Annotated in this window: 50 protein-coding genes and 1 tRNA gene (1 of these 51 cut by a window edge); 32 read left to right on the forward strand and 19 right to left on the reverse strand. The window is 55.7% G+C overall.

From position 1 onward, the window contains the following. Positions 1–1,189, forward strand: partial view of an N-acetylmuramoyl-L-alanine amidase AmiC gene (amiC, locus tag IAE48_RS18180; RefSeq protein WP_200135192.1) — the 3' portion only. 65 nt of this gene lie to the left of the window's left edge; 1,189 of the gene's 1,254 nt are visible here — the last part of the coding sequence; the start codon falls outside the window, past its left edge; its stop codon occupies positions 1,187–1,189. Positions 1,190–1,287: 98 nt separating this feature from the next. Here amiC and IAE48_RS18185 read toward each other — a convergent pair. Continuing rightward, positions 1,288–1,364 (reverse strand) — tRNA-Met (locus IAE48_RS18185). 205 nt (positions 1,365–1,569) lie between these two features. On the opposite strand from IAE48_RS18185, the gene mltA reads away from it, so the two are divergent. Beyond that, on the forward strand, positions 1,570–2,676 hold the full coding sequence (mltA, locus tag IAE48_RS18190; protein ID WP_200135193.1) for a murein transglycosylase A: 1,107 nt from the start codon (positions 1,570–1,572) through the stop codon (positions 2,674–2,676). Between the two features lie 69 nt (positions 2,677–2,745). Continuing rightward, positions 2,746–3,558, forward strand: a complete 813-nt coding sequence (gene tcdA / locus IAE48_RS18195) for a tRNA cyclic N6-threonylcarbamoyladenosine(37) synthase TcdA (RefSeq protein ID WP_042713386.1) — start codon at positions 2,746–2,748, stop codon at positions 3,556–3,558. On the opposite strand, the gene csdE is transcribed toward tcdA, so the two are convergent. Next, positions 3,543–3,992 carry a cysteine desulfurase sulfur acceptor subunit CsdE gene (gene csdE / locus IAE48_RS18200; protein WP_200135194.1) on the reverse strand — a complete coding sequence of 150 codons (450 nt, stop codon included), beginning with the start codon at positions 3,990–3,992 and terminating at the stop codon, positions 3,543–3,545. The genes tcdA and csdE overlap by 16 nt on opposite strands. Continuing rightward, complete coding sequence (gene csdA, locus IAE48_RS18205; protein ID WP_200135195.1) at positions 3,992–5,197, reverse strand: cysteine desulfurase CsdA; 1,206 nt, start codon at positions 5,195–5,197, stop codon at positions 3,992–3,994. Before csdA ends, csdE begins: the two co-directional genes overlap by 1 nt. Positions 5,198–5,398: 201 nt before the next feature. Here csdA and IAE48_RS18210 point away from each other — a divergent pair, with 201 nt between their 5' ends. The 4 genes from IAE48_RS18210 to rlmM all read left to right on the forward strand — a co-directional run bounded on the left by IAE48_RS18210 (position 5,399) and on the right by rlmM (position 8,421). Then, on the forward strand, positions 5,399–5,626 hold the full coding sequence (locus IAE48_RS18210; protein WP_023481080.1) for a YgdI/YgdR family lipoprotein: 228 nt from the start codon (positions 5,399–5,401) through the stop codon (positions 5,624–5,626). Positions 5,627–5,977: 351 nt separating this feature from the next. Continuing rightward, positions 5,978–6,892 carry a glycine cleavage system transcriptional regulator GcvA gene (gene gcvA, locus IAE48_RS18215; RefSeq protein ID WP_023481079.1) on the forward strand — a complete coding sequence of 305 codons (915 nt, stop codon included), beginning with the start codon at positions 5,978–5,980 and terminating at the stop codon, positions 6,890–6,892. Positions 6,893–6,932: 40 nt separating this feature from the next. Beyond that, positions 6,933–7,328 carry a DUF423 domain-containing protein gene (locus IAE48_RS18220; protein ID WP_023481135.1) on the forward strand — a complete coding sequence of 132 codons (396 nt, stop codon included), beginning with the start codon at positions 6,933–6,935 and terminating at the stop codon, positions 7,326–7,328. Beyond that, entirely contained in the window at positions 7,321–8,421 is a 1,101-nt protein-coding gene (rlmM, locus tag IAE48_RS18225) for a 23S rRNA (cytidine(2498)-2'-O)-methyltransferase RlmM (RefSeq protein ID WP_023481082.1), read from the forward strand. Before IAE48_RS18220 ends, rlmM begins: the two co-directional genes overlap by 8 nt. 76 nt (positions 8,422–8,497) lie before the next feature. Here the strand turns inward: rlmM and IAE48_RS18230 are convergent, their stop codons facing one another. After that, positions 8,498–9,535: an aminopeptidase gene (locus IAE48_RS18230; RefSeq protein WP_200135196.1), complete on the reverse strand. Its 1,038-nt coding sequence runs from the start codon at positions 9,533–9,535 to the stop codon at positions 8,498–8,500. Between the two features lie 245 nt (positions 9,536–9,780). On the opposite strand from IAE48_RS18230, the gene cysG reads away from it, so the two are divergent. The 13 genes from cysG to rpoS all read left to right on the forward strand — a co-directional run bounded on the left by cysG (position 9,781) and on the right by rpoS (position 21,075). Then, complete coding sequence (gene cysG / locus IAE48_RS18235) at positions 9,781–11,187, forward strand: siroheme synthase CysG (RefSeq protein ID WP_200135220.1); 1,407 nt, start codon at positions 9,781–9,783, stop codon at positions 11,185–11,187. A gap of 9 nt (positions 11,188–11,196) precedes the next feature. Further along, positions 11,197–12,105 carry a sulfate adenylyltransferase subunit CysD gene (cysD, locus tag IAE48_RS18240; protein ID WP_023481127.1) on the forward strand — a complete coding sequence of 303 codons (909 nt, stop codon included), beginning with the start codon at positions 11,197–11,199 and terminating at the stop codon, positions 12,103–12,105. 9 nt (positions 12,106–12,114) lie between these two features. After that, positions 12,115–13,542, forward strand: a complete 1,428-nt coding sequence (gene cysN / locus IAE48_RS18245; RefSeq protein ID WP_200135197.1) for a sulfate adenylyltransferase subunit CysN — start codon at positions 12,115–12,117, stop codon at positions 13,540–13,542. Beyond that, positions 13,542–14,147 carry an adenylyl-sulfate kinase gene (gene cysC, locus IAE48_RS18250; RefSeq protein WP_200135198.1) on the forward strand — a complete coding sequence of 202 codons (606 nt, stop codon included), beginning with the start codon at positions 13,542–13,544 and terminating at the stop codon, positions 14,145–14,147. Before cysN ends, cysC begins: the two co-directional genes overlap by 1 nt. A gap of 109 nt (positions 14,148–14,256) precedes the next feature. Continuing rightward, the gene (locus IAE48_RS18255) at positions 14,257–14,583 is read left to right on the forward strand and encodes a DUF3561 family protein (protein ID WP_200135199.1); all 327 of its coding nucleotides are present in this window, start codon (positions 14,257–14,259) and stop codon (positions 14,581–14,583) included. 163 nt (positions 14,584–14,746) lie between these two features. Further along, a complete protein-coding gene (gene ftsB, locus IAE48_RS18260) occupies positions 14,747–15,085 on the forward strand; it encodes a cell division protein FtsB (RefSeq protein ID WP_023481120.1) in 339 nt (112 codons plus the stop codon). Between the two features lie 18 nt (positions 15,086–15,103). After that, on the forward strand, positions 15,104–15,814 hold the full coding sequence (gene ispD, locus IAE48_RS18265) for a 2-C-methyl-D-erythritol 4-phosphate cytidylyltransferase (protein WP_042713711.1): 711 nt from the start codon (positions 15,104–15,106) through the stop codon (positions 15,812–15,814). Beyond that, positions 15,814–16,293 (forward strand): 2-C-methyl-D-erythritol 2,4-cyclodiphosphate synthase, encoded by a 480-nt coding sequence (gene ispF / locus IAE48_RS18270; RefSeq protein ID WP_042713710.1) that lies wholly within the window; start codon positions 15,814–15,816, stop codon positions 16,291–16,293. The genes ispD and ispF overlap by 1 nt, the downstream gene beginning before the upstream one ends. Continuing rightward, the gene (gene truD / locus IAE48_RS18275) at positions 16,290–17,339 is read left to right on the forward strand and encodes a tRNA pseudouridine(13) synthase TruD (RefSeq protein WP_200135200.1); all 1,050 of its coding nucleotides are present in this window, start codon (positions 16,290–16,292) and stop codon (positions 17,337–17,339) included. Before ispF ends, truD begins: the two co-directional genes overlap by 4 nt. After that, positions 17,320–18,081: a 5'/3'-nucleotidase SurE gene (gene surE, locus IAE48_RS18280; protein WP_023481097.1), complete on the forward strand. Its 762-nt coding sequence runs from the start codon at positions 17,320–17,322 to the stop codon at positions 18,079–18,081. The genes truD and surE overlap by 20 nt, the downstream gene beginning before the upstream one ends. Continuing rightward, entirely contained in the window at positions 18,075–18,701 is a 627-nt protein-coding gene (locus tag IAE48_RS18285; RefSeq protein WP_023481101.1) for a protein-L-isoaspartate(D-aspartate) O-methyltransferase, read from the forward strand. The genes surE and IAE48_RS18285 overlap by 7 nt, the downstream gene beginning before the upstream one ends. A 166-nt stretch (positions 18,702–18,867) precedes the next feature. After that, the gene (gene nlpD / locus IAE48_RS18290; RefSeq protein ID WP_232045220.1) at positions 18,868–19,956 is read left to right on the forward strand and encodes a murein hydrolase activator NlpD; all 1,089 of its coding nucleotides are present in this window, start codon (positions 18,868–18,870) and stop codon (positions 19,954–19,956) included. Positions 19,957–20,082: 126 nt separating this feature from the next. Next, positions 20,083–21,075 (forward strand): RNA polymerase sigma factor RpoS, encoded by a 993-nt coding sequence (gene rpoS, locus IAE48_RS18295; RefSeq protein WP_023481104.1) that lies wholly within the window; start codon positions 20,083–20,085, stop codon positions 21,073–21,075. Positions 21,076–21,130: 55 nt separating this feature from the next. On the opposite strand, the gene IAE48_RS18300 is transcribed toward rpoS, so the two are convergent. Continuing rightward, the gene (locus tag IAE48_RS18300; protein ID WP_200135201.1) at positions 21,131–21,511 is read right to left on the reverse strand and encodes a DUF4440 domain-containing protein; all 381 of its coding nucleotides are present in this window, start codon (positions 21,509–21,511) and stop codon (positions 21,131–21,133) included. Further along, a complete protein-coding gene (locus IAE48_RS18305) occupies positions 21,508–22,716 on the reverse strand; it encodes an MFS transporter (RefSeq protein ID WP_200135202.1) in 1,209 nt (402 codons plus the stop codon). Before IAE48_RS18305 ends, IAE48_RS18300 begins: the two co-directional genes overlap by 4 nt. A 108-nt stretch (positions 22,717–22,824) precedes the next feature. On the opposite strand from IAE48_RS18305, the gene IAE48_RS18310 reads away from it, so the two are divergent. Continuing rightward, positions 22,825–23,730, forward strand: a complete 906-nt coding sequence (locus IAE48_RS18310) for a LysR family transcriptional regulator (RefSeq protein ID WP_200135203.1) — start codon at positions 22,825–22,827, stop codon at positions 23,728–23,730. Positions 23,731–23,755: 25 nt separating this feature from the next. Here IAE48_RS18310 and mutS read toward each other — a convergent pair whose 3' ends face one another. Together mutS and IAE48_RS18320 are read right to left on the reverse strand one after the other, a co-directional pair. Beyond that, complete coding sequence (mutS, locus tag IAE48_RS18315) at positions 23,756–26,317, reverse strand: DNA mismatch repair protein MutS (protein ID WP_139965746.1); 2,562 nt, start codon at positions 26,315–26,317, stop codon at positions 23,756–23,758. A 438-nt stretch (positions 26,318–26,755) separates the two neighbouring features. After that, the gene (locus IAE48_RS18320; RefSeq protein ID WP_200135204.1) at positions 26,756–27,697 is read right to left on the reverse strand and encodes an amidohydrolase family protein; all 942 of its coding nucleotides are present in this window, start codon (positions 27,695–27,697) and stop codon (positions 26,756–26,758) included. 135 nt (positions 27,698–27,832) lie between these two features. Here IAE48_RS18320 and IAE48_RS18325 point away from each other — a divergent pair, with 135 nt between their 5' ends. From IAE48_RS18325 to IAE48_RS18350, 6 genes are all read left to right on the forward strand, one after another. Then, positions 27,833–28,738, forward strand: coding sequence for a LysR family transcriptional regulator (locus tag IAE48_RS18325; RefSeq protein WP_200135205.1), 906 nt, complete (start codon positions 27,833–27,835; stop codon positions 28,736–28,738). A gap of 634 nt (positions 28,739–29,372) precedes the next feature. Beyond that, positions 29,373–30,911, forward strand: coding sequence for a methyl-accepting chemotaxis protein (locus IAE48_RS18330; RefSeq protein ID WP_233631650.1), 1,539 nt, complete (start codon positions 29,373–29,375; stop codon positions 30,909–30,911). 444 nt (positions 30,912–31,355) lie between these two features. Then, on the forward strand, positions 31,356–31,604 hold the full coding sequence (locus tag IAE48_RS18335; RefSeq protein WP_200135207.1) for a hypothetical protein: 249 nt from the start codon (positions 31,356–31,358) through the stop codon (positions 31,602–31,604). Between the two features lie 46 nt (positions 31,605–31,650). After that, positions 31,651–32,058: a hypothetical protein gene (locus tag IAE48_RS18340; protein WP_200135208.1), complete on the forward strand. Its 408-nt coding sequence runs from the start codon at positions 31,651–31,653 to the stop codon at positions 32,056–32,058. A gap of 66 nt (positions 32,059–32,124) precedes the next feature. After that, complete coding sequence (locus IAE48_RS18345; protein WP_200135209.1) at positions 32,125–32,559, forward strand: hypothetical protein; 435 nt, start codon at positions 32,125–32,127, stop codon at positions 32,557–32,559. Between the two features lie 88 nt (positions 32,560–32,647). Next, complete coding sequence (locus IAE48_RS18350) at positions 32,648–33,262, forward strand: hypothetical protein (RefSeq protein WP_200135210.1); 615 nt, start codon at positions 32,648–32,650, stop codon at positions 33,260–33,262. A gap of 16 nt (positions 33,263–33,278) precedes the next feature. Here the strand turns inward: IAE48_RS18350 and mmuM are convergent, their stop codons facing one another. The 3 genes from mmuM to IAE48_RS18365 all read right to left on the reverse strand — a co-directional run bounded on the left by mmuM (position 33,279) and on the right by IAE48_RS18365 (position 36,369). Next, positions 33,279–34,217: a homocysteine S-methyltransferase gene (mmuM, locus tag IAE48_RS18355; protein WP_200135211.1), complete on the reverse strand. Its 939-nt coding sequence runs from the start codon at positions 34,215–34,217 to the stop codon at positions 33,279–33,281. Further along, positions 34,204–35,610: an S-methylmethionine permease gene (gene mmuP, locus IAE48_RS18360; RefSeq protein WP_200135212.1), complete on the reverse strand. Its 1,407-nt coding sequence runs from the start codon at positions 35,608–35,610 to the stop codon at positions 34,204–34,206. Before mmuP ends, mmuM begins: the two co-directional genes overlap by 14 nt. Before the next feature lie 120 nt (positions 35,611–35,730). Further along, complete coding sequence (locus tag IAE48_RS18365) at positions 35,731–36,369, reverse strand: hypothetical protein (protein ID WP_200135213.1); 639 nt, start codon at positions 36,367–36,369, stop codon at positions 35,731–35,733. 463 nt (positions 36,370–36,832) lie between these two features. On the opposite strand from IAE48_RS18365, the gene IAE48_RS18370 reads away from it, so the two are divergent. Next, on the forward strand, positions 36,833–38,797 hold the full coding sequence (locus tag IAE48_RS18370) for a methyl-accepting chemotaxis protein (RefSeq protein WP_200135214.1): 1,965 nt from the start codon (positions 36,833–36,835) through the stop codon (positions 38,795–38,797). A 42-nt stretch (positions 38,798–38,839) separates the two neighbouring features. Here IAE48_RS18370 and IAE48_RS18375 read toward each other — a convergent pair whose 3' ends face one another. Together IAE48_RS18375 and IAE48_RS18380 are read right to left on the reverse strand one after the other, a co-directional pair. Beyond that, positions 38,840–39,448, reverse strand: a complete 609-nt coding sequence (locus IAE48_RS18375; RefSeq protein WP_200135215.1) for a DUF1349 domain-containing protein — start codon at positions 39,446–39,448, stop codon at positions 38,840–38,842. Between the two features lie 63 nt (positions 39,449–39,511). Beyond that, positions 39,512–40,846 (reverse strand): sodium:proton antiporter, encoded by a 1,335-nt coding sequence (locus tag IAE48_RS18380; RefSeq protein WP_200135216.1) that lies wholly within the window; start codon positions 40,844–40,846, stop codon positions 39,512–39,514. Positions 40,847–40,992: 146 nt separating this feature from the next. On the opposite strand from IAE48_RS18380, the gene IAE48_RS18385 reads away from it, so the two are divergent. Beyond that, positions 40,993–41,316, forward strand: a complete 324-nt coding sequence (locus tag IAE48_RS18385; RefSeq protein WP_054803732.1) for a hypothetical protein — start codon at positions 40,993–40,995, stop codon at positions 41,314–41,316. Here the strand turns inward: IAE48_RS18385 and proP are convergent. The 3 genes from proP to IAE48_RS18400 form a co-directional block, all read right to left on the reverse strand. Then, positions 41,313–42,788, reverse strand: a complete 1,476-nt coding sequence (proP, locus tag IAE48_RS18390) for a glycine betaine/L-proline transporter ProP (protein WP_042713764.1) — start codon at positions 42,786–42,788, stop codon at positions 41,313–41,315. The genes IAE48_RS18385 and proP overlap by 4 nt on opposite strands. A 248-nt stretch (positions 42,789–43,036) precedes the next feature. Beyond that, positions 43,037–43,807: a hypothetical protein gene (locus tag IAE48_RS18395; protein ID WP_094421863.1), complete on the reverse strand. Its 771-nt coding sequence runs from the start codon at positions 43,805–43,807 to the stop codon at positions 43,037–43,039. 1 nt (position 43,808) lies between these two features. Next, entirely contained in the window at positions 43,809–44,006 is a 198-nt protein-coding gene (locus IAE48_RS18400; protein ID WP_023481113.1) for a hypothetical protein, read from the reverse strand. A gap of 314 nt (positions 44,007–44,320) precedes the next feature. Between IAE48_RS18400 and IAE48_RS18405 the strand changes: the two genes are divergently transcribed. Continuing rightward, positions 44,321–45,835 carry a carbohydrate porin gene (locus IAE48_RS18405; protein ID WP_233631651.1) on the forward strand — a complete coding sequence of 505 codons (1,515 nt, stop codon included), beginning with the start codon at positions 44,321–44,323 and terminating at the stop codon, positions 45,833–45,835. 64 nt (positions 45,836–45,899) lie between these two features. On the opposite strand, the gene IAE48_RS18410 is transcribed toward IAE48_RS18405, so the two are convergent. The 3 genes from IAE48_RS18410 to IAE48_RS18420 all read right to left on the reverse strand — a co-directional run bounded on the left by IAE48_RS18410 (position 45,900) and on the right by IAE48_RS18420 (position 49,219). Beyond that, positions 45,900–47,255: a 6-phospho-beta-glucosidase gene (locus tag IAE48_RS18410; protein WP_200135217.1), complete on the reverse strand. Its 1,356-nt coding sequence runs from the start codon at positions 47,253–47,255 to the stop codon at positions 45,900–45,902. 33 nt (positions 47,256–47,288) lie between these two features. Beyond that, positions 47,289–48,134, reverse strand: a complete 846-nt coding sequence (chbR, locus tag IAE48_RS18415) for a transcriptional regulator ChbR (RefSeq protein ID WP_042713771.1) — start codon at positions 48,132–48,134, stop codon at positions 47,289–47,291. Positions 48,135–48,619: 485 nt separating this feature from the next. Beyond that, positions 48,620–49,219 (reverse strand): NAD(P)H-dependent oxidoreductase, encoded by a 600-nt coding sequence (locus tag IAE48_RS18420; RefSeq protein ID WP_094421858.1) that lies wholly within the window; start codon positions 49,217–49,219, stop codon positions 48,620–48,622. A 111-nt stretch (positions 49,220–49,330) separates the two neighbouring features. Here IAE48_RS18420 and IAE48_RS18425 point away from each other — a divergent pair, with 111 nt between their 5' ends. Both IAE48_RS18425 and IAE48_RS18430 read left to right on the forward strand, forming a co-directional pair. Continuing rightward, entirely contained in the window at positions 49,331–49,933 is a 603-nt protein-coding gene (locus tag IAE48_RS18425; RefSeq protein ID WP_200135218.1) for a TetR/AcrR family transcriptional regulator, read from the forward strand. 72 nt (positions 49,934–50,005) lie between these two features. Further along, positions 50,006–50,347 carry a nitrous oxide-stimulated promoter family protein gene (locus tag IAE48_RS18430; protein WP_200135219.1) on the forward strand — a complete coding sequence of 114 codons (342 nt, stop codon included), beginning with the start codon at positions 50,006–50,008 and terminating at the stop codon, positions 50,345–50,347. Positions 50,348–50,505 lie beyond the last annotated feature (158 nt).

Raw genomic sequence — 50,505 nt, forward strand, 5'->3', positions numbered from 1 at the left:
ATTAAGCGTGAGCCAGATTGGCCTGGCCGCCGTCAGTCAGGTGGTCGCCGTGCGCGTCTGGCCTGCGTCGAGCTATACCCGTGTGACGGTGGAATCGAACCGCGTGGTGAAGTACAAACAGTTCGCCTTGAGCAACCCCGACCGCCTGGTGGTGGATCTGCAGGGCGTCCACCTCAACTCCGTGCTCAAGGGCATGGGAACGCAGATCCGCAGTGACGATCCCTTTATCAAATCAGCCCGCGTGGGTCAGTTCGATCCGCAGACGGTGCGCATGGTGTTTGAACTTAAGCAGAATGTGAAACCGCAACTCTTTGCGCTGGCGCCGGTCGCAGGCTTCAAAGAGCGTCTGGTGATGGATCTCTATCCGGCGAATGCGCAGGATGTGCAGGATCCGCTGCTGGCGCTGCTTGAAGAGTACAACCAGGGCGATCTTGATAAGCAGGTGCCGCCCGCGCAGAGCGGCCCGCAGCCGGGCAAGGCCGGGCGTGACAGGCCGATTGTGATCATGCTCGATCCCGGTCATGGCGGGGAAGATCCGGGGGCGACGGGGAAATATAAAACCCGTGAGAAGGATGTGGTGCTGCAAATCGCTCGCCGCCTGCATGCGCTTATCGAGAAAGAGGGCAATATGAAGTCCTATATGACCCGCAATGAGGATGTCTTTATTCCGCTGAAGGTGCGGGTGGCGAAAGCGCAGAAGCAGCGCGCCGACCTCTTTGTCTCGATTCACGCCGATGCCTTTAGCAGCCGCCAGCCGCACGGTTCCTCCGTCTTCGCGCTGTCGACCAAAGGGGCGACCAGTACAGCGGCGAAATATCTGGCAGATACGCAGAACGCGGCGGACTTGATTGGTGGCGTAAGCAAAAGCGGTGACCGCTATCTCGATCACACCATGTTCGATATGGTGCAGTCGCTGACCATCAACGACAGCCTGAAGTTTGGCAAAGCGGTGCTTAATAAGCTGGGGCGCGTCAATAACCTGCATAAGAACAGCGTTGAGCAGGCGGGCTTTGCGGTGCTGAAAGCGCCGGATATCCCGTCGATTCTGGTGGAGACGGCGTTTATCAGTAATGTGGAAGAGGAGCGTAAGCTCAAGACCGCAAAATTCCAGCAGGAAGTCGCAGAGTCGATTCTGGCAGGGATTAAAGCCTACTTCGCGGATGGCGCGACGCTGGCGAGAAGGGGATAACAGAATGGCGCCGAAGGGCGCCATTTTTTTCTCTTGTTTGCTGCGCGCTTTTACAAACGCCAGAAACAAAAAAACACCCGTTAAGGTGTTTATTGTGTTGGTTGCGGGGGCCGGATTTGAACCGACGACCTTCGGGTTATGAGCCCGACGAGCTACCAGGCTGCTCCATCCCGCGTCCGTGGAAGCGCACTATACGCCGTAGACGATTTGATGCAACCTTTTTTTGCGACATTTGTCGATTTAAGGACTTTATGTTTAAAAACAACACAATGTGCTTAAGATTTAAACAAAACTGGTGTCGGAATGTTCTTGTGCATTTCATTAGCCACAGCGGTTTGTTATCTTCATCCGGCTTGGGGTTAACCAAAAGATGAGAAACAATGAAAGCACGTTGGGCTAGGTTCGTACTCACAGGCGCGATGGTGGCACTTCTCGCGTCCTGCTCTTCTAAACCGACCGATCGCGGTCAACAGTATAAAGACGGAAAATTCTCTCAGCCTTTTTCCCTCGTTAATCAGCCTGACGCCGTGGGCGCACCGATTAATGCCGGAGACTTCTCCGAGCAGGTGAGCCAGATCAGAGGCTCTGCGCCGCGCCTGTATGGCAACCAGAGCAGCGTCTATAACGCCATTGAAGCCTGGCTGCGCGCCGGGGGCGATACCCGCTCGCTGCGCCAGTTCGGCATTGACGCGTGGCAGATGGAAGGCACAGACAACTATGGCAACGTGCAGTTTACCGGCTACTACACGCCGGTGGTGCAGGCGCGCCACACCCGCCAGGGCAAGTTCCAGTATCCTATCTACCGCATGCCGTCAAAACGCGGCCGCCTGCCTTCGCGTGCGGAGATCTACGCCGGGGCGCTCAGCGAGAACTATGTGCTGGCCTACAGCAACTCGCTGATGGACAACTTCATTATGGATGTGCAGGGCAGCGGCTATATCGATTTCGGTGACGGCAGCCCGCTCAACTTCTTTAGCTACGCCGGTAAAAATGGTCATGCCTACCGCAGCATCGGCAAAGTGCTGATCGATCGCGGTGAAGTGAAGCGCGAAGATATGTCGATGCAGGCGATCCGCGAGTGGGGCGAGAAGCACAGCGAAGCGGAAGTGCGTGCGCTGCTGGAGGAGAACGCCTCCTTTGTCTTCTTTAAACCGCAATCCTGGGCACCGGTCAAAGGCGCCAGCTCCGTGCCGCTGATTGGTCGCGCGTCGGTTGCTTCTGATAAAACCGTGATCCCGCCGGGCACCACGCTGCTGGCGGAAGTGCCGCAACTGGACAGTAAAGGCAAATTCAACGGCCAGTATGAGCTGCGCCTGATGGTGGCGCTGGATGTGGGTGGGGCAATTAAAGGCCAGCACTTCGACATCTACCAGGGTATCGGCGCAGAAGCCGGGCATCGCGCCGGCTGGTATAACCACTATGGTCGTGTCTGGATATTAAAGAACGCGCCGGGCGCGGGTCTGACGGGCAACGTCTTTAGCGGCTGAGGGAATGTGGTAAACTCTTCACCCCTTCCGGTCCCGGAGGGGGTTCTCTGTTTCAGCTTGAGGTTTCATATGTCAGCAGTAATCAGCGACGCCTGGCGCCAGCGCTTTGGCGGGACGGCGCGTTTGTATGGTGAAAAAGCGCTGCAGTGGTTTGCCGATGCGCATATCTGCGTGGTCGGCATCGGTGGCGTTGGCTCGTGGGTCGCGGAAGCGCTGGCACGTACCGGAATTGGCGCCATCACGCTGATAGATATGGATGATGTCTGCGTCACCAATACCAACCGGCAGATCCATGCCCTGCGCGATACCGTCGGTGAAGCGAAAGCGGAAGTGATGGCCGCGCGCATTCGCGACATCAACCCGGAGTGCCGTGTCACGGTAATCGACGATTTCGTCACCGCTGATAATGTGGCGCAGCTGATGAGCACCTCTTTCAGCTATGTGATTGACGCTATTGATAGCGTGCGGCCAAAAGCGGCGCTGATCGCCTATTGCCGCCGCAATAAGATCCCGCTGGTGACCACCGGCGGCGCGGGCGGACAGATCGATCCGACGCAGATCCAGGTGAGCGATCTGGCGAAAACCATTCAGGATCCGCTGGCGGCGAAGCTGCGTGAGCGGCTGAAGAGCGATTTCGGCGTGGTGAAAAACAGCAAAGGCAAACTCGGCATCGACTGCGTCTTTTCAACTGAAGCGCTGGTCTACCCGCAGGCGGATGGTTCGGTATGTGCGATGAAAAGCAGCGCGGAAGGGCCAAAACGGATGGATTGCGCCGCCGGATTTGGTGCGGCAACGATGGTGACCGCCACCTTTGGTTTTGTCGCGGTCTCCCATGCGTTAAAAAAACTGATGGCGAAAGCGGAGCGTCAGGCCAGCGCCTGACGGGCCTGCTCCTGCACGGCGGCGGCCAGCGCCGCCAGCCCCTGGCTGCGCGAGGCGCTCAGTTGATTGCGCAGCCCCAACTCATCAAACAGCGCCAGCGGATCGTTCTCGATAAGCGACTGCGGGCGTTTGCCCTCCACCGCTGTTAGCAAGACCGCTAACAAACCGCGCACGATACGTCCTTCACTGTCGCCAAAAAAGTGCAGCGTGCCGTCGGGCAGACGCGTTGAGCCGAGCCAGACGCGGTTTTCGCAGCCGGGGATCTCCTGCGCCTGCGCTTTTATCTCATCCGTTGCGGCAGGCAACTGCTTGCCGAGCATAATCAGCTGGCGGTACTTCTCTTCCCACGCGTTGAGGGCGCCAAAGGTCTGGCGCAGTGTCTCTTCAGTGACCACGGTGCCGAACGGATGTCCGGCGAAAGCTGGGCTTGTCATCAATCCACCAATAGTTCCAGAGCACGGTCGACGGCGCTGACCAGCGCATCGACATCCTGTTGAGTATTATAGGGCGCAAATGAGGCGCGCAGCGTGCCGTTGACGCCAAGCGCGGCGAGCAGCGGCTGGGCGCAGTGCTGGCCCGCGCGCAGCGCGATGCCGTAACCCGCCAGTAGCGTCACCATATCGCTGTGATGCACGCCGTCAAAGGTGAAGGCCAGCAGGCTGGAGTCCTGACAGCGGAACGAGCGGAAACCGGGGCGCTGTGCCAGTTGTTCTTCCGCCAGCGTCGCCAGCCCACGGCTGTAGCGTTCCGCCTGCGCAATATCAATTCCGTTCAGCCACTCCAGCGCAGCGCTTAGGCCAATCACCCCCGCCACGTTAGGGGTGCCCGCTTCGAGCTTATAAGGCACCGGCTGGGTGGTGAAACCCGCAAAAGTCACTTCGCTGATCATCTTCCCGCCGCCGAGCCACGGCGTCATCGCCTCCAGCAGTTCCGCTTTACCATACAGCGCGCCAATGCCGTTTGGGCCATAGAGTTTATGGCCGGAGAAAGCGTAAAAATCGATATCGAGCTGCTGCACGTCGGCAGGAAAATGGACCACGCCCTGTGCGCCATCGACCATCACCACCATGCCAGCCTGATGGGCAAGCGTAATGGCGCGGGCGAGATCCGGGCAGCCACCGGTGACGTTGGACATCTGTCCCAACGCCAGGATCCGGCTGCGGGAGGTAATAAGGGCTGGAAGCTGGTTAAGATCCGGCAGGCGATCGTCCGCCAGCGGCAGTTTCACCACTTTTGCGCCAGTCTGCTCCGCGACCATCAGCCACGGCACCAGGTTGGCGTGGTGCTCTGCCTCGCTGACAATGATCTCATCCCCAGCTTTTAAGCGCGGGCGGGCATAGCACTGGGCAACCATGTTGATCGCCTCGGTGGTGCCGCGCGTCCAGACAATATTTTTGCCGGAAGGGGCATTGAGCAGCGTGGCGACCTGGTCGCGTGCGGCTTCGTAGCGGGCGGTGAGCTGCTGCGCTTCGGCAAACTGGCTGCGGTGAACATTGCCAGCGCTCAGGCTGTAGAACTGCTGCGTGGCGTCGATTACCGTCTGCGGTTTCAGCGCGGTCGCGGCGCTGTCGAGGTAGACACCCGCGTCGGCCAACGCCGGAAACTGGGCGCGAAACTGCGAAGGATTAAATGCGTTCATACTTATCCTCATCTGTAGGCCGACGATGGTCGCGCACTTTTTTTCCGTGGGCAAGGGGATTGATAACCATCGGAATTATCTGTTTGTACTGGCGGAACTGCGTAAGCAGGTTATGCTGATAAGTGTAAGTAACGTGTTTGAGACTCTTCCAGTAAGAGTATTTCACAGCATTAATTGCCAGAATAAATCAAGGAGAAGAAGATGAAGAAGACTGCCGCAATTATTTCTGCTTGTACTTTAGCTTTCGCCCTGAGCGCCTGTTCCAGCCCGAACTACGCGTTGCACACCAACGATGGCCGTACAATCATTTCCGAAGGCAAGCCGAAAACTGACGACCAGACAGGAATGATTTCCTACAAAGACGCGAACGGTAATGAGCAGCAGATCAACCGTTCTGACGTGAAAGAGATGGTTGCTCTGGAGAAATAATCCAGAACGCCAGGCAAAAAAAAGCACCGCAATTTGCGGTGCTACATTAATCACTATGGACAGACAGGGTAAATGTACAGGAAGTGAAAAAGGGGTAGCGTCGCTACCGGGGTCTGAAATGCAGACCAAATTGCAAACACAACAACACAACATCACAACCGTAAGCCAAAAGCCCTTCAGAATCTCAATTCCAAAACACTTTTCGTTCCGGCTTCAGGAAGTGGCGCCACTATAGGTATTTGCTGGTGCAACCTCAACGGACAATTTATAATGGCTCAGATAAAAAAAACTAATAGGTTAACTACTGTTTCCTGTTTGTTAAATTCAGTTTACATCTAAGCCTGATAAACCATGTCCAAGCGATTACCACCTCTTAATGCATTACGTGTTTTTGATGCCGCTGCCCGCCATTTAAGTTTCACCCGCGCGGCCGATGAGCTATTTGTGACGCAGGCCGCAGTAAGCCACCAAATCAAGTCTCTCGAGGATTTTCTCGGCCTGAAACTCTTTCGCCGCCGCAACCGTTCGCTGCTGTTAACGGAGGAGGGGCAGAGTTATTTTCAGGATATCAAAGAGATATTTTCCCAGCTCAATGAAGCCACCCGCAAATTGCAGGCGCGTAGCGCAAAGGGCGCGCTGACCGTCAGCTTGCTGCCCAGTTTCGCCATTCAGTGGCTGGTGCCGAGACTCTCCAGCTTTAACTCAGCTTATCCGGGAATCGACGTGCGCATCCAGGCGGTCGACCGCGAAGAGGACAAGCTCGCTGACGATGTTGACGTGGCGATCTTCTACGGTCGCGGCAACTGGCCGGGCCTGCGCGTGGAAAAACTCTATGCCGAATATCTGCTCCCGGTCTGCTCGCCGCTGCTGCTGACCGGCGAGAAGGCGTTAAAGACGCCGGACGATCTGGCGCGCCACACCCTGTTGCATGATGCTTCGCGCCGCGACTGGCAAACTTATACCCGTCAGTTGGGCGTTAACCTCAATGTTCAGCAGGGGCCGATCTTCAGCCACAGCTCGATGGTGCTGCAGGCGGCGATCCATGGCCAGGGCGTGGCGCTGGCGAACAACGTGATGGCGCAATCGGAGATCGAAGCGGGTCGTCTGGTCTGCCCGTTTAACGATGTGCTGGTGAGTAAAAATGCTTTTTATCTGGTTTGTCATGACAGCCAGGCAGAACTGGGTAAAATAGCGGCCTTTCGTCAGTGGATCCTGGCCAAAGCGGCAAGCGAGCAGGAGAAATTCCGTTTCCGCTACGAACAATAATTCGCGCGCGCAGGGCGCGTATGACTCTTGGGGAAGTAACATGACCAGCCGTTTTATGCTGATTTTCGCCGCAATAAGCGGTTTTATCTTTGTCGCGTTGGGCGCATTCGGCGCGCACGTGTTAAGCAAGTCACTCGGCGTCACCGAGATGAGCTGGATCCAGACCGGCCTTGAGTATCAGGCGTTCCACACCTTAGCGGTGTTCGGTCTTGCGGTGGCGATGCAGCGCCGCATCAGCATCTGGTTTTACTGGAGCAGCGTGTTCCTGGCGCTCGGCACCGTGCTGTTCAGCGGTAGCCTTTACTGCCTCGCGCTCTCCCATTTACGCCTGTGGGCGTTTGTTACCCCGGTCGGCGGCGTCTGCTTCTTAATCGGCTGGGCATTAATGTTAATTGGCGCAATTCGTCTGAAACGTAGGGGCGTTGTTCATGAATAAAGTGGTATTGCTGTGCCGCCCGGGTTTTGAGAAAGAGTGTGCAGCCGAAATTACCGATAAAGCCGGACGCCAGAACGTGTTCGGTTTCGCCCGCGTCAAAGAGAACGCGGGCTATGTCATTTTTGAGTGCTATCAGCAAGAAGATGCCGACAAACTGGCGCGCGAACTGCCGTTCAGCTCGCTGATTTTTGCCCGCCAGATGTTTGTCGTCGGGGAACTGCTGCGTGACCTGCCGCCGGACGATCGCATTACGCCGATCGTTGGCATGTTACAGGGCGTAGTGGAGAAGGGCGGCGATCTGCGCGTTGAAGTGGCCGACACCAACGAAAGCAAAGAGCTGATGAAGTTCTGCCGTAAGTTCACCGTCCCGCTGCGCGGTGCGCTGCGTGAAGCGGGCATCCTCGCGCGCAGCGACTCGGCAACCCGCCCGGTGGTGCATATCTTCTTTATTGCCCCAGGCTGCTGCTACACCGGCTACTCCTACTCTTATAACAACTCACCTTTCTATATGGGCATTCCGCGCCTGAAGTTCCCGTCCGATGCGCCGAGCCGCTCGACGCTGAAGCTGGAGGAGGCGTTTCACGTCTTTATTCCTGCCGATGAGTGGGACGAACGTCTGGCGAACGGCATGTATGCCGTCGACCTTGGTGCCTGCCCTGGCGGCTGGACCTACCAACTGGTGAAGCGCAACATGTGGGTCTCGTCCGTGGATAACGGCCCGATGGCGCAGAGCCTGATGGATACCGGCCAGGTGACCTGGCTGCGCGAAGATGGTTTCCGCTATCGTCCGACGCGCAGCAACATCTCCTGGATGGTGTGCGATATGGTTGAAAAACCGGCCAAAGTAGCGGCGCTGATGGCGCAGTGGTTAACAGAAGGGTGGTGTCGTGAAACCATCTTTAACCTCAAGCTGCCGATGAAGAAGCGCTATGAAGAGGTCTCCAACAATCTCGCCTATATCCAGCAGCAGCTGGATGAGCACGGCATCGCCGCGCAGATCCAGGCGCGTCAGCTCTATCACGATCGTGAAGAGGTGACGGTTCATATTCGCAGAATGTGGGCGGCAGTGGGTGGGCGCAGGGACGAGCGTTAATCCTTCTAAACGGAGCGGTGCTCAAACCCTCGCGCACTGCTCCTGTTCAGATAGCCTGCAATTAAAACCTGCAGGCTTATTTTTTATTTCCCGCCCTGGCTAGCTCTTTAACCAGCGGCAGCATAATCCGCATCACGTCGCGGCTGCGGTGTTCAATTCGCCCCGGCAGCGCCTTATCGATATAGAGCTGGTTATCAAGCCGCGCGCGGTGATAGCTCACGCCATCCGGAAACGCCTTCGATTTTGCCCGCTGCTGGGTGCCATCTTTATTCCCCAGAGACCAGTTGGCGGCTTCCACCGACAGCACCGGGATCATCGCGTTATCAAACACCTGCGCGTCATGGCAGCAGGGGCTGCGCTTCTCCGCGCCCGCCGGGGCGCTTAACGCCTGAATGCCGTGCGAGCGGGCAATCGCCAGCGCACGGTCGCGCGTCAGTTTGCGCACCGAGGCCGGGGTATTTTTGCCGCTGGTAAAATAGAGTTTGTCGCCAACGATCAGGTTATTGAGGTTAATCACCAGCAGGGTGTTTTTGCGCTCTTTCTCGCTCATGCGATCGAGAAAGCTCTCTGCGCCAAGCTGGCCCTCCTCTTCGCCGCTGGTGGCGACAAAGCGCACGGTGTACTCCGTCGGCGTCGTTTTCAGCGCCTGCGCCAGTTCAAGCATCACGCCAAGCGCGGCAGCATTGTCATCAATCCCCTGCAACGTTAAACCGCCGAGGTTATTATCAACATCGGCATCGCTTTGCGGCGCGTAGGTATCAAGATGCGCCATTACGATAATCTGCTGCGGCACGCGCCCTTCATGGGCGGCGATCACCGAACTGCCGGTCACATTCTGCCAGCTCTGCTGATTATCTTTGGTGCTGTAGCGGTAGCGGGTTTTGAACTTACGGATATCGCTCTGATAACCCATCTGGGAAAACTGCTGCTGGAGATAGTCCGCGCTGAGCATTTCGGCCGGCGTGCCGGTCATGCGGCCGGGAAAGAGGCTGGCGATATGCCGCGCCTGTTCATTTGCCATGTCACCGGGTTGGGAAGAGCGGGCAGCAACCGGAAGGATAAAGCATACGCCGAGCGCCAGGGCAGCGGTACGGAGGCGCAATGCGGAAAACATAGTGAGTCCTTTATGCAGCAAAATTTTAAACGGGCTTAGTATGAAACTGTGACGGAGTTTGCACAATTTCATTTGTCGTTAACCATGCGAAAAATCTCACCTTAAGCACTTTTTGGTATGAGCTTTCCCAGGTCTTTATTCTTTTGCGGAACTACTCATTCCAATTCGTAATTTCATTCGTTCTAACGCGCCCCCTATAGTCCCCCTATTGCTGGCTGTGAGTGAGTTACAACGTTGTGGATTACCTGCCTCTGTTTGCTGCTGTAAAAGACCGCCCTGTTTTGGTGATTGGCGGCGGTGAAATAGCCGCGCGCAAAATCACCTTTTTGCGCCGTGCGGGCGCGCACGTACAGATAGTGGCCAGACGACTCGATCCGCAACTGCAACAGCTTGCCGATGAGCAGGCCATTCACTGGATCGCCACGGAATTTGATGAGTCGCAGCTTGATGCGGTGTTTCTGGTGATCGCCGCAACTAACGATTCTGCGCTTAATCGCCGGGTATTTGACGCCGCCAACGCGCGTCATCGGCTGGTTAACGTGGTGGACGATCAGCCGCTCTGCTCCTTTATTTTCCCCTCTATTGTTGACCGTTCGCCGCTGATCGTCGCCATCTCCTCCGGCGGTAACGCCCCGGTGCTGGCGCGGCTGCTGCGTGAAAAGATTGAGGCGCTACTGCCGGGTAATCTCGGGCGGATGGCGGCGGTGGCCGGGCGCTGGCGCACGCGCATCAAAGCGTTTCGCCGCACCACGGACGATCGCCGTCGCTTCTGGGAAAGCGCCTTTCGCGGGCGTTTCGCCAGCCTGATGGCGGCAGGCGATGAGCCTGCGGCAGAGCGGGCGCTGGAAGCGGAGTTACAACAGCCGGGATCGGCCAGCGGCGAGATTATCCTCGTCGGTGCCGGGCCGGGCGATGCGGGCTTGCTCACCCTGCGCGGTTTGCAGGTGATCCAGCAGGCCGATGTGGTCTTTTACGACCATCTGGTGAGCGATGCGGTGCTGGAGTTAACCCGCCGCGACGCAGAGAAGATCTGCGTTGGTAAGCGGGCGGGCGTGCATGCTGTGCCGCAGCACGAAACCAATCGCATGCTTGTAGAAGCGGCGCAGGAGGGGAAAACCGTGGTGCGCCTGAAAGGCGGCGATCCCTTTATCTTCGGTCGCGGTGGCGAAGAGCTACAGGCGGCGGCTGAAGCGGGCATTCCGTTCCAGGTGGTGCCGGGCGTCACTGCGGCATCGGGCGCGACGGCGTATGCCGGTATTCCGCTGACGCACCGGGATTTCGCCCAGAGCGTCACCTTCGTGACCGGCCACTACAAAGCCGACAGCGCGCCGTTCGACTGGTCGCAGCTGGCGCAAAGCCGCCAGACATTGGCGATCTATATGGGCACCATGAAAGCGGCCGAGATCAGCGCACAGCTGATTGCCCACGGCCGTGAGCGCACCACGCCGGTGGCGGTGATCTCCCGCGGCACGCGTGCCGATCAACAGATTACTACCGGCACATTAGAACAACTTGAGGAACTGGCTACAGGCGCGCCGATGCCCGCCCTGTTAGTGGTGGGTGAAGTGGTTGCGCTTCATCGCGAACTGGCCTGGTTCCAGCAAACGACAGCCACGGCGGCGTTTGACGCTGCCGTGATTAATCTGGCTTAAGGAAGGGATATGGACGAAAAACGACTCACTCACCTGCGACAACTGGAGGCGGAAAGCATCCATATCATTCGCGAAGTGGCCGCCGAGTTTGCCAATCCGGTGATGATGTACTCCATCGGCAAAGACTCCAGCGTGATGCTGCACCTGGCGCGTAAAGCCTTCTATCCGGGCACGCTGCCGTTTCCACTGCTGCATGTCGATACCGGCTGGAAATTCCGCGAAATGTATGAATTCCGCGACCGTACCGCCAAAGCCTACGGCTGCGAGCTGCTGGTGCATAAAAACCCGGAAGGGGTGGCGATGGGTATTAACCCGTTCGTGCACGGCAGCGCGAAACACACCGACATTATGAAAACCGAAGGGCTGAAGCAGGCGCTGAACAAATATGGTTTTGATGCCGCATTTGGCGGCGCGCGCCGTGACGAAGAGAAGTCGCGCGCCAAAGAGCGTATCTACTCCTTCCGCGACCGTTTTCACCGCTGGGACCCGAAAAACCAGCGTCCGGAGCTGTGGCATAACTACAACGGCCAGATCAATAAAGGCGAAAGCATCCGCGTGTTCCCGCTCTCCAACTGGACCGAACTGGATATCTGGCAGTACATCTTCCTGGAAAATATTGAGATCGTGCCGCTCTATCTGGCCGCCGAGCGACCGGTACTGGAGCGCGACGGCATGCTGATGATGATCGACGATGACCGTATCGATCTGCAGCCGGGCGAAGTGATTGAAAAACGCATGGTGCGTTTCCGTACCCTTGGCTGCTGGCCGCTGACCGGCGCGGTGGAGTCCCACGCGCAGACGCTGCCGGAGATCATCGAAGAGATGCTGATCTCAACCACCAGCGAGCGTCAGGGGCGCGTGATCGACCGCGATCAGGCCGGCTCGATGGAGCTGAAAAAACGCCAGGGTTATTTCTAAGGAGCCGCCATGAACACCACTATTGCACAACAAATTGCGGATGAAGGCGGCGTCGAAGCGTACCTGCATGCCCAGCAACACAAAAGCCTGCTGCGTTTTCTTACCTGCGGCAGCGTCGATGACGGCAAGAGCACGCTGATCGGCCGTCTGCTGCATGACACTCGCCAGATCTACGAAGATCAGCTCTCAACGCTGCACAATGACAGCAAACGCCACGGCACCCAGGGCGAGAAACTCGATCTTGCGCTGCTGGTGGATGGCCTGCAGGCCGAGCGCGAGCAGGGCATTACCATTGACGTGGCGTATCGTTACTTCTCCACCGAGAAGCGCAAATTTATTATTGCCGACACGCCGGGGCATGAGCAGTACACCCGCAATATGGCGACCGGTGCCTCTACCTGCGATCTGGCGATCCTGCTGATCGATGCGCGTAAAGGCGTGCTGGATCAGACCCGCCGCCACAGCTTTATCTCCACGCTGCTTGGCATCAAACACCTGGTGGTGGCGGTGAACAAGATGGATCTGGTGGAGTTTAGCGAAGCCACTTTCGATTCTATTCGCCAGGATTACCTCACGTTTGCCGAACAGTTGCCGGGCGATCTCGATATCCGCTTTGTGCCGCTCTCGGCGCTGGAGGGCGACAACGTTGCCAGCCAGAGCGACAAGATGGCGTGGTACAGCGGCCCGACGCTGCTGGAGATGCTCGAAACCGTTGAAATCAAACGCGTGGTAGAGAGCCAGCCGATGCGCTTCCCGGTGCAGTATGTTAACCGTCCGAACCTCGATTTCCGCGGTTTCTCCGGCACGCTGGCCTCCGGCGTGGTCAAGGTCGGGCAGCGCATCAAAGTGCTGCCGTCGGGCGTGGAGTCAACCATCGCACGTATCGTCACCTTTGATGGCGATCTGCAGGAAGCGGGCGCGGGCGAAGCGATTACCCTCGTGCTGAAAGATGAGATTGATATCAGCCGCGGCGATCTGATCCTCGATGCGCAGGAAACACTGCCGTCGGTGCAGCGCGCCTCGCTGGATGTGGTGTGGATGGCAGAGCAGCCGTTGCAGGCGGGCCAGAGTTTTGAGGTCAAAGTAGCAGGCAAGAAAACCCGCGCGCGCATCGACGCCGTGCAGTACCAGGTGGATATCAACAACCTGACCCAGCGCGAAGTGGAAAGCCTGCCGCTGAACGGTATCGGGCTGGTTGACGTCACCTTTGATGAGCCGCTGACCCTCGATCCTTATCAGCAGAACCCGGTGACTGGCGGAATGATCTTTATCGATCGCCTGAGCAACGTCACCGTTGGCGCAGGCATGGTGCGTGAAGTGCACATCGATGCGCAGGTTGTGCCGTCGGAGTTCAGCGCCTTTGAGCTGGAGCTGAACCAGCTGGTGCGTAAACACTTCCCGCACTGGGGCGCGCGCGATCTGCTGGGAGGCAAATAATGGCGCAGCATGACGAAAACGTCGTCTGGCATGCCCATCCGGTAACGCCGCAGCAACGCGAACAGCTCCACGGTCACCGTGGGGTTGTGCTCTGGTTTACCGGGCTTTCCGGCTCCGGTAAATCGACCGTGGCGGGGGCGCTGGAAGAGGCGCTGCACCGCGCGGGCGTCAGCACCTATCTGCTTGATGGCGATAACGTGCGCCACGGGCTGTGCAGCGATTTAGGCTTTAGCGACGCGGATCGTAAAGAGAACATTCGCCGAGTCGGCGAAGTGGCGAAGCTGATGGTTGAATCGGGGCTGGTGGTATTGACCGCCTTTATCTCGCCCCATCGCGCCGAGCGGCAGATGGTGCGTGAACGCCTCGGCGAGGGGCGCTTTATTGAGGTGTTTGTCGATACGCCACTGGCGATTTGCGAAGCGCGCGATCCGAAAGGGTTATACAAGAAAGCGCGCGCCGGTGAGCTGCGTAATTTCACTGGCATTGATTCGATATACGAAGCGCCAGAAGCGGCGGAAGTGCACCTCGATGGCGAACAATTGGTAACAAATTTGGTCAGTCAATTATTAGACCTGCTGCGGCAGGAAGATATTATCAGATCCTGAGACGGTACTGGCGATACACCCACACTTCAGGCTTTAGCGAGTTTGCTTTTCGCGCCGTCTGAACAGGTGTGTATCGCGTTTACCGGTCGTGCAGGCAACAGGATCAGATATGCGTAACAGTCATAACATTACCCTCCCGCGGTCATCGTCTCTTCCCCCGACCGCCGACGAACCCACATGGTCGCTTCCGGGTGCCATCGTGGGTTTTGTCGCATGGCTGCTGGCGCTGGCAATCCCTGTTCTTTTATACGGCTCCAACACGCTCTTTTTTCTTCTCTATACCTGGCCCTTTTTTCTCGCCCTGATGCCGGTCTCGGTGGTGGTGGGAATTGCCCTGCACTCGCTGCTCGACGGTAGGCTGCGTTACAGCTGTGTGGCGACGCTGCTCAGCGTGGCGGCGATGTTTGGCCTCCTTTTCCTCTGGCTGGTGGGCTAAGGCGCGCCATACTTCAAGGTGTAACGCCTGTTAAGGCAATGTGTCCGGGTTCGGATTGCTCAACATTTATGATAAAGTCTGGCGCTTGCGCGGTATCACCCGGCCCCGAAGTGGAGTCTGACGAAAAGTTATGGGATGATGATGCCGTTTTTCAGGGGGCAGGATGGGTAAATTAACGCTGCTTTTGCTGGCTTTGCTGGTCTGGCTGCAATACTCGCTGTGGTTCGGCAAAAATGGTCTGCATGACTACGGCCGCGTCAGCGAAGATGTGGCGGCTCAGCAGGCGACAAACGCAAAACTAAAAGCGCGCAACGATCAGCTGTTTGCCGAAATTGACGATCTCAATGGCGGCCAGGAAGCGATCGAGGAGCGTGCTCGTAATGAGCTGACCATGACGAAACCGGGCGAAACCTTCTATCGTCTGGTACCGGACGCATCAAAGCGCGCGGCGGGCTCAGCGCAGAACACACAAAACACGCAGAATACGCAAACTAGACCATAAACAGTCCCGGGTTAACGAATGGCAACACTCATTCCGGACGTCTGTGCCGTGGTGCCGGCCGCCGGATTCGGCCGCCGCATGCAAACGGAATGTCCAAAGCAGTATCTCTCCATCGGCGATAAAACCATCCTTGAGCACGCGGTCGCCGCGCTGCTCGCCCACCCGTGCGTCAGCCGGGTGATTATTGCTGTCAGCGCGGGCGATGAACGCTTCGCGCAGCTTCCTCTGGCCAATCATCCGCAGATTACGGTGGTAAACGGCGGCGCAGAACGTGCCGACTCGGTGCTGGCAGGCCTGAAAGCCGCTGCCGGTGCGCAGTGGGTGCTGGTGCATGACGCCGCACGCCCCTGCCTGCACCAGGACGATCTCAACCGGCTGCTCGCCCTGCGTGAGACCAGCCGGGTAGGGGGGATCCTCGCCGCGCCGGTGCGTGACACCATGAAACGCGCCGAGCCGGGCAAAACCGCTATCGCTCACACCGTTGAGCGCAATGATTTATGGCACGCCCTGACGCCGCAGTTTTTCCCGCTGGCGTTACTCCACGACTGCTTAACCCGCGCGTTAGATGAAGGCGCTACCATCACCGATGAAGCCTCGGCGCTGGAGTATTGCGGCTATCATCCCGAGCTGGTCGCCGGGCGTGCGGATAATATTAAAGTGACCCGACCCGAAGATTTACGACTCGCAGAATTTTATCTGACCCATGCAGACCTTCAGGAGAAAGCATAATGCGCATTGGACACGGTTTTGACGTACACGCCTTTGGCGGCGCTGGCCCGATTATTATTGGCGGCGTGCGCATTCCCTATGAACAGGGGCTGCTGGCGCACTCCGACGGCGATGTCGCCCTGCATGCGTTAACCGATGCGCTGCTCGGCGCGGCGGCGCTGGGGGATATTGGTAAGCTCTTCCCGGATACCGACCCGGCTTTTAAAGGCGCGGACAGCCGCGAGCTGCTGCGTGAAGCGTGGCGACGCATTCAGGCCAAAGGCTACACGCTTGGCAACGTGGATGTGACCATCATTGCGCAGGCACCGAAAATGTTGCCGCATATTCCGCAGATGCGCGTCTTTATCGCCGAAGATCTCGGTTGCCATATGGATGACGTTAACGTCAAAGCCACCACTACAGAGAAGCTCGGTTTCACCGGGCGCGGCGAAGGCATTGCCTGTGAAGCGGTGGCGCTGTTAGTGAAGGCGGCGAAATGACGGAATTTGATAATCTCACCTTCCTGCACGGTAAGCCTGGCGGCAATGGCATCCTGAAGGCCAGCCCAGAGGATTTCGTCGTGGTAGAGGATCTGGGCTTCGAGCCAGACGGCGAAGGTGAGCATATTCTGGTACGAATTCTGAAAAATGGCTGCAATACGCGTTTTGTTGCTGACGCTTTAGCGAAATTCCTTAAAATTCATGTGCGTGAAGTGAGCTTCGCCGGTCAAAAAGATAAGCATGCCGTAACGGAACAGTGGCTTTGTGCCCGCGTACCGGGTAATGGTATGCCGGATCTCAGCCAGTTCACGCTCGAAGGCTGCAAAGTGCTGGAGTATGCCCGCCATAAACGCAAACTGCGTCTCGGCGCGCTGAAAGGCAACGCCTTTACGCTGGTGCTGCGGGAAGTGAGTGACCGCGCAGAGGTTGAATCACGCTTAAAGGCTATCGCAGAACAGGGCGTACCCAACTATTTTGGCGCACAGCGTTTTGGCATTGGCGGTAGCAACCTGCAAGGCGCGCTGCGCTGGGCGCAAAGCGATGCGCCGGTTCGCGATCGTAACAAACGCAGTTTTTGGTTGTCCGCCGCGCGCAGTGCGTTGTTTAATCAGGTGGTCAGCGAGCGGCTGAAGAGACCGGACTTCAATCAAGTTGTTGTCGGCGATGCGCTACAATTAGCGGGTCGCGGCAGCTGGTTCGTGGCGACCACTGAGGAGCGCGACGAGTTACAGCCGCGTGTCGATGCGAAAGCACTGATGATTACCGCGCCGCTGCCGGGTCGCGGCGAGTGGGGAACACAGGACGCGGCGCTGGAGTTTGAGCAGCGGGCAGTTGCTGATGCGCCAGAGTTACAGACGCTGCTGGTGAGAGAAAAAGTGGACGCTGCGCGCCGTGCGATGTTGCTCTATCCGCAGGCGCTCAGCTGGAACTGGTGGGATGACGCCACCGTCGAGGTACGTTTCTGGCTACCGGCGGGGAGTTTTGCCACCAGTGTGGTCAGGGAACTTATCAACACATCGGGTGATTATGCGAATATTGCTGAGTAACGATGACGGGATCCACGCGCCGGGTATCCAGACGCTGGCCCGTGCTCTTAGGGAGTTTGCCGACGTTCAGGTCGTGGCTCCCGATCGTAACCGCAGCGGTGCGTCTAATTCGCTGACGCTCGAATCTTCGCTTCGTACTTTTACCTTCGATAACGGCGACATCGCCGTGCAGATGGGCACGCCGACGGACTGCGTCTTTCTCGGCGTGAATGCATTAATGCGCCCGCGCCCGGATGTGGTGGTTTCAGGCATCAACGCCGGGCCAAACCTCGGCGATGATGTTATCTACTCCGGTACCGTTGCCGCCGCGATGGAGGGCCGCCACCTCGGCTTTCCGGCGCTCGCCGTCTCTCTTAATGGTCACACCCACTATGAAACCGCCGCTGCGGTCACCTGCGCCATCCTGCGTGGGCTGAGCCGCGAGCCGCTGCGCACCGGGCGGATTTTGAATATCAACGTCCCGGATCTGCCGCTGAGTGAGATCAAAGGCATTCGCGTGACGCGCTGCGGCAGCCGCCATCCCGCTGACCAGGTGATCCCGCAGCAGGATCCGCGCGGCAATACCCTCTACTGGATTGGCCCGCCGGGGGAGAAGTGCGATGCCGGTCCCGATACCGATTTCGCCGCCGTTGATGAGGGTTATGTTTCCGTTACGCCGCTGCACGTGGATTTGACCGCCTACAGTGCACAAGAGGTGGTATCAGGTTGGTTGGATCGCGCCGGGGTGAATACGCAATGGTAAGCAAACGCATCCAGGATCTTCTCAATCAGCTACGCGCGCAGGGCATCAAAGATGAACAGGTGCTTGAGGCGCTGTCGCGGGTGCCGCGCGAGAAATTTATCGACGAGGCGTTTGAACACAAAGCGTGGGAAAACGTCGCGCTGCCCATTGGTCAGGGGCAAACCATCTCCCAACCCTATATGGTTGCGCGCATGACGGAGCTGCTTGAGCTGACGCCCGATTCGCGCGTGCTGGAGATTGGCACCGGTTCCGGTTACCAGACGGCGATCCTCGCGCATCTGGTGCACCATGTCTGCTCCGTTGAGCGGATTAAAGGGCTGCAGTGGCAGGCGCGCCGCCGCCTCAAGCAGCTCGATCTGCACAATGTCTCCACGCGTCACGGTGATGGCTGGCAAGGATGGCAAGCACGCGCGCCATTTGACGCTATTATTGTGACAGCCGCTCCGCCTGAAATTCCCGCCGCGCTGATGTCGCAGCTGGATGATGGCGGCATTCTCGTTTTGCCCGTGGGCGACGAACTCCAGCAGTTGAAGCGGGTTCGTCGGCGGGGAAGCGAATTTATTATCGATACCGTTGAAGCCGTGCGCTTTGTTCCGCTGGTACGCGGTGAGTTGGCCTGAGTTACAGATTTATCCTGGGTATTTCGGGCCATAACAGCGTATTGTGGGCAAATTTGCCGTCGACCTTCGCGGTTATCTTTAAGTCATTGGTAATTTACATAATATTGGGGGAAAAATGAGCGCGGGAAGCCCGAAATTCACCGTACGCCGTGTCGCGGCATTGTCACTGGTTTCGCTTTGGCTGGCAGGGTGTTCAAATTCCAACAATACTCCGGCACCGGTCAGTTCCGTAGGCGGAAGCGCCAGCGGCAGCGACAACTCAGGCATGCTCATTACGCCGCCGCCTGCCATGAGCACTAACGCACAGCAGCCGCAAATGCAGCAAGTCCAACCGGTACAGCCTGTTCAACCCGTACAGCCGGTGCAGCCAATGCAGTCTCAACCTGTCCAGGCACAGCCGGTACAGACGGTAGATGGTCACATTGTCTATAACCGCAAATACGGCAATATCCCGAAAGGGAGCTACACTGGCGGCAGCACCTATACCGTAAAACGGGGCGATACCCTCTTCTATATTGCCTGGATCACCGGCAACGATTTCCGTGACCTTGCACAGCGCAACAACGTGGCTGCGCCGTATGGTTTGAACGTCGGCCAGACGTTGCAGGTAGGGAATGCATCTGGTACACCTATCACAGGTGGAAATGCAATAACGCAGGCTGATGCATCGGAACAAGGAATAGTCTCAAAAACTGCGCAAAATTCAACCGCGGTGGTTGCTTCGAAACCGACAATTACGTATTCTGAGACTTCAGGTGAACAAAGTGCTAATAAAATGTTGCCGAACAACAAGCCTGCGACACCTGTCACAGCGCCTGTTACGGCACCTTCCGTTAGTACAACAACCGAACCGACTGTCAGCAGTACAACAACCAGCTCGCCGATTTCAACCTGGCGCTGGCCAACTGAAGGCAATGTTATCGATAACTTCTCTGCCACCGAGGGTGGTAACAAGGGTGTCGATATCGCAGGCAGTAAAGGACAGGCTATCATCGCGACCGCAGATGGACGCGTAGTATATGCCGGTAACGCACTGCGCGGTTACGGTAATCTTATCATCATAAAACACAACGATGATTACCTGAGCGCCTACGCCCATAACGACACAATGCTGGTCCGGGAACAACAAGAAGTGAAGGCGGGGCAAAAAATAGCGACTATGGGTAGCACCGGAACCAGCTCTACACGCTTGCATTTTGAAATTCGTTACAAGGGGAAATCCGTAAACCCGCTGCGTTATTTGCCGCAGCGATAAATCGGTGCAAAGCAGGTGAGGTCATTCTCACTTATTCCGTTGCAGTGAGCGCAGATGCCGCTGCAACGGAGGTAAATGAGAATGCGTCAGGTGTTTTGCCCAGGGATCACGGGTAGGAGCCACTTTATGAGTCAGAATACGCTGAAAGTTCATGATTTAAATGAAGACGCGGAATTTGATGAGAACGGAACAGAGGCTTTTGACGAAAAAGTCTTGGTAGAAGAGGAACCCAGTGATAATGACCTGGCTGAAGAAGAGCTGTTATCGCAGGGTGCAACACAGCGTGTTTTAGACGCGACTCAGCTTTATCTTGGGGAAATTGGGTACTCCCCGCTCTTGACGGCCGAAGAAGAAGTTTATTTTGCACGCCGTGCACTACGAGGTGATGTAGCCTCCCGCCGTCGCATGATCGAGAGTAACCTGCGTCTGGTGGTGAAGATTGCCCGTCGATACAGCAATCGTGGTCTGGCTCTGCTGGATCTGATTGAAGAGGGCAACCTGGGGCTGATCCGCGCCGTTGAAAAATTTGACCCTGAACGTGGGTTCCGTTTCTCAACTTACGCGACCTGGTGGATTCGTCAGACCATCGAGCGGGCTATCATGAACCAAACCCGCACCATTCGTCTGCCGATTCACATCGTCAAAGAGCTGAACGTCTATCTGCGTACCGCGCGTGAGTTGTCCCATAAACTGGACCACGAACCGAGCGCAGAAGAGATTGCTGAACAGTTAGATAAACCTGTTGATGATGTCAGCCGTATGCTGCGTCTCAACGAGCGCATTACTTCAGTTGATACGCCGCTGGGCGGTGATTCTGAAAAAGCGCTACTGGACATCCTGGCCGATGAAAAAGACAACGGCCCGGAAGACACCACGCAAGACGATGATATGAAACAGAGCATCGTCAAATGGCTGTTCGAACTGAACGCCAAACAGCGTGAAGTGCTGGCACGTCGTTTCGGTCTGCTGGGTTATGAGGCTGCGACACTCGAAGATGTAGGCCGTGAAATTGGTCTCACTCGTGAACGTGTTCGCCAGATTCAGGTTGAAGGTCTGCGTCGTTTGCGCGAAATCCTGCAAACGCAAGGGCTGAATATCGAAGCGCTGTTCCGCGAATAAACACCCTTTCTCGTCAAAAAGGCCGGTCGTAAAGACTGGCCTTTTTTCTTTTCTGCTACCCGGCAAGCGCCGTTTCATGCAGATGCCGCCACATAAGCTTCCCGGCATCTTTCTCAAACACCACCGTTGACCAGCGCTGATGCGCCAGCTGTTCCGGCAATTGCTGTGTTTCACGGTAGCGCAGCACCGCGCCACTTTCCCACTCTGCCAGCAATTCGACATCATCCACACGAATACTAAGCCCCGTGCGCGCCGCGCGCTGTGCCTGGAAAAAGTTGACCAGCGCTGGCTTATCAAGCGTCGCTCCGCCTGGGGTAATCATGGTGAACGCGTCACTAAAGCGCGCCATCAGCGCCGCGCCGTCGCCTTCGCCACGGCCCAGCCACGATTCAATGGCGATGTGGGCATCGATAATCTCCGTCGTATAAACCTTCATGGTTGCTCCTGTTTTAGCTGTTGCAGGGTGTATTGGTTATCAAGGCGCAGCGCGCCTAAAAGCGGGAAAAGCGTAATTATGGCAGCGAGGATAAATGTCCCGCGATAGGCGATAAGAATCGGTAGTGCGTGCTGCAGCAGGCCGAGAACAAACGCCAGCAGCGTGGCACCGATAAAAAAGCTCAGCTGACGGTTAAGATTCCACAGCGCGCTGGCATCCGGCATCGCCTGATTATCGATGGTGAGAAAAGCGCAGCTCTGCGCGGTGCTGCTGCACAGGCTTCCGCCCGCGCCCATCAGTGCAAAGCTTGCAATAAGCATCGCCAGCGGTGTCGACGGGGTAACAAACAGCAGCATCATAATGCCCACGGCCTGCAGCAGAGCGCCGATCATCACCAGCGGGCGCGGGCCGAGGCGATTGAAATAGCGGCCGGTCACGGAGATCGCCAGTGCGGAAGCCAGGGACCACGGCACCATTAACGCGCCGGTCACCGCAGGCGTGAGCCCCATCATGCGCTGCAAATAGAACATCCCCACCACGCTGACGCCAATAAACATCCCCGGCACGCAGAGGTAGATAAGCATCGCGAAGCGCAGCAGTGAATTCTTCAGCAAAGAGAGATCGAGCAGCCGACGCGAAACGGCGGGCTTTGCCTCCTCTTTCAGCCAGCACCCGGCCAGCAGCAGCGTCAGCAGTGCCAGCGGTAGCGTGACGAAGAAGATCCAGCGCCAGCCGAGCAGTTCCACCAGCAGCCCACCGACAGCAGGTGAACAGGCGGGGGCGAGCAAGGCCACCAGCATCACGGCAGAGGAGATCTTTGCCCGCTCATGAGGTTTGAACTGCTGCCAGGCAAGGGCTTGCCCGACCGGGATCAGCAACCCGCCGCCTAACCCCTGCACTACGCGCCAGGTAATCAGGCTGCCCAGTGAGCCAGCAAAACCCGCCGCCAGCCCCGCCGCGCTGAAGAGTAACAGCGACAGCATAAAGAGCCGCCGTGCGCCGATAAAGCGCGTCAGCAGGGCGCTGAAGAGGATCGCCACCGTCAACCCGGCGATATAGCCATTGCTTACCCACGCCAGCGCGGAGACCGACGCCTGCAGGCTCTCTGCCATCGCCGGAAAGGCGACACTGGCGATAAACATATTGATCAAGTCGAGAAAAAAGCCCAGCAGATAGACCACCGCGACTTTGTTGCGATACCTCATTTTTCCTCCTTCTGTGCGGAGCGCTACTGTAGCCGCTGGCCGAAAGGGGATAAACGGCGCGGGTGGCGATATACTGTCAAACCTGTTTTGACAATCACGAGAGAAGCGATGCTCAATTTGCAACGCGTCGCCATGTTTATCGCCGTCGTCGACACCGGCAGCTTTACCGCCGCGGCCGCCACGCTCGGGCAGACCAAGGCGGTAATCAGTTTTAATATCCGCCAGCTTGAGGATTCGCTGGGCGTGGCGCTGCTGCTACGCTCCACCCGCCGCTTAACGCTCACTGAGGCGGGGAGCCTGTTTTATCAGCGCGGCGTGGCGCTGTTACGGGACGCCGAAAATTTGCAGGATGAGGTGCAGGCAAACCATATTGGCCTGAGCGGCGAGTTGCGCATTACCACCACGCCGGAGTATGGCGCGCAGGTGGTGATCCCGGCGCTGGCCGCTTTCAGCGAGCGTCACCCGATGCTGCGCATTCGCCACGTCTCCTCGTCCCATCACGCGGATCTGATTAGTGAGCGTTTCGATGTCGCTATTCGCCTCGGCACACTGGCAGACTCCCGCTATCACGCGGCACTGATTTCACGCTTCGATATTCTTCCTGTCGCCGCGCCGCAGTGGCTTAGCCAGCACCCGATTACGACGCTGCACGCCCTGGCGCACGCGCCGTGGATTATTCATGAGCGGCTTGCTTCCCCGCTGCGCTGGCAGGTCAATGACACGGCAGGGAACGGGGAAACGCTGGAGATAAAGCAGCCCGCGCGTATCTTCGCTGACAGCGCGCAGGCGCTGATGTCGTTTGCCCTTGCCGGCTGTGGCGTGGCGCTGCTGCCAGCGTGGCTGGTGCAAAGCGCGCTGGCTGAAGGGCGGCTGGTGCATCTGTTGCCGGAGTGGAGGTTTGCGCCGCAGGGCGTTTACGCGGTGTATGCCGATACGCAGCATCTCTCTGCCAAAGTGCGCGCGCTGGTCGATTTTTTGCGCCAGTGGGTGGCGCAGGAGGAGGTTGCCGGATGACATTAGCGCCATCCGGCAGCGTTTTTTAGACGAGGTTTTTTAAACGGTAGATCCACTCCAGCGCCTGACGCGGTGTCAGGCTGTCCGGATCGAGATTCTCCAGCGCTTCCACCGCCGGGTTGGTCTCTTCCGCCGGAGCAAGCAGCGACATCTGCGTGCCATCAATCTGTGTGCCCGCTGCACTCGGCGAAAGGCTCTCCAGCTCCCGCAGTTTGCCGCGCGCGCGCTTGATCACCTCTTTCGGCACGCCCGCCAGCGCCGCGACCGCAAGGCCGTAGCTCTTGCTCGCCGCGCCATCCTGCACGCTGTGCATAAAGGCGATGGTATCGCCATGCTCAATCGCGTCGAGGTGCACATTCGCCACGCCCTCCATCTTCTCTGGCAGCTGCGTCAGCTCAAAGTAGTGGGTGGCAAACAGCGTCAACGCTTTGATCTTATTCGCCAGATTCTCCGCACAGGCCCACGCCAGCGACAAGCCGTCATAGGTTGACGTCCCGCGGCCTATCTCATCCATCAGCACCAGGCTGTTCTCGGTGGCGTTATGCAGGATGTTGGCGGTTTCGGTCATCTCAACCATAAAGGTCGACCGCCCGCTTGCCAGATCGTCCGCCGCGCCGACGCGGGTGAAGATGCGGTCAATCGGGCCAATCTCGACTTTTTGCGCCGGGACATAGCTGCCGATGTAGGCCAGCAGGGTAATCAGCGCAGTCTGGCGCATATAGGTACTTTTACCGCCCATATTCGGGCCGGTGATAATCAGCATCCGGCGCTGCGGCGAGAGGTTCAGCGGGTTAGCGATAAACGGCTCTTTCAGCACCTGCTCCACCACCGGGTGACGTCCTTCGCTGATGCGGATGCCCGGTTTGTCACTGAAGGTCGGGCAACAGTAGTTCAGGGTGTCGGCGCGTTCAGCAAGGTTGATCAGCACATCCAGCTCTGCCAGCGCGGCGGCGCTCTGTTGCAGGTCGCCGAGGTGCGGCATCAGCAGATCGAACAGCTCTTCATAAAGCTGCTTTTCCAGCGCCAGCGCTTTCCCCTTCGAGGTGAGGACTTTGTCTTCATACTCTTTCAGTTCAGGAATGATGTAGCGCTCGGCGTTTTTCAGCGTCTGGCGGCGCACATAGTGGATCGGTGCCAGGTGGCTCTGCCCACGGCTGATCTGAATAAAGTAGCCGTGCACCGCGTTATAGCCCACTTTCAGGGTATCGAGGCCAAGACGCTCGCGCTCGCGGATCTCCAGCCGGTCGAGATAATCCGTCGCGCCATCGGCGAGGCTGCGCCACTCATCCAGCTCAGCATGGTAGCCAGGGGCAATGACGCCGCCGTCGCGCACCAGCACCGGTGGGGCTTCAATAATGGCGCGCTCGAGCAGTTCACGCAGTTCGCTGAACTCGCCCATTTTCTCACGCAGCGCCTGTACCGGCGCGCAGTCGACGTCAGCCAGCTGCGTGCGCAGCTCCGGCAGTTGCTGAAAGGCGTAGCGCATACGCGCCAGGTCACGCGGGCGGGCGGTACGCAGCGCCAGACGTGCCAGAATACGCTCCAGATCGCCCACCTGGCGCAACACCGGTTGCAGCTCGGCGGCGCGATCCTGTAATGCGCTGATGGTTTGCTGACGCTCGGTAAGCACTTTCGTATCGCGCACCGGCATGTGCAGCCAGCGTTTCAGCATGCGGCTGCCCATCGGTGTGACGGTGCGGTCGAGCACCGAGGCCAGCGTGCTTTCAATCCCGCCAGCAAGGTTCTGAGTGATCTCCAGATTACGGCGCGTCGCGGCATCCATAATAATGGTGTCCTGTTGACGCTCCATAGTAATAGAACGGATATGGGGCAGGGCGGTACGTTGCGTATCTTTGACATACTGCAACAGGCAACCGGCGGCGCACAGGCCGCGCGCGGCGTTCTCAACGCCGAAGCCAATCAAATCACGGGTGCCAAACTGCATATTGAGCTGCTGGCGGGCGGTGTCGATTTCGAACTCCCACAGCGGGCGGCGGCGTAACCCGCGGCGGCCTTCAATCAGCGCGGTTTCCGCAAAATCTTCCGCATAGAGCAGCTCAGCAGGGTTAGTACGTTGCAGTTCAGCAGCCATGGTTTCACGGTCGGCGGGTTCGCTGAGGCGAAAACGCCCGGAGCTAATATCCAGCGTTGCATAACCAAACCCTTTGCTATCCTGCCAGATGGCGGCGAGCAGGTTATCCTGGCGCTCCTGCAGCAGTGCTTCATCGCTGATGGTGCCCGGCGTGACGATGCGTACGACCTTGCGCTCCACCGGCCCTTTGCTGGTGGCCGGATCGCCAATCTGCTCGCAAATCGCCACCGATTCGCCGAGGCTGACCAGTTTTGCCAGGTAGTTCTCCACCGCATGATGCGGCACGCCCGCCATCGGGATCGGCTCCCCGGCAGAGGCTCCGCGTTTGGTCAGAGAGATATCCATCAGCTGCGACGCGCGTTTCGCATCGTCATAAAAGAGCTCATAGAAGTCGCCCATACGATAGAAAAGCAGAATGTCCGGATGCTGCGCTTTCAGCTTCAGGTACTGCTGCATCATTGGAGTGTGCGCGTCGAGGTTGTCTGTCGTACTCATCAGTTAGTGATGTCCATCTTCTTGAAAAATAATGAGTCAGTGATGTTTGTTGTTCTCATCGCTTATCACTTTCCTCACCGGAACTCATGAAATTGCATCGCGGTTCATGAAGGCGTAGCGAGCATGATAACGGACTCTGTGGGGCAGGAAAACAAGCGTGCGCGAAGCGGTTATTGAAAGCGACAGGAATGATAAAGCCAGATGATCAATGTAGAGCTGATAACGGCGAAAATCGTGGTTTACATCCCTCCTGTAACGCTGCCGGGGTAAACTCTTTTTTCTACCTTTACATAGCCCTCTGAGGGAGAGGCTCCCTCAGGTCAAAATTGGCCGCCTGGATTAGTCTGTTGGCAGGCAGCAAACGAAGCGTTGCGATTATTAAAAAGCCGTAACCACACCATTGTCTCCCCGTCGCTGGATTTTGCGCCAGTGAGCTATTTATTTCATTAAACGGGGGAAAAGTTTAAGCCCGTTGAGATAATTAATTTCTCTTAACTGATTCCCCGCATAGCTTTCATAATTATCCAGTTGATGGGCGAATGAATTACTGACGGACGCAGGCGCATAAGGAAAGTCGCTACCGTAAAGGATATGTCCCGGCTCTGCAAAGGCCAGCAGACTTTTCAAAGCGACGTGACTACTGGACAACGCAGTGTCGAAGTAAAACTTTTTCATCTCCCCGAGCATCTCATTTTTGCTAAGCATCGGGTGCAGTCCGGGTAATAACTCAGCAAATCGATATGAAGCGTAAGGCAAAAATCCTCCTGCATGAGAAAGGATCACGTTGATATTTTGACAACGCTTCATTACACCTTCTACAACCATATGTATCGCTGTCCGGGTGGTGTCCATCGGATAATCAATTACCGGGCCGGGAATACCAGGTATTGATGCCATCGGTGGTTTGGCCGGGTGGATAAACACAACAGCAGAACGACGATTTAATTCATCCCATACAGAACTGAAACGCTCGTCTCCTAAATATATTCCCTGATAGTTAGTCATCAGCACTACACCATCAGCATCTAAATGCTCATAGGCATAATTAATTTCAGACAGCGAAGCATCAATATCTGGCAATGGTAAGGTTATAAAATTACCAAAACGCCCAGCCATTTTCTGCACCAGATCGGCAGTATATTCATTAACCTTTCTGGCCATATCAATCATGCTCTTACCGTGCCACCCAGTAATACTGGGGGCAGTAAGAGAGAGAATACCTGTAGCGATCTGATTATCGTCCATAAAATTAATAGCAAGCTCTGGTGTCCAGGCTGGGCTTTTCCATCCGGATGGATCTCCGCCATGTTTAGCCAGTTCATCGGCCCAGAAAGGAGGGACCACGTGCTGATGAACATCAATACGATTTGAATAGGTCATACTATTTACCTTTTACGTCAGGAGGGAAATGGACTGCGTATTGAAATATATTAAGAGTGACATTTTAATCACTCAAATAGATTGATATCATGGAACAATAACTTTAAATAATCGTTTGGTATCTGGTGAAAAGGCATGGAACTCCGTCACTTACGCTATTACGTTGCGCTTGTCGAAGAGAAACACTTTGGTAAAGCGGCTGAGAGATTGCATATTGTGCAACCGGCATTAACCAAACAAATACAGGCGCTTGAAGAACTTATTGGTACCACTTTATTAATCAGGAACAGCCGGCGGCTCTCTTTAACCAAAGCTGGTGAGTTGTTTTACCATGAAGCCATAAAAACGCTAAGGCAGGCTGACTCTGCCGTAGAACTGGCTCAGAGGGCAGGGAAAGGATTGATCGGCGTGATCCGTATTGGCTACGTTGGTAACGCAGCACTTAGCGGCATGTTGTCGCATTATCTCTTTCAATACCGCTTACATTATCCTGATGTGGAAGTTTATTTAGAAGAAATGTCACCATGGGAAATTTGTGAAGCCATTCTGAATGAAGAACTGGATGTATCATTCGCGACAGATTTTAATAATAACTTGTCTGAACATTTGCTTGCACACAAACTTATGTCATGGCACTGGGTAGTAGGGATGAGAAAAGACCATCCTCTGGCAGCGAATAAATATATTTCACGTGAGCAGCTAAAAGATCAGTCATTTGTCGTATATAGCGACGAAAGAAACGATAGTGTACAAATTAGTATTTTGCAACGATTACTGGGGACGGTTCCTGTAATATCACACCAGGCTAAAAATACAATAGCCACTTTGACGTTAACCGCTGCAGGATATGGTCTTGCATTATTGCCATGTACATTAGTCAATATCAAAATGGCCGGGATGACATACCGTGAAATACTTGATTTTCCGGACCGAATGACAATGGAGCTGTTTTATAGAAAAAATGAATCCAACCCCGTGGTGAATTCACTTTTACGGGTCGCATCAGATATGGATATTTCTTTTGTTAATGAAAATGCATAGATTATGTAAAAGCTATTAAAGTTTCTGTTTTGCCATCCTGATTTTTAAGAAGTAAGGGAAGTAGGGAATAAGACCGCGTTATTCTGCGCCCTCTCATTTTTAGTTGTGCCATTCTGCGTGATGCGGTTCAATATTAATGATCGTTATGAAATAGTTTATTGATTAACGGCTGATTAAGGTCGTTTTCTATTGTGACATTCTATAAAAAATTTAGTTATAAAATATGAAATGCGTAATAAATTATTTACGATTTTATCCTTTCGGGTCGGTAAAAAATAAGTTAACGCTTTACATTGTGTTTATTATGTGATTTTGACTCTTTATTTTCAGTAACTTACGAATTTTTTACAAACGAAAGTCTTCTCTCCGTCACCATTTTTAACTGACACCGACTATTAACGTTAAAAAAAATGAAGAAGCAGATTTATAGTTAGAAATAGCGTTTCAATATTAAATTATCCATAGCTCATGCCTATTGAATGTCACGTTTAGACAGTTTTTAACGATCAATTTATAAACTCTCTTCCCTGTACGCCGATATAACCTGTGACGTTCTTTCATTTGAATGGTATATCCGCAAACTTACTAAGGGAATAATATGAGAAATGATTCGCACGCAGTCAAAACAACAGGCATGAGTATCAGAAATAAAATCATGATCTCTTTTGGCGTATTGTTGTTATTACTTGCTTTAATTTCCGGTAATGCGCTTTATCGTCTCAGTGAAGCAAAAGGGAATATCACCGAGATTGTTACGGAGGTCTACCCGACAACCGCGCTGGCAAACGATCTGATACGCCAGGTTAATAACACCAGTGCTTTACTGCTTAACGCGCTGCTTGAAAAAGATCCAATAAATAAAAGGAACATGGTTAGTGAGCTTACGGAGCAGTCCCGTAAAATAAGTGCGTTATATACCGAGCTGAGCAGAGCAGCGGATGATGAACAATCACAATTGATGCTTGAGCAAATTAAGCAGGCTCGTGCCACGTATATTCAGTCGCGTAGCAAAGTGATTGAGATTATTGAATCAAATCCCGATGCGGCCATTGATGAGTACAATGCCAGAACGCGCGATTACACAACGCAGTACATCAGCAAAATTAGCGAATTTATTAAGCTGCAACGCAATCAGATGCAGGGCTCCTATGACGATTTCCTGGCTGACTACAGCCAAAGTAAGCTCATCATGTTAATCATCTCGCTTATTAGCCTTGCCTTTGGCGTAACCACCGCAATGGTGATGGCAAAGAATATTGTTAACCCGATTCGCCAGGTCGTGGATGCCGCTCAGCGCATAGCCAGAGGCGATCTCGGCCATGAGATCACTGTCATTTCCAAAGATGAGACCGGGCTGTTAACCAGCGCCATCATCAATATGCAGGAGGAACTGAAAAAGATCGTCGCGGAGATACGCTCAGGAGCGGAAAACATTGCCACCGGTGCTTCGCAGATCATGGCCGGGACGCGCGATCTCTCGGCGCGTACTGAAGAGCAGGCCAGTTCGGTTGAGCAGACCGCTGCCTCGATGGAGCAGATATCATCGACGGTTAAAAACACGGGCGACAATACCGCTAACGCCTCGCAGCTCTCCGAAAGGGCAAGCCATGCCGCTAAAGATAATGGCAGGCTGATGACCTCGCTCACCGAGGAGATCCATAACATCAGCAGTTCAGCCGATAAGATGTCAGACATCATCAACCTGATTGACTCGATTGCCTTCCAGACCAATATCCTCGCGCTTAATGCCGCTGTGGAAGCGGCCCGCGCTGGCGAACATGGCAAAGGATTCGCCGTCGTGGCGCAGGAAGTGCGTAACCTCGCGCAAAAAACGGCGAACTCATCAAAAGATATCCGCACGCTGATAGAGAACTCGACGCAGCAGAGCAACCGCGGGTTGGAGATGGTGCGTCAGGTAAACAGTAAGATGGATGAAATGGTGTTGAACGTTGATAACGTTTCGGAAATTTTAAAAGAGATCGAGCGCGCAAGCCTCGAACAGAGCGACGGCGTTCAGCAAATCAACATTGCTATCGGGCAGATTGATACCACCACTCAGCAAAACGCCTCGCTGGTTGAAGAGTCCGTTGCTGCCTCAGAAATGCTTAATGAGCAGGCGCGAGTGATGAAAGATCTGGTCAGCGTCTTCAAACTGGAACGCACGGCCAGTTGAGTCAGCGGCGATTGTGACGCAAGGGAGTTTCACTCTCTTACACTTGAAAACATTTAATAGTTACTCTGTAAAACTTATAGAAACTGAATGATGTATGGTTTCACTTTGACCGTGATGTGTATTTGCCGTTCCCACCCCAAGGAACGGCTTTTTTTTGCCTGCTCTTTTTGATCTGCACCCTCCTGGTTTGCATTCATTAAGGCAACAGACATTGGCAGTTTGTCGTGACCAGAAGTGATATCATTCGCTCACTCATTACTAAGGCGTTATGTTCCAAAAGCGATCTTTTGCAGGCTAATGAAAGCGCGCATTTAGGGGACGTTATGAATCTTCATAAAAAAGAGTTTGTTCTCTCGGTTATTAATAATGAGTCACTACGGGAAGGAAAGATCATGGAATGTGATCAGCCACTGCTATCGCTTATATAGAAATCAGGAGAGCAAAATGATCCCTTACGATAAAGAAATAAAATCAAAAGCAGATTTTCTGGCTTTTCTTACGTTATACAACCAGGATCTCAAATCATGTCCAGAAGAGTGGGCTAATCGGGATCTCCCCTCTTTTTTGGATGCGCTACAGGGGTGGGTCGAAGACATGGAACAGTATTATATCAATACAAAACAAGAGGTTCCGTTAGGCATAAACTGGAAGGTTCTCTACGATATGCTTATGGCTGCCAGGGTATATGAATAGGTACTGATTTTGTGTGTGTTTGGTTGATATCGACGGGGGAAGGAGCATGAGTGATAATTTTGGATATATGGAGTATGATTTTTCAAGGCTTAATAAAATCAAAACATTAGAACCAAAGGAAGCAAAAGAGGATTTCCTCCGGCATTATCATGTTATGAAAAATTATAAATCTAAATGTACCCTTCACTTTACCGATGTGAATAAAGTACTCATACATGAAAAATATCTTGTGATGAATAATGAGCCTCGTCGTAAAGGTAAAGTTATTTTTTTTACTGGTAATGTTGTAGTCACTCATAAAGAAGATTTACTGGCATGGATTGCTGAGCCGATAAAGCGGCATGACCTTATTATTCCTTTATTGATTATCCCTGTCGTTGAAAATCCTCATCCTGACTACATTCTGGCAACCCAGGAAGACCCGGTCTTCGAATTTTTAGTGCCTATTGAATAATGTCAGATTTTATAATTATAAATTGCAACGCTGAGAGTGAGCCTTATGAGGTTTATAGAACAGACTGTGTTAAACGAGTGGAAAAATCTTGGCGCAATAGTTAGTCACGATTCTTTATCAATGGTGTTTTCTGAAATCCTTGAGTCTCTTCCCTGGATGGCTGGTCATATTGACTTTAGCCAGCTAAATCTAATAAGCGCTTCGCTACGTTCACTCTCTGATGACAATGGTGATTTAGAAAGTGAGAAAGTAAAAAAATGGATAACTACTGCCGGGGCCGTTGAAGGTGAGCACATTGCTTTTTGGTATTCACAGAAGCAACCTTGCGTGATATGTAGCGCTGATTTTGCCTTGAAAAATATCGATACAGCATACTGGGGGGTACCTGGTTGGAACTATATGTTTTGGTGCTCACAAAAAAATGGCGTTATTGTGCCAAATTATAAAAAAATTCTTTGCTATGACTCAGCCGACCAACTCGTATTGGTAACAACAGAATAAATGTTGTGGCGGTCATGATATTGTCGGCAATAATTCATAGCATGAGCCTGAATTTAATTAATGAAAACGATTATGCACAAGGATCTCTATGAGCTACATCGATGGCTTTGACCACGAAATAATTGGCACCCTTGGCTATCTGCCCATCTACCACCCGCTGGAAACCATCGAGGGCGACGGCGGCTGGGGAGCGTATGACTTCAGTGCCACGCCGCAAAACCTTGTGTTGGGCGGGGGGAGTGGCGAGCATCCGGGGCTGGTGGTGCATCACTTGCCGACGCTTGCCGCGCGCTTCTTATTAGATAGCCTGACCGAGGCGCAAGCGGAGACCTTAAGCCGCGACGAGAGCGAATATGTCGACGAGCTTTATTACGCTGGCGAAACGCTGGAGTTTTGCGGCTGGCGCATCGGTCACTATGCGCGACTCCAGACGATGGCGCAAAGCCCGGCGCTGAACAATCCCGTAAGCGAAGAGGGGGAGGTTGAGGAGTGGCTGGAGCGCTCGCTTGGCGAGCTGGTGTGGTTTTCGCTGCCGGAGCTTAATCCGCAGCATCAAAGGCTGGCGGCCCTATTCCAGCGCTTCGATATCTTCCCTTCAATGCGCAACGTCTCGGTCGACCCGCCGGGCTATCCGGCCTGCGGCGGCAGGATTTTCGTTAACGGCGCGCTGAGCTGGGGACATCAACGCTGGCGTTCACGCTAGCCGCCGCAGCGAATAACTATTTTGTGCAGCAGCGGTGCAGGGCGGCGATATCCTCAGGCGTGGTGCGACAGCAGCCGCCAATCAGCTTTGCGCCAGAGGCCAGCCACGCGGGCAGATGCCCGGCCAGCGTGTCGCAGGCAGCCCCGTGCGCATGCCAGCTTTTGCTTACCGCATCGTAGGTTTCGCCCGAGTTAGGGTAGACCACCAGCGGCAGCGCGCTCAGGCTGTGCAGATGCGCCAGCGCGTCATTGGTGTTAGCAAGCGCGATACAGTTTATGCCCAGTGCCACAACCTGCGGCGTCGCTTCCACCACTTTCACCACCTCTGCGAGCGGGGTGCCGTCGCTTAAATGGTGCGCGTCGCGCAGGGTAAATGAGAACCACGCCCGCGCATCCGGCCACGCCTGCAACAGCGCGGCGAGGGCTTTTATCTCGGCAAAAGAGGGGAGTGTTTCGCAGGCCAGCAGATCGGCACCCGCCGCTAGCAGCGCCTCGATGCGCGGGCGATGAAAATCAGTAAACTCCTCAGCGGTGCGCTGATAATCGCCGCGATACTCCGACCCATCCGCCAGATACGCGCCATATGGCCCAACGGACCCGGCCACCAGCAGCGGCCCGGCCTGTGGATTTTCCGCCAGCGCGGCATCACGTGCCGCCTGCGCCAGCTCGACGCTTTTGCTAATCAGCGCCCGCGACTGTGCTTCATCCAGGCCGCGTGCGGCAAAGCCGAGCGGCGTAGCCTGGTAGCTGGCGGTGATCGCGACCTGCGCACCGGCGCGGAAATAGTCGAGATGCACATCGCGGATCAGTTCCGGCGCGTCCATCAGCACTTTCGCAGACCAGAGGTTATCGGCAAGGTTACAGCCGCGCGCTTCAAGCTCGGTTGCCATCGCGCCGTCGAGCACAATAAAGGGCTGCTTCTCCAGCAGCGCGTTCAGGGGATTAGGGCGCGACATGTTCACTCTCCTTCGCTTTTTCATGATGGGTCAGCCAGTAAGCACCATAGCACAGGGCCACAAACGGCAGCCCGCAGTAGAGCGCAATGCGCTGATCGGGATCGAACGCCAGGCCAACACACGCCAACAGGCAGAGCAGGAAACCGGCTATCGGCACCAGCGGGTACCACGGCGCGCGGTAGTGCAGATCCGCAAGCGACTTGCCGGACTGCAAATGGCGGCGGCGAAAGAAAAAGTGCGCCGCGCAGATGCTGAGCCACACGGCAACCACGGCGAAACCGGAAATCGCCGACAGCGCGACAAACACCGTATCCGGGGCGATAACGCTTGAAAGCAGCGCCAGCACTCCACCCAGCATAGAGACGGAGAGCGCCGTCAGCGGCACGCCGTTTTTGGTGACGCGCATAAAGCAGCGCGGCAGCGTCTTCTCATTCGAGAGCGACCACAGCATGCGCCCGGACGCATACAGCCCTGAGTTAGCCGCCGAGAGGATCGCTGTCAGGATGACAAAGTTAAAAATATCTGCAGCATAAGGAATGCCAATCTTCTCAAACACCACTACGAAGGGGCTCTTCTCCACGCCCGCCTGCTGCATCGGGATCAGCGCCGCCAGCACAAACACGGTGCCGATAAAAAAGAGGATCAAGCGCACGATAGTGGCGCGGATGGCGACCGGGATCACCTGCTGCGGGTTCTGGGTTTCGCCTGCGGCAATGCCAATCAGCTCGGTACCGGAGAAGGCAAAGTTCACCGCTACCATGGTCATCAAAATCGGCAGGCCGCCGTGGGGGAACCACCCTTCGGCGGTGATATTAGCAAGCCCTGGCGCGGGGGAGCCATCCTGCATCGGGATAAAGCCAAAGATCGCCGCGCCGCCAAGCAGAATAAAGGCAATGATGGTGATTACTTTTACCAGCGAGAACCAGAACTCGCCCTCGGCGAAAAAGCGCGTTGAGACCACGTTAAGGGCGAAAATCGCCACGCAGAAGATGACGCACCATATCCAGACCGGAACATGCGGGAACCAGTACTGCATGCAGAACCCGGCGGCGGTAAAGCTCGATCCCAGCGCTACGGTCCACGTCAGCCAGTAGAGCCAGGCCACGGTATAACCGGTTGCCGGGCCAAGGTAGCGCGCGGCATAGACATGAAACGCGCCGGTGACCGGCATTGCTACGGAGAGTTCGCCGAGGCACTGCATCACCAGCCAGACCACCAGCGCGCCAATCAGATAAGCCAGCAGCGTGCCGGCCGCGCCGGTAGTGGAGATGATATAGCCAGTATTAAAGAACAACCCGGTGCCAATCACGCCGCCCAGCGACAGCATAATTAAGTGGCGGGTCTTCATGGTGCGCTTAAGCTGCCCCTGCGCCTGATCCTGCTGATTTTGCATACAACCCTCTAAACGTATGGACGTCTAAACATCTGCGTTCAGGGTTTATAACGTGATTGTTAACAAAAAGCCAGTCTCGCAGCGGGCAGGGGCGCTTAACTGCGCACTCTCTGGCCGGGGTTAGTTAAAGAAGAACACCACGCTCCAGAAGAGCAGCGACGTCAGGAGATGGACTTTTATCACCCGCAGCCAGGCGATGCGCTGGCCGGTGGCATCCGTAAAGCGGAACCACTTCAGATGGGGAAGATAGGTGGCCAGCGTTTTGGCCACTAATAACCAGACAACGATCGACAGCGTATTCAGACAGAGCCGGGTTAAATAGTGTATTGCCAGCTCATCCATATTAATGGTGTAGAGCAATTGTGTATGTATTACCTGATAGAGCCAGAATTCGGCGGAGGTAAACCACGAAAAGAGGTGCGGAACGGAGAGCTGTGCCGCCACAGACTGAATAAAAAAATACCAGTAAGTGCTCGCAAAATCGAAAGCGTAAAGAATTACCTCATACAGCAGAAATAATTTCAGCGCCCGTGCGAAAGAACCTGGCCATAATTTCGGCGCACCGCGCGTAAGAAAAGCTTTAGTAGCAAAGAAAAGCAGGGCAAATAGCGAAAAAACAGCAATGAATGCAATCATGACTATACTTACCGCCGCCGGACCTGACGCTGCGCCATAGGGGTTTTGCGCGGCTATTCTTCGGTTGGCTTCATCGCGCTCAAACTCGCTGAGATGGCTGTTGCCGTTGTAATCGTAATGCACGAACGATCCCTATAATAGTGACAAAAAAAGTGTGGCGCCCATGCTATCCGCTTCGTTGGGGGAATTAAACCGCTGCGGCGAAAGCCCACCGGAAATGGGTGGCTTGCGCATCATCTTATTAGGATTTGAAAGGCACATAATAAAGGAGGGTTATATTTCTGGCCGTCCGGGAATAACCCCTGCACTTAAAAAAGTATTAAAACCAGCGCCGCAAAAATAGTTAAACGCTATCTGCTTCACTCGTAACCTGTTTTGTGCGGAATACTTTTATCTATTGCAGCGATGAGTGAAGCTTTAGCGCAAATTGACGATAACGCCTTTGCGTCACCCTCAATCACGCAGGGGCGCGCTTATCTTTTTTTAACGAGTTCTGATCGCGAACGGATCTGCTTTTAGCCCTCCTTTAACAATCTCTGCAAGCGCATTTTCAGGCGCAAATTTTTATTTTAAGGAAAACAGTACTATGGCTTTCGTAAGATCACTGTATCGCGGTTTGTTGGGTTCCCGTCTGGCGGGTGGCGCTCAGCCTGCCAACGGCATTTTCGACTGCCGGGATTTACCGACCTCACTTTCGGCTGCGGGTCTTAGCGCGCGCTCATCCGGTATTTTATTGACCTTCGTCCCGCCCGAAGCAGATTTTCACCGCGTTAGCCAGGCGTGGCAGCGTTTCACCTCTGCCGATCTGACGGTGATCACGCTCTCTTCTTATGGTGCGCTGAGCGCCAGCGGCCGCCAGACAACTTACTGCGCGGGCGACGGGCAGGAGGGGAGCTTCCTGCTGCTGCCGGACAGCCTTATCGCCGAGCACGAGACGCACATTGTCGATCTCCATCTGCACGACACCCAGACTGCCGCGCAGCGTATTAGCGCCATTCAGCGCGAATTAAACACTATTAAACCGCGCATGGCGCTCTCCGCTGAGCGCACTTTCGCGATGATTTACTGCGACGGGCTCTCCGCTTCGGAAGGTTTCTTCATGCAGGCCTGGTACAACAGCGGCCTCTTCCCGTGCCTGGCGATTGGCGGCTCTGCAGGCGGACGCGCGACCTTTGACGGCACGTGGATTGGCGTCGGCGACCGTATCTTACAAGGCAAAGCGGTGGTTGTTTTCTGTCGCATGGCAGAAGGCAAATCCTTCTCGCCCTTCAAGAGCCAGAACTTTACCCCGCTGGATCAGAGTTGGTTGATTGCCGACGCCGACCCGATTGCCCGCACGGTAACATCGGTCTTTGACCGCCAGGGGCAGCAGAAGGCCTTTACCGAGGCGCTGGCCGACCATCTGAAATGCAAAGAGTCGCAGCTGAGCGAGCGCCTGAAAGGGCTGACCTTCGGCGTGAAAGTGGGTGAGGAGTATTTCATCCGCTCGGTGGCGAAGATTGAGCACGGCATGGTGCACTTCTTCTGCGATCTGGAGTTTGGCGATCGGCTGTTCCTGATGCAGGAGACCGACTTTAAACAGGCGACGCTGCGCGACTGGCAAACCTTTATCGCCGGCAAAGGCAAGCCTGCCGCCATCATGATGAATGACTGTATTTTGCGGCGTATGGGCAACAGCGATCAGCTGCACGATGCCCACTTCTTTAAAGGCATTCCGGCGGCGGGCTTCTCCAGCTTTGGCGAAATCCTCGGCGTGCCGATTAACCAGACCCTCTCCGCGCTGGTCTTCTTTAACCATGATGTGAAAGCGATGACCCAGTTCCCGGTGGAGTACGCCGGTTATGCCGCGCACTACGCCCAGCGCGCGCTGCGCCGGTGGGAAGCGCTGAACAGCATTCAGACCCGCGTGCTGGATCGCGTGGTGAGTTATCAGCAGGAGCTGGCGCCAATTGTACAGGCGTTGCCGGCGCTGGAAGCCGCGACCCAGAGCCAGAGCGAAGCACTGGTCATGGCGGAAAGCAGCATTCGCGGCATCAGCGATATCGCCACCGAAAGCCAGCGGGCGCAGGGGCGTCTTGGTGAAGGGCTGGATTCGCTGGAGCAGATCTCCAACGGCATCGGCGTGATCACCCACGGCATCAGCAATATCGCCTTCCAGACCAATATTCTTGCGCTCAACGCGGCGGTAGAAGCAGCGCGCGCGGGCGATGCGGGACGCGGTTTTGCGGTGGTAGCAGGGGAAGTTCGCCGCCTGGCGCACTCCTCAAAAGAGCAGGCGGAAGCGACGGCGAGTAATATCAGCGACGCGGTTAATACCATCTCGCATATCCGCGAAGTGGCCAGCAATACGGTGGAGACGGCAACCGATATGGCTGAGCGGAGTATTCTTGCCGCTAACGCCATCGCTGAGATGAGCCAGCAGACGCGCCAGGAGCGGGAAAACATTGCGAAGCAACTGAGCAACCTGCGCACCCTGACCGCCGGGATGGATGCGATGCAGGAAGCGGTTGCCCAGCTGAAAGTGTTGCAAACCCTCTCGACGGGTCGTTAAGGCACGATGTTGCAGACCTCCGGCGGCGCAGGCCGCCTGGGGTCAGCTCAAATCATGCAGTGCTTTGCCGAGCGGGCGGGTGATGCGCAGCTGTTCGAAGCGCACATCCAGCCCCTCTCTTTCCGGCGAGCAGCACATTACACCGACAAAGCGCTGACCGCTGTCCTGCCACGGAAACAGCCGCAGCAGCGGCCACGTTTTACCGTCGGTGGAGTATTGCAGGCGTAATGCCTGCTTCTCAAGGGTCGCACGCATCCAGAACTCACGCGCATCGCCGGGGAAAACGCCGGTCGACCAGTCAGATTGCCCCTGCGTCACCACACAGCCAATGGCGGGCGCGCCATCGTTATACTCAATGCCGCTTTTCACCCACTGCGTCTCCGACGCCTCAATAAAAATCCCTGCCTGGTCGTAGAGCTGTTCAAACGCAGCGGCGATCTTCACTTCAAGGGTGAACTCCCCCTCCAGCATAAAACCAAAGGCATGGCCGGAGTGGCGTTCAAAGCCGTACCAGGTCTTGACCCAAAAATCGGTATTCGCCCCGGTGCGCATCAGCAACTGCTCATCGCTCTGCGTAACGTAGGCCGGTTTATTGATCCACAAACCCTGTTCTGACGTGAAGCTCTCAATCGGTGTCACAGGCAACCTCATCAATGTTTACAAGGAAAAACGCGGCCACTCTGCCACGCTTTTGCAGTGATTGCCGGGCGGTGGTTAACGTTTCGCTTTGCGCGCCAGTTTTTTACTGCGCACCGTTAACAGCGGCGTCACCGAAATGCCGTGCAGCAGCACGCTCAGCGTCACGATGGTGATGGCAATATGGGCGACAATATCGGCATCCGCGCCCTGCAAACCGTGGACATAGGCAAAGGCAATATAGTTGAGGCTGCCGATGCCGCGAATGCCCAGCCAGCCGAGGCTCGCGCGGTGAAACCAGGTCGTGCCGGAGCGCAGCGTAACAATAAACACCGACAGCGGGCGGATCACCAGAAACAGCACAAAGGCCAGCCCAAGCGCGTGCGCATCCCAGTGATGCGAGAGGGTAACGCCAAGGACAATCACCAGCAGCGCCGCCAGTAATCGCTCAACGGTATCGCCAAAAGAGAGGGCATCGCCAATCACCAGCCCGACGGACTTAATCGGGTTCTGCTCCTCCAGCGCATGGCGCAGGTGCGGGTTAACCTGCATCTCCGCGGGCACATCCTCCTCATCTTCAGGATCGCCGTGGCGCTTCTGCACGCTCACTTCAGCGCTGCGCAGGCCAATACCGGCAGCAAAGGCGGCGAGGAAACCGGAGGCGCTCAGCGACTGGGCCAGCGCAAAGCTCAGGCAGATCAGCGCCAGGGCGATAAAGTCGCTCGGGGCCACTTCGCCCTGTTTATGGCGCGAACGGGTGGCGATAATCCCTATCAGTCGGCCCATACCGTAGCCGATGAGTAAGCCGCCGACCAGCGCCCACAGCAGATCGATGCTCAGCCAGTGCAGCAGCTCTTCGCCTGACGGCACGCCATCGGCTTTGTACCAGATTAGCGCCAGCATCAGGAAGGGCAGCGCGGTGCCGTCGTTAAGCCCCGCCTCGCTGGAGAGCGCAATGCGCAGCTGGTCATCATCGCGCGCATCGTTGATCGCCACCAGGCTTGCCAGCACCGGATCGGTGGGGGCAAGGATCGCCCCAAGTGCCAGTGAGAGCGGCCAGGCGAGATCGAGCAGATAGTGGGCGGCGACCATAATCCCGCCGATGGTCAAAAGCATGGCGGGCAGCGCCAGCTTAATGCCCATCTTCCAGTAGGGAGAGGTGAGCGGCAGACGGATTTTCAGGCCGGTAATAAACAGCGAGGCCGCCATCGCGATTTCGGTAATGCGGGCGGTGAGATCCGCATGGGCCGCCACATCAATATTAAGCACGCCCATTTCCCACGGGCCACAGATAATGCCAACCACCAGATACAAACCAAACACCGGGATCGGCACGCGGCTTATCCAGCCGTAGGATAACGACATCAACAGTAACAGGCCGCCGGTCGCGGCCATCCACATCAAATAACTCATACTCCTCCACATCAGGCCGCAAGCTAAACATTGCACCCCAAAAGGTATAGTTGCTGAAAAAGGTCTGCACCAGGCCAGACGGCGCGAATAGTGCAAGGGCTGAGCATTAGCTACGCTTAGAAAAAGCGGCGTAATGGGGGTGGCAAATGAGCAAGAAGATCATGCAGGAGTATCTTGTGCTGGGCGGCAAACACCACGGCGAGGTCTGGCGCGGTGTCTACCCGGCGATGGGGCTGAATCTCTCGAAGCATGATGAGCGCTTCGGGCAGTTCTATGACCGAAGCGGGCAGAAGAAGGTGGAGCTATCGCGTAAAGAGCAGTACTTCATTACCGAGTGGCTATCGCCCGAAGGGCACACCTATCTGCTGGCCACCGCCGAAGATCTGACGGAGTTCAATATTGAAGAGGAGATAGGCCGGATCGCGCCACCGCTCCGGCCTCTGGACAGCGCTATTGAAGACTGGGTTTAGCCGTGCTCATGCGCTGCCTGCGTTTTTAGGCGTTTCGCTGCGCGCTGCTTGCGTAACTTATCAATCAGCTTGTGGGCTTCTGCGCGGGTGGCAACCGCAGGCGACGAGCCGCTCAGCGGTTTACGCGCCGTTTCGCGCAGCGTCAGCACGGTCAGCGCACCAATCAGCCCGGCGCCCATCATGTAGTAAGCGGGCATCATCACATTGTGGGTGGTATCAACCAGCCATGCGGTGACCAGCGGCGTCGTGCCACCGAACAGCGAAACCGAGAGGTTAAAGCCAATCGCCAGCGCGCTGTAGCGGATATCGGTGATAAACAGAGCTGGCAGCGTGGCGGGCATGGTGCCGCTAAAGCAGGTGTGCAGCACGCCCAGAATCACCAGCCCGCCGAAGACCGCCCACATATTGCCGGAGCCAATCAGCATAAAGCTCGGGATCGCCAGCAGCACCAGCCCCAGTGCGCCGAAGGCGATCACCGGGCGGCGGCCCAGACGGTCGGTCCAGTGCCCCCAGGCCAGCGTCAGCGGCATCATCACGAACATGATCACCATCACCAGCAGCAGGCCGGTCAGCTCGCTCATGCCCAGCACGCTGGTCAGGTAGCTCGGCATATAGGAGGTGAGCATGTAGTTCGAGACGTTAAACACCAGCACCAGACCAATACACTGCAGCATCTGTTTGCGGTATTTGTGCAGCATCTGCAACAGAGAGAGTGTCGGTTTGCTGTGCTCCAGCGCATCCTGCTTATCCATATGCTCTTTAAAGGCCGGGGTCTCCTCCAGCTTCAGGCGGATATAGAGGCCAAACAGGCCGAGCGGCGCGGCGAGGAAGAAGGGAATACGCCAGCCCCAGCTGTGCATCGCCTCGGTTGGCAGCACGGCAATCATGATGGTCACCAGGCTGGCACCCATCAGATAGCCGCCAAGCGTGCCGAACTCGAGGAAGCTGCCCATAAAGCCACGGCGCTTATCGGTGGAGTACTCGGCGATAAAGGTGGCTGCGCCGCCATACTCACCGCCGGTCGAGAAGCCCTGAACCAGGCGCGCTACCAGCAGCAGGATCGGTGCGGCAATGCCGATGCTGTCGTAATCGGGGATAAGCCCGATACAGAAAGTACCAATCGACATCATGATCATCGTCAGGGCGAGGATCTTCTGGCGGCCAAAGCGGTCGCCGAGCGGGCCAAAGACCATGCCGCCAATCGGACGAACCAGGAAGGCGGCGGCGAAGGTGCCGAAAGAGGCAATCAGCTGTGCGGTGCTGCTGGCACCGGGAAAGAAGACCTGGCCGATAATCACCGCCAGATAGCTGTACACGCCGAAGTCGAACCACTCCATCGTGTTACCCAACGCGGCAGCGCCAACGGCGCGTTTTAGCAGCTTATTATCGATGACCGTGATGTCTTCGACGGTCAGTTCGCTGGCCGTTGCGGCCGAATTCGTGTGGTGCGGTAAAGTCGTTCCGTTGCTCATAAACTCCCCATGAGTGCTGGTGGTGCGACCTTATAGCTTTCGCAGCCGTAGTGCTCAAATGGAGGGAAATGAAAGCTATAAGATGCAAGAAAAAGCAGATTGCCGACGTTTTCGGCAGGGGCACACCATAATTAAAATTTATGGATGAGGCAAATTTTTGGCGAAATTCGCTGCTTTTATACTGGAAAGCTGAATATTAACGCGCCGTGAGTAAAAGTAGCGGAACAAGCTAATCCCTTAGCTTGCATTCACTTCGGAGACCGCAGTTTGTTGATGCCCATCGCCATCACCTGTGAGGGATGGAACAGCGACAAACTCTCCACCTGCGACAGCAGCAGCACTTTGCGGAAATCGAGCGCCGACATTGGCTCCGAGGCGAGATCGATATCATGTTCGTCGTACCAGGCGCTGTAGTTATGCTCAACGCGCAGATCCAGCGTCTCATGGTTGCGGTAGCCGCTCAGCATCGGGATAAGCACAATGTTGTTAGCATCGCCGACATCAAAGGTGGCGGTATGGATCATGCCGATGTAGATCCGCTGCGATTTCAGGGTGATCCACGCCAGATCGCCGCGCTCCATGCACTGGTAGATCAGCCCCTCAATGCCGTTGGCGCGCGAGAGGTGTTTATACAACTCGCGGCGGCCGGGGATATCGAGGCGCGCGCTGCTGGACCAGTTCGAGTGCCACAGGCAAAACAGCACCGCAAAGGCGAGCATAATCACCACTGGCGCCTGGATGCCGAGGAAGGTCCAGTTCATAAACGTCATATGCAGGTGGTGCTCTTCCGGGCCAAACGTGGCGGGAAAAGTATTCATCACCGCCGAAGTGGCGAGCAGGCAGAGCCAGATTACCGCGGTGGCGATAATCCCCTGCAGGACGAAGACGCAGCCGTAGAGCGCCACCAGAAAGTAGACGTCCCAGCCGAAGCTGCGTTTAAATTTGAAGCGTGTCGAGAGGTCGTGCGAGGTGTACCAGTAGCCGCAAACCATCAAAACCATGAATATTGCTGTACCCATCCTAAGCCCTCTTCAACGCATCAACGTGCTCTCTGAAATCTTCCTGTACCCTTTTGCAGTGGATATTCACCGAGGCGTTGCCGTCAGCATCGACCACAATGCGCTCACCATCTTCAATCGAATCCTGTATTTCACTGTGACTCATCACCTGTAACAGCTTGTCAGGGCTGGCAAATAAAGAACGAAGTAATTTTCTCATTAATAAACCTCCGCAGAGAGTATAGAAACCATTTCATGAATGTGTGAAATTTCCGAGAAAATTCTGTGCGAGAGAGATCTAAAAATGAATTTATCTTTATAGACATATCGAAACATCCTGAATGACTATTATCCGCTCAATAATAGTTGTTAAGGAGGCCTGCTTTTGGGTTATACCCCTCGTTTATCAATAATCTTATCTTTCTGTATTTGTTAACTTTCTTATATTTCACGCATTCAGGGTAAGACGCGCAAATTAAATTAAAGGGAATCTTTATTCAGCGCGTTTATATATTAATAAATGGACTGATTATTATGAATAAATCATTACTCGCACTGCTAATTACAGCAGCCTGTGCCCACGCCTCTGCACAAAAATTAACGGTTGAGGAGCGACTGAGCCAGCTGGAAATGGCATTACAACGCAATATGACGGAGCTGGCGCAGGCAAAAGCGGAGCTGGAACAGGTCAGAGCAAGCGGCGATGGCGGGGCAAAATCGACCGCACAGCCGCAGGCCGCCGCGGCAGAAAAATCCCCCTATACGCTGAAAGAGATCAGCGAGTTTGTTAAAGAGGATATCGGTTTTGCCTGGCACGGCTATCTGCGTTCCGGCTGGGGTGCGGCCAGTAACGGCTCGCCAAAAGAGTACGCCATCGGCTCGCTGGGGCGTTTTGGCAATGAGTACTCATCGTGGTTCGATTTAACCTTCTCGCAGCGGGTTTATGAGGAGGGGGGCAAATCGGCGCATGCGGTGGTGCAGTTAGATGGCAACGTCGGCGCGCAGTACGGCTCCGCGTGGTTCGACAAACACTCAGAAAACCTCCTGCAGTTCTCCGATATCTACCTCACGACGCGCGGTTTCCTGCCCTTTGCGCCGGAAGCGGATCTCTGGGTCGGTAAACACAACCTGCCGAAGTATGAAATTCAGATGCTGGACTGGAAAAGCCACCAGACCGACAGCGGCGCGGGGATCGGCGTAGAAAACTGGGCGCTCGGCGCGGGCAAACTCAACGTTGCGCTGGTGCGCCAAGATGTGGACGCCCATGCGGTGAATTACCCTGCCAGCCACAACACCCTTCAGGTCAACACCCACACCGTCGATCTTCGCTATAACGCGCTGCCGCTGTGGGATCGCGCCACGCTGGAGCTGTTTGGCCGCTACTCGCTGGCGAACAAATCTGCCACCTACCGGGCGGGTGAAAAAGCGGGGCACTATTACAGCATTAAAGATGCGTGGCTGGCGGGTGCGATCCTGCGACAGAGCTTTAGCGTGGGCGGGTTTGAGGAGTTCACGCTACAGGCGGCAGATAACGCGCTGGCGAGCGGCTTCGCGCTTATCTCCAACTCCGGAGCGAGCTACGGTTATCACGACAACTATTATGGCGAACACACCTACGGGCATGCCGTGCGCGCCATCTCCCAGGGCGAGTTCTACCCCTCATCGCAGATCGTGCTGGCGCACGCGCTGGTCTACGCCGCCGGGCAGGATATTTACAGCTATGACACCGGCGCGCATACGGATTTTCGCAGCTACCGGGCGGTGATGCGTCCGGCGTGGATTTGGGATAAGCATAACCAGACGGGCGTCGAGCTGGCGTGGTTTAAACAAACCAACCGCCAGCAGGGCGAGGATTACCGTGAGAAGGGGTATAAAGCCACGCTGTATCACGCGCTGAAAGTGGACACCAGCCTGCTGACCTCGCGACCGGAGCTGCGGTTCTACGCCAGCTGGCTCCGCGCGCAGGAGAATGGCATCAGCCACTTCCGCTTTGGCGATGAGCGGCGGGAGCAGTTCACCGTTGGCGCCCAGGCGGAGGTGTGGTGGTAAGTAATCAATGCGGCGCAGAGGTGCGCCGCAATAGCCTGTTCCGGGCGGGCAAACGGCCCCGGTATCAAGCTTGCTGATGCTTAAGGCAGGAAAGGGTAGCGGCGAAGTTAGGCAGCCACTGCTCATGAGCCAGCAACATCTCGCGCGCCAGCACCTCGGCGTCACCGTCGGAGTGCACCAGCGGGCTGAGATTGAGCGCCAGCAGCACATCGTTAAACTCGCCGCTCAGAGCCGCCCGGCTGGCGGCGATCTCAAAGCCTTTGATGGTGTGGATAAGCCCCAGCACCTTGTCATCAAAATGGGTGACGCGCGGATGCGGCGTCGCTCCTTCGCGTCCAATCAGGCAGGTCATCTCAACCGCCCACTCCGCTGGAATGTTGTCGATATGCCCGTGATGGGGAATATTCACATAGTGCTCGGTCTGCTTATCGTTATAGATGGCATTAATTACTTCGCAGGCCGCATCCGAGTACCACGCACCGCCGCGCTGCTCCAGCGCCTGCGGTTTTACGTCGAGGGTCGGATCTTTATAGAGCTCAAACAGCTCTTTTTCGATCTGCTGTACCACCTGCGCCCGCGCGCCGCCTTTGTAATATTCGCCAAGCTCAATCGCCAGCATCTCTTTCTGCTTGAAGTAGTAGAGCAGGTAGGAGCAGGGGAGCAGGTTAAGAGCGCGAATCAACCCTTCGCTAAACGGCAGGTCAAAGATGTTTTTCACTGACGATGCCTGCAACTTTCCGCTGGCAACGCCGTCGAGCAGCTCCGCGAAGCGCGACACGCCGTTTACCTGCACATCGCTGAGAAACACCATATGGTTGAGGCCGAAAAGATCGAGCGCGATCTCATCCTGCGCCTCCAGCGCCAGCACATCGCGGACAAACATCTTCATGCCGACAGGAATGTTGCAGACGCCGATAAATTTCCTGAAGTCAGTATGGCGACAGACCGCTTCGGTCACCATCCCCGCCGGGTTGGTAAAGTTAATCACCCAGGCGTTCGGGCAGATCTCCTCTACGTCGCGCAGAATATTGAAAATGACCGGAATGGTGCGCAGCCCTTTGAACAAGCCGCCTGCGCCGTTGGTCTCCTGACCAAGATAGCCGTGGCTTAAGGGAATGCGCTCATCCAGCTCGCGCGCTTTTAACTGGCCGACGCGCAGCTGGGTGGTAACAAAATCCGCGCCCTGCAACGCCTCGCGGCGATCCAGCGTTTGGTAGACTTTTAGCGGAATGCCCGCTTTTGCCACCATCCGCTGGCAGAGCTGGAAAATAATCTCCTGCTTCTCTCTTCCCTCCTCGACGTCAACGAGCCACCACTCCGTAATCGGCAGTTCGTGGTAGCGCTTGATAAACCCCTCAAGGAGTTCCGGCGTATAGCTGCTACCCCCGCCGATAGTGACGACTTTCAGTTTCGGATCCATGCTCTCTCCTGTGGAGGGCCACGCCAGCGGGCGTTACTGCGTGATTTCCGTCAACCGCTTGCGATAACTGTTGGGTGTAAACGACGTCATTTTTTTGAAGGTTTTGATAAACAGGCTTGGGCTGCTGTAGCCCGACTCCCAGGCGATGTCGGCCACCGAGTAGTTGGTCATCTCAAGCTGCTTTTTCGCAAAGTCGATGCGGATCTCATTGATGATCTGCATCGGCGTTTTGTCATAAAAGCGCCGGGTCGCGCGGGTAAGATACTCCTGCGATTTGCAGGAGAGCCGCACCATATTCTCCAGCGCATTGTCGCTGAACTGGCGCTTGTCATGCATCGCTTCGACGGTGCTTCTCAGCCACTGGGGAATATCCTCCAGCACCTGCTCTTCGCGGTAGTGGCGCAGGCGATTGAGCACGTAAAAGGTGACGGTTTCAATAAACTCATCCAGCCCGTTCTCACGAAAATTGAGCGAAGCAATCACTGTTTCAACATAGGTCAAAAATGCGTTGTGCGTGCGGTAAGGTTGCGAGGCAACAAAGCAGAACGGCATCAGCGATTGATAGTACTGTTCGAAAAATTTGCGGCTGATCCCCACATTAAGGATCCGCGCGGCGCCGTACTCATAGACGCTCTGGTGGTGCGAGCCCAGCGGGATAAAGACAAAGTCGCCGCGCTCCAGCAGCACGCGTTTACCGTTAATGACCTGGTAGTAACGCCCGGTCAGAACAAGAGTAAATTCATAATAATCATGCTGATGCAGCCCGCTGGCGCTCTCCGATTTGTTGAAGATAAACACATGGAAAGGCTTTCCCTTAAAGAGCTGCTGTTCGTGGACGGTTTTGATCTCCTGTGTGCCGATCATTGGCGTTGGCTGCATCGTTCACTCCTTACGACTTGCTCATACATGTCAAAATTTCAGCGCGTTGGCGATCGCTCTGCGCGCGCTTCCTGCTTAATGAACGCTGCCTTTTTTTCTGGCGCGAACGCTCTTTATCTGCGTTCAGGGCTGCCGGGAATGCTTCAATAATGACCGAAGCGGCAGGATATCTGCCTTATCATTAACGGTAAGCAAACAGACTCGCCTGCAATGTCGAAAGAGAAATATGCTTCTCTACCCTCAACGCGCGCGGCAATTATTCCCATTTTTGCCAAAAGGGCGTCAGTACATCTTCACAGGAGCCGTAAATTTGCGTTTAGTACTTTTTTCCTGAGATAAAACAAGTATACGGGAGCGTGCCGGAGGGAGGTATTCTGCAATCTGCCACAATTATCTCTGGTTGACCGATTGTTATGCTCTTCTTCACAATTTCGGTAATTTTTTAGCGAGCCTGGAGAGGGCGCAGGCTCCTCTCCGGCGAAAAATTACCCTTGGTTAGCAGCAAAGATAGTTTTGCCGATCTCACGCGCTTTTTGCAGGCACGCCTGGGGCGAACCGAGATCGGGCTGCATCAGCGTGGCATTAGTTAACACCGGCGCGCCGCAGTAATCGAAAATACCGTGGGGAATTTGCGTGTTCCAGGATTGCGCATAACCATGTTTTTCAAACGTTTTAGTGTCTGCGCCGCCTGTCGCCACCAGATGCACCGGCAGATGCCCCAGCTTCTTGATCACCTTGCCGGTGCCGCTATCTTCGTAAGCCCAGCCGTTGGCAAAGACGCGATCGATCCACCCCTTTAACTGCCCCGGCATTGTCCACCAGTAGATAGGAAACACCAGTATCAACGCGTCGGCTTTCTCAATCCGCGCCTGTTCAGCCAGCACATCGGCGGGTAGCGGGGCGGTTTGCATAAAAGCGTTGTAGTCGGCGGCGGTGAACGACGGGTTAAAACCCTCCCGCGCCAGATCGGCGATCTCAACGCTGTGCTGCGCATTCTCTTCGCGGATCCCTTCTGCCACCGCGTGCGCCAGGCCATGGGTTAATGAGGTGTCGAGCGGGTGAGAGACTACGATCAGTGCATGCATGTTCTTCTCCTCGGTTGCCATTACGGATCAATCACCGTAGGCTTATATACTATCAGTAACCTACTACTAGTAAGTTACTAATGGTATATAAGCTTGTCAAGGAGGCAAAGTATGGCCGATACGCGTGTACGCCAGCGGCTCTCGCGGGAAGAGCGCTATGCGCAGCTGGTTGAAGTGGCATGGCAGATCATTCATGAGTTGGGTACCGAAGCGCTGACGCTCGGCTATTTAGCCGAACGCGCGGGCGTCACCAAACCGGTGGTCTATGACCACTTCACCAGCCGCTCCGGGCTGCTGGCGGCGCTCTATCGCGAGTACGATCAGCGCCAGAACCGCAAACTGGAGTCGCTGCTGGCGCAAACCGCGCCCGAGCTCGAGCCGCGCGCAGGTGTGGTTGCGAAAACCTATATCGAATGCGTGCTGTTTCAGGGGCGCGAGATGCCGAGCCTGCTGGCGGCGCTGGCAGGAACGCCGGAGCTGGAGAAGATCCGCCGCGAATACGCGGTGGATTTCACCGGCACCTGCCGCACGCTGTTTGCGCCGTTTTGTGGTGCGCCTCTGCGCGACGCCGCGTTATGGGCGATGCTCGGCGCTGCCGAAGGGCTCTCCTGGGCGGCAGTGCAGGATGCGATTAGCGAACAGCAGGCGAAAGAGGAGCTGGAGCGGGTGATTATCGCCATGGTGCGCGCGACGTTGAGTGACGAGAGTGCATAAAACGCGCACCCAGGGTGCCATCACGAGGTATTAAGTTGTATTATGAATGCATCTTAATTATTGGTGATAACGATGTCTGGACCACGCATCCTGCGGGAAAAATTGACCATCAGGAAGATGATTGCCCTCTATCAGCGCGCCTGCCCGGATGCGGTGAGCAGCGCGGCGCACTACGCGGATCTCTATGCCTACGCGGAGAAGCGGCTTGATAAGTGCGTCTTCGGCGAGGAAAAACCGGCCTGCAAGCAGTGCCCGGTGCACTGTTATCAGCCCGCAAAGCGTGAAGAGATGAAGCAGGTGATGCGCTGGGCGGGGCCACGCATGTTGTGGCGGCATCCGATATTGACGGTGCGGCATTTGATCGACGATAAGCGCCCGGTACCGGAGTTGCCCGAAAAGTATCGGCGCAAATAACCCGTAGGCCGGATAAGCGCCAAGCGCCATCCGGCAATGGGGTTCGCATATGGCTTTGGTGGTATTTTTCCGTTCACCATGCGTGCGGCTGAATATTTTTCTCACCGGTGCGGTGAACGGGACAAGGGAAGCGGCCGCGCTCCCCTTGTCAATCCCCG

Source organism: Kosakonia sp. S57 (assembly GCF_016516575.1).
Lineage (GTDB): Bacteria > Pseudomonadota > Gammaproteobacteria > Enterobacterales > Enterobacteriaceae > Kosakonia > Kosakonia cowanii.

Bases quoted from the DNA above. Each gene is read 5' to 3' on its own strand.
- proP (WP_042713764.1), bottom strand. From the start codon at position 42,788: ATGAGCAACGGAACGACTTTACCGCACCACACGAATTCGGCCGCAACG.
- ftsB (WP_023481120.1), top strand. From the start codon at position 14,747: ATGGGTAAATTAACGCTGCTTTTGCTGGCTTTGCTGGTCTGGCTGCAA.
- IAE48_RS18405 (WP_233631651.1), top strand. From the start codon at position 44,321: ATGAATAAATCATTACTCGCACTGCTAATTACAGCAGCCTGTGCCCAC.
- IAE48_RS18220 (WP_023481135.1), top strand. From the start codon at position 6,933: ATGACCAGCCGTTTTATGCTGATTTTCGCCGCAATAAGCGGTTTTATC.
- IAE48_RS18410 (WP_200135217.1), bottom strand. From the start codon at position 47,255: ATGGATCCGAAACTGAAAGTCGTCACTATCGGCGGGGGTAGCAGCTAT.
- IAE48_RS18430 (WP_200135219.1), top strand. From the start codon at position 50,006: ATGTCTGGACCACGCATCCTGCGGGAAAAATTGACCATCAGGAAGATG.
- IAE48_RS18395 (WP_094421863.1), bottom strand. From the start codon at position 43,807: ATGGGTACAGCAATATTCATGGTTTTGATGGTTTGCGGCTACTGGTAC.
- ispD (WP_042713711.1), top strand. From the start codon at position 15,104: ATGGCAACACTCATTCCGGACGTCTGTGCCGTGGTGCCGGCCGCCGGA.
- IAE48_RS18420 (WP_094421858.1), bottom strand. From the start codon at position 49,219: ATGCATGCACTGATCGTAGTCTCTCACCCGCTCGACACCTCATTAACC.
- IAE48_RS18385 (WP_054803732.1), top strand. From the start codon at position 40,993: ATGAGCAAGAAGATCATGCAGGAGTATCTTGTGCTGGGCGGCAAACAC.
- mltA (WP_200135193.1), top strand. From the start codon at position 1,570: ATGAAAGCACGTTGGGCTAGGTTCGTACTCACAGGCGCGATGGTGGCA.
- IAE48_RS18320 (WP_200135204.1), bottom strand. From the start codon at position 27,697: ATGACCTATTCAAATCGTATTGATGTTCATCAGCACGTGGTCCCTCCT.
- gcvA (WP_023481079.1), top strand. From the start codon at position 5,978: ATGTCCAAGCGATTACCACCTCTTAATGCATTACGTGTTTTTGATGCC.
- cysD (WP_023481127.1), top strand. From the start codon at position 11,197: ATGGACGAAAAACGACTCACTCACCTGCGACAACTGGAGGCGGAAAGC.
- IAE48_RS18400 (WP_023481113.1), bottom strand. From the start codon at position 44,006: ATGAGAAAATTACTTCGTTCTTTATTTGCCAGCCCTGACAAGCTGTTA.
- truD (WP_200135200.1), top strand. From the start codon at position 16,290: ATGACGGAATTTGATAATCTCACCTTCCTGCACGGTAAGCCTGGCGGC.
- IAE48_RS18300 (WP_200135201.1), bottom strand. From the start codon at position 21,511: ATGAAGGTTTATACGACGGAGATTATCGATGCCCACATCGCCATTGAA.
- IAE48_RS18285 (WP_023481101.1), top strand. From the start codon at position 18,075: ATGGTAAGCAAACGCATCCAGGATCTTCTCAATCAGCTACGCGCGCAG.
- IAE48_RS18350 (WP_200135210.1), top strand. From the start codon at position 32,648: ATGAGCTACATCGATGGCTTTGACCACGAAATAATTGGCACCCTTGGC.
- IAE48_RS18380 (WP_200135216.1), bottom strand. From the start codon at position 40,846: ATGAGTTATTTGATGTGGATGGCCGCGACCGGCGGCCTGTTACTGTTG.
- IAE48_RS18305 (WP_200135202.1), bottom strand. From the start codon at position 22,716: ATGAGGTATCGCAACAAAGTCGCGGTGGTCTATCTGCTGGGCTTTTTT.
- IAE48_RS18340 (WP_200135208.1), top strand. From the start codon at position 31,651: ATGAGTGATAATTTTGGATATATGGAGTATGATTTTTCAAGGCTTAAT.
- surE (WP_023481097.1), top strand. From the start codon at position 17,320: ATGCGAATATTGCTGAGTAACGATGACGGGATCCACGCGCCGGGTATC.
- IAE48_RS18330 (WP_233631650.1), top strand. From the start codon at position 29,373: ATGAGTATCAGAAATAAAATCATGATCTCTTTTGGCGTATTGTTGTTA.
- ispF (WP_042713710.1), top strand. From the start codon at position 15,814: ATGCGCATTGGACACGGTTTTGACGTACACGCCTTTGGCGGCGCTGGC.
- csdE (WP_200135194.1), bottom strand. From the start codon at position 3,992: ATGACAAGCCCAGCTTTCGCCGGACATCCGTTCGGCACCGTGGTCACT.
- IAE48_RS18375 (WP_200135215.1), bottom strand. From the start codon at position 39,448: ATGAGGTTGCCTGTGACACCGATTGAGAGCTTCACGTCAGAACAGGGT.
- rpoS (WP_023481104.1), top strand. From the start codon at position 20,083: ATGAGTCAGAATACGCTGAAAGTTCATGATTTAAATGAAGACGCGGAA.
- tcdA (WP_042713386.1), top strand. From the start codon at position 2,746: ATGTCAGCAGTAATCAGCGACGCCTGGCGCCAGCGCTTTGGCGGGACG.
- IAE48_RS18310 (WP_200135203.1), top strand. From the start codon at position 22,825: ATGCTCAATTTGCAACGCGTCGCCATGTTTATCGCCGTCGTCGACACC.
- IAE48_RS18230 (WP_200135196.1), bottom strand. From the start codon at position 9,535: ATGTTTTCCGCATTGCGCCTCCGTACCGCTGCCCTGGCGCTCGGCGTA.
- IAE48_RS18335 (WP_200135207.1), top strand. From the start codon at position 31,356: ATGATCCCTTACGATAAAGAAATAAAATCAAAAGCAGATTTTCTGGCT.
- csdA (WP_200135195.1), bottom strand. From the start codon at position 5,197: ATGAACGCATTTAATCCTTCGCAGTTTCGCGCCCAGTTTCCGGCGTTG.
- mmuP (WP_200135212.1), bottom strand. From the start codon at position 35,610: ATGCAAAATCAGCAGGATCAGGCGCAGGGGCAGCTTAAGCGCACCATG.
- mmuM (WP_200135211.1), bottom strand. From the start codon at position 34,217: ATGTCGCGCCCTAATCCCCTGAACGCGCTGCTGGAGAAGCAGCCCTTT.
- cysC (WP_200135198.1), top strand. From the start codon at position 13,542: ATGGCGCAGCATGACGAAAACGTCGTCTGGCATGCCCATCCGGTAACG.
- rlmM (WP_023481082.1), top strand. From the start codon at position 7,321: ATGAATAAAGTGGTATTGCTGTGCCGCCCGGGTTTTGAGAAAGAGTGT.
- IAE48_RS18325 (WP_200135205.1), top strand. From the start codon at position 27,833: ATGGAACTCCGTCACTTACGCTATTACGTTGCGCTTGTCGAAGAGAAA.
- IAE48_RS18210 (WP_023481080.1), top strand. From the start codon at position 5,399: ATGAAGAAGACTGCCGCAATTATTTCTGCTTGTACTTTAGCTTTCGCC.
- chbR (WP_042713771.1), bottom strand. From the start codon at position 48,134: ATGCAGCCAACGCCAATGATCGGCACACAGGAGATCAAAACCGTCCAC.
- IAE48_RS18425 (WP_200135218.1), top strand. From the start codon at position 49,331: ATGGCCGATACGCGTGTACGCCAGCGGCTCTCGCGGGAAGAGCGCTAT.
- mutS (WP_139965746.1), bottom strand. From the start codon at position 26,317: ATGAGTACGACAGACAACCTCGACGCGCACACTCCAATGATGCAGCAG.
- IAE48_RS18255 (WP_200135199.1), top strand. From the start codon at position 14,257: ATGCGTAACAGTCATAACATTACCCTCCCGCGGTCATCGTCTCTTCCC.
- cysN (WP_200135197.1), top strand. From the start codon at position 12,115: ATGAACACCACTATTGCACAACAAATTGCGGATGAAGGCGGCGTCGAA.
- IAE48_RS18370 (WP_200135214.1), top strand. From the start codon at position 36,833: ATGGCTTTCGTAAGATCACTGTATCGCGGTTTGTTGGGTTCCCGTCTG.